The sequence below is a fragment of the Allobaculum stercoricanis DSM 13633 genome (genome assembly GCF_000384195.1).
Lineage (GTDB): Bacteria > Bacillota_I > Bacilli_A > Erysipelotrichales > Erysipelotrichaceae > Allobaculum > Allobaculum stercoricanis.
Window position 1 is genome coordinate 605789 of record NZ_KB913034.1, and the last position, 57671, is coordinate 663459.

Annotated in this window: 47 protein-coding genes and 3 rRNA genes (2 of these 50 running past the window's edge); 37 read left to right on the plus strand and 13 right to left on the minus strand. The window is 37.9% G+C overall.

The window, feature by feature from the left end:
- Positions 1-687: the 3' portion of an iron-containing alcohol dehydrogenase gene (locus ALLST_RS0102880; protein WP_019892545.1), read on the plus strand. 426 nt of this gene lie to the left of the window's left edge; only the last 687 of its 1113 coding nucleotides appear in the window; its start codon lies beyond the left edge, outside the window; its stop codon occupies positions 685-687.
- A 102-nt stretch (positions 688-789) separates the two neighbouring features.
- Here the strand turns inward: ALLST_RS0102880 and ALLST_RS11765 are convergent, their stop codons facing one another.
- From ALLST_RS11765 to purB, 5 genes are all read right to left on the minus strand, one after another.
- Entirely contained in the window at positions 790-915 is a 126-nt protein-coding gene (locus tag ALLST_RS11765; RefSeq protein WP_019892546.1) for a hypothetical protein, read from the minus strand.
- A gap of 108 nt (positions 916-1023) precedes the next feature.
- Complete coding sequence (locus tag ALLST_RS0102890; RefSeq protein WP_019892547.1) at positions 1024-1380, minus strand: DUF2200 domain-containing protein; 357 nt, start codon at positions 1378-1380, stop codon at positions 1024-1026.
- A gap of 109 nt (positions 1381-1489) precedes the next feature.
- Entirely contained in the window at positions 1490-1984 is a 495-nt protein-coding gene (lnu(C), locus tag ALLST_RS0102895) for a lincosamide nucleotidyltransferase Lnu(C) (RefSeq protein WP_019543803.1), read from the minus strand.
- 23 nt (positions 1985-2007) lie between these two features.
- Positions 2008-3045, minus strand: a complete 1038-nt coding sequence (locus ALLST_RS0102900) for an IS1595-like element ISSag10 family transposase (RefSeq protein ID WP_002837184.1) — start codon at positions 3043-3045, stop codon at positions 2008-2010.
- A 165-nt stretch (positions 3046-3210) separates the two neighbouring features.
- Entirely contained in the window at positions 3211-4647 is a 1437-nt protein-coding gene (purB, locus tag ALLST_RS0102905) for an adenylosuccinate lyase (RefSeq protein ID WP_019892548.1), read from the minus strand.
- 559 nt (positions 4648-5206) lie between these two features.
- On the opposite strand from purB, the gene purE reads away from it, so the two are divergent.
- The 15 genes from purE (at position 5207) to ALLST_RS0102995 (ending at position 24145) form a co-directional block, all read left to right on the plus strand.
- Positions 5207-5704: a 5-(carboxyamino)imidazole ribonucleotide mutase gene (gene purE, locus ALLST_RS0102910; RefSeq protein WP_019892550.1), complete on the plus strand. Its 498-nt coding sequence runs from the start codon at positions 5207-5209 to the stop codon at positions 5702-5704.
- A 212-nt stretch (positions 5705-5916) separates the two neighbouring features.
- Positions 5917-9621: a phosphoribosylformylglycinamidine synthase gene (locus ALLST_RS0102915; protein ID WP_019892551.1), complete on the plus strand. Its 3705-nt coding sequence runs from the start codon at positions 5917-5919 to the stop codon at positions 9619-9621.
- A gap of 163 nt (positions 9622-9784) precedes the next feature.
- Complete coding sequence (gene purM, locus ALLST_RS0102920) at positions 9785-10816, plus strand: phosphoribosylformylglycinamidine cyclo-ligase (RefSeq protein WP_019892553.1); 1032 nt, start codon at positions 9785-9787, stop codon at positions 10814-10816.
- A complete protein-coding gene (gene purN / locus ALLST_RS0102925) occupies positions 10813-11400 on the plus strand; it encodes a phosphoribosylglycinamide formyltransferase (protein WP_019892554.1) in 588 nt (195 codons plus the stop codon). Before purM ends, purN begins: the two co-directional genes overlap by 4 nt.
- A gap of 84 nt (positions 11401-11484) precedes the next feature.
- Positions 11485-13017 (plus strand): bifunctional phosphoribosylaminoimidazolecarboxamide formyltransferase/IMP cyclohydrolase, encoded by a 1533-nt coding sequence (gene purH / locus ALLST_RS0102930; protein ID WP_019892555.1) that lies wholly within the window; start codon positions 11485-11487, stop codon positions 13015-13017.
- 18 nt (positions 13018-13035) lie between these two features.
- A complete protein-coding gene (gene purD, locus ALLST_RS0102935) occupies positions 13036-14277 on the plus strand; it encodes a phosphoribosylamine--glycine ligase (RefSeq protein WP_019892556.1) in 1242 nt (413 codons plus the stop codon).
- Positions 14270-15937, plus strand: a complete 1668-nt coding sequence (locus ALLST_RS0102940; protein WP_019892557.1) for a formate--tetrahydrofolate ligase — start codon at positions 14270-14272, stop codon at positions 15935-15937. Before purD ends, ALLST_RS0102940 begins: the two co-directional genes overlap by 8 nt.
- A 230-nt stretch (positions 15938-16167) precedes the next feature.
- The gene (locus ALLST_RS11650) at positions 16168-16386 is read left to right on the plus strand and encodes a cytidine deaminase (protein ID WP_019892558.1); all 219 of its coding nucleotides are present in this window, start codon (positions 16168-16170) and stop codon (positions 16384-16386) included.
- Positions 16387-16540: 154 nt separating this feature from the next.
- On the plus strand, positions 16541-17263 hold the full coding sequence (locus tag ALLST_RS0102950) for an MBL fold metallo-hydrolase (protein WP_019892559.1): 723 nt from the start codon (positions 16541-16543) through the stop codon (positions 17261-17263).
- Positions 17264-17294: 31 nt separating this feature from the next.
- Positions 17295-17513, plus strand: coding sequence for a hypothetical protein (locus tag ALLST_RS0102955; protein WP_019892560.1), 219 nt, complete (start codon positions 17295-17297; stop codon positions 17511-17513).
- Between the two features lie 118 nt (positions 17514-17631).
- Positions 17632-19065 (plus strand): IS21 family transposase, encoded by a 1434-nt coding sequence (gene istA / locus ALLST_RS09880; protein WP_019892561.1) that lies wholly within the window; start codon positions 17632-17634, stop codon positions 19063-19065.
- Between the two features lie 9 nt (positions 19066-19074).
- Complete coding sequence (gene istB, locus ALLST_RS0102965) at positions 19075-19830, plus strand: IS21-like element helper ATPase IstB (protein ID WP_019892562.1); 756 nt, start codon at positions 19075-19077, stop codon at positions 19828-19830.
- A gap of 939 nt (positions 19831-20769) precedes the next feature.
- Positions 20770-20967 carry a FeoB-associated Cys-rich membrane protein gene (locus ALLST_RS09890; protein WP_019892568.1) on the plus strand — a complete coding sequence of 66 codons (198 nt, stop codon included), beginning with the start codon at positions 20770-20772 and terminating at the stop codon, positions 20965-20967.
- A 220-nt stretch (positions 20968-21187) separates the two neighbouring features.
- On the plus strand, positions 21188-22438 hold the full coding sequence (locus ALLST_RS0102990) for an aminopeptidase (RefSeq protein WP_019892569.1): 1251 nt from the start codon (positions 21188-21190) through the stop codon (positions 22436-22438).
- Between the two features lie 63 nt (positions 22439-22501).
- Positions 22502-24145 carry a DUF2812 domain-containing protein gene (locus ALLST_RS0102995; RefSeq protein ID WP_019892570.1) on the plus strand — a complete coding sequence of 548 codons (1644 nt, stop codon included), beginning with the start codon at positions 22502-22504 and terminating at the stop codon, positions 24143-24145.
- 80 nt (positions 24146-24225) lie between these two features.
- Here ALLST_RS0102995 and ALLST_RS09895 read toward each other — a convergent pair whose 3' ends face one another.
- On the minus strand, positions 24226-24702 hold the full coding sequence (locus ALLST_RS09895) for a C-GCAxxG-C-C family (seleno)protein (RefSeq protein WP_019892571.1): 477 nt from the start codon (positions 24700-24702) through the stop codon (positions 24226-24228).
- Positions 24703-24914: 212 nt separating this feature from the next.
- On the opposite strand from ALLST_RS09895, the gene ALLST_RS10970 reads away from it, so the two are divergent.
- The gene (locus ALLST_RS10970) at positions 24915-25391 is read left to right on the plus strand and encodes a hypothetical protein (protein WP_019892572.1); all 477 of its coding nucleotides are present in this window, start codon (positions 24915-24917) and stop codon (positions 25389-25391) included.
- Positions 25392-25475: 84 nt separating this feature from the next.
- Here ALLST_RS10970 and ALLST_RS0103010 read toward each other — a convergent pair whose 3' ends face one another.
- On the minus strand, positions 25476-26525 hold the full coding sequence (locus ALLST_RS0103010; protein ID WP_019892573.1) for a 3-deoxy-7-phosphoheptulonate synthase: 1050 nt from the start codon (positions 26523-26525) through the stop codon (positions 25476-25478).
- A 401-nt stretch (positions 26526-26926) separates the two neighbouring features.
- Here ALLST_RS0103010 and ALLST_RS0103020 point away from each other — a divergent pair, with 401 nt between their 5' ends.
- Together ALLST_RS0103020 and htpG are read left to right on the plus strand one after the other, a co-directional pair.
- Positions 26927-27619, plus strand: coding sequence for a hypothetical protein (locus ALLST_RS0103020; RefSeq protein WP_019892575.1), 693 nt, complete (start codon positions 26927-26929; stop codon positions 27617-27619).
- A 199-nt stretch (positions 27620-27818) separates the two neighbouring features.
- Complete coding sequence (htpG, locus tag ALLST_RS0103025; protein WP_019892577.1) at positions 27819-29762, plus strand: molecular chaperone HtpG; 1944 nt, start codon at positions 27819-27821, stop codon at positions 29760-29762.
- A 686-nt stretch (positions 29763-30448) separates the two neighbouring features.
- On the opposite strand, the gene ALLST_RS0103030 is transcribed toward htpG, so the two are convergent.
- Entirely contained in the window at positions 30449-31123 is a 675-nt protein-coding gene (locus ALLST_RS0103030) for an HAD family hydrolase (protein WP_019892578.1), read from the minus strand.
- Between the two features lie 428 nt (positions 31124-31551).
- Between ALLST_RS0103030 and ALLST_RS0103035 the strand changes: the two genes are divergently transcribed.
- The 3 genes from ALLST_RS0103035 (at position 31552) to ALLST_RS0103045 (ending at position 34600) form a co-directional block, all read left to right on the plus strand.
- Positions 31552-32211: a queuosine precursor transporter gene (locus ALLST_RS0103035; protein WP_019892579.1), complete on the plus strand. Its 660-nt coding sequence runs from the start codon at positions 31552-31554 to the stop codon at positions 32209-32211.
- A 172-nt stretch (positions 32212-32383) separates the two neighbouring features.
- On the plus strand, positions 32384-33628 hold the full coding sequence (gene tgt, locus ALLST_RS0103040) for a tRNA guanosine(34) transglycosylase Tgt (RefSeq protein ID WP_019892581.1): 1245 nt from the start codon (positions 32384-32386) through the stop codon (positions 33626-33628).
- Between the two features lie 51 nt (positions 33629-33679).
- Complete coding sequence (locus ALLST_RS0103045; RefSeq protein ID WP_019892582.1) at positions 33680-34600, plus strand: hypothetical protein; 921 nt, start codon at positions 33680-33682, stop codon at positions 34598-34600.
- 227 nt (positions 34601-34827) lie between these two features.
- Here the strand turns inward: ALLST_RS0103045 and aspS are convergent, their stop codons facing one another.
- Together aspS and hisS are read right to left on the minus strand one after the other, a co-directional pair.
- Complete coding sequence (gene aspS / locus ALLST_RS0103050) at positions 34828-36687, minus strand: aspartate--tRNA ligase (protein WP_019892583.1); 1860 nt, start codon at positions 36685-36687, stop codon at positions 34828-34830.
- 190 nt (positions 36688-36877) lie between these two features.
- Entirely contained in the window at positions 36878-38218 is a 1341-nt protein-coding gene (gene hisS / locus ALLST_RS0103055) for a histidine--tRNA ligase (protein ID WP_019892584.1), read from the minus strand.
- 280 nt (positions 38219-38498) lie between these two features.
- On the opposite strand from hisS, the gene ALLST_RS0103060 reads away from it, so the two are divergent.
- From ALLST_RS0103060 to ALLST_RS0103070, 3 genes are all read left to right on the plus strand, one after another.
- Positions 38499-40223 carry an ABC transporter ATP-binding protein gene (locus tag ALLST_RS0103060; RefSeq protein ID WP_019892585.1) on the plus strand — a complete coding sequence of 575 codons (1725 nt, stop codon included), beginning with the start codon at positions 38499-38501 and terminating at the stop codon, positions 40221-40223.
- Positions 40216-42087 carry an ABC transporter ATP-binding protein gene (locus tag ALLST_RS0103065; RefSeq protein WP_019892586.1) on the plus strand — a complete coding sequence of 624 codons (1872 nt, stop codon included), beginning with the start codon at positions 40216-40218 and terminating at the stop codon, positions 42085-42087. Before ALLST_RS0103060 ends, ALLST_RS0103065 begins: the two co-directional genes overlap by 8 nt.
- 354 nt (positions 42088-42441) lie before the next feature.
- Positions 42442-43083 carry a putative ABC transporter permease gene (locus tag ALLST_RS0103070; protein ID WP_019892587.1) on the plus strand — a complete coding sequence of 214 codons (642 nt, stop codon included), beginning with the start codon at positions 42442-42444 and terminating at the stop codon, positions 43081-43083.
- Positions 43084-43239: 156 nt separating this feature from the next.
- Here ALLST_RS0103070 and plsY read toward each other — a convergent pair whose 3' ends face one another.
- Positions 43240-43863, minus strand: coding sequence for a glycerol-3-phosphate 1-O-acyltransferase PlsY (gene plsY / locus ALLST_RS0103075; protein WP_019892589.1), 624 nt, complete (start codon positions 43861-43863; stop codon positions 43240-43242).
- Positions 43864-44007: 144 nt separating this feature from the next.
- Here plsY and ALLST_RS0103080 point away from each other — a divergent pair, with 144 nt between their 5' ends.
- The gene (locus ALLST_RS0103080) at positions 44008-44565 is read left to right on the plus strand and encodes a histidine phosphatase family protein (protein WP_019892590.1); all 558 of its coding nucleotides are present in this window, start codon (positions 44008-44010) and stop codon (positions 44563-44565) included.
- Positions 44566-44732: 167 nt separating this feature from the next.
- On the opposite strand, the gene ALLST_RS0103085 is transcribed toward ALLST_RS0103080, so the two are convergent.
- Together ALLST_RS0103085 and ALLST_RS0103090 are read right to left on the minus strand one after the other, a co-directional pair.
- Positions 44733-45209 (minus strand): pyridoxamine 5'-phosphate oxidase family protein, encoded by a 477-nt coding sequence (locus tag ALLST_RS0103085; RefSeq protein WP_019892591.1) that lies wholly within the window; start codon positions 45207-45209, stop codon positions 44733-44735.
- Between the two features lies 1 nt (position 45210).
- The gene (locus ALLST_RS0103090; RefSeq protein WP_019892592.1) at positions 45211-45873 is read right to left on the minus strand and encodes a DUF5680 domain-containing protein; all 663 of its coding nucleotides are present in this window, start codon (positions 45871-45873) and stop codon (positions 45211-45213) included.
- Positions 45874-46246: 373 nt separating this feature from the next.
- Here ALLST_RS0103090 and ALLST_RS0103095 point away from each other — a divergent pair, with 373 nt between their 5' ends.
- From ALLST_RS0103095 to ALLST_RS0103155, 11 genes are all read left to right on the plus strand, one after another.
- Positions 46247-46657, plus strand: a complete 411-nt coding sequence (locus tag ALLST_RS0103095) for a type II toxin-antitoxin system RelB family anti-toxin (RefSeq protein ID WP_019892593.1) — start codon at positions 46247-46249, stop codon at positions 46655-46657.
- 27 nt (positions 46658-46684) lie between these two features.
- On the plus strand, positions 46685-47062 hold the full coding sequence (locus tag ALLST_RS0103100; RefSeq protein ID WP_019892594.1) for a hypothetical protein: 378 nt from the start codon (positions 46685-46687) through the stop codon (positions 47060-47062).
- Between the two features lie 77 nt (positions 47063-47139).
- Positions 47140-47886 (plus strand): GNAT family N-acetyltransferase, encoded by a 747-nt coding sequence (locus ALLST_RS0103105; RefSeq protein WP_019892595.1) that lies wholly within the window; start codon positions 47140-47142, stop codon positions 47884-47886.
- A 134-nt stretch (positions 47887-48020) separates the two neighbouring features.
- Positions 48021-48446: a type II toxin-antitoxin system RelB family anti-toxin gene (locus ALLST_RS0103110; RefSeq protein WP_019892596.1), complete on the plus strand. Its 426-nt coding sequence runs from the start codon at positions 48021-48023 to the stop codon at positions 48444-48446.
- A gap of 843 nt (positions 48447-49289) precedes the next feature.
- A complete protein-coding gene (locus ALLST_RS0103125) occupies positions 49290-49610 on the plus strand; it encodes a TfoX/Sxy family protein (protein WP_019892599.1) in 321 nt (106 codons plus the stop codon).
- A gap of 57 nt (positions 49611-49667) precedes the next feature.
- On the plus strand, positions 49668-49991 hold the full coding sequence (locus ALLST_RS0103130) for a hypothetical protein (protein ID WP_019892601.1): 324 nt from the start codon (positions 49668-49670) through the stop codon (positions 49989-49991).
- A gap of 385 nt (positions 49992-50376) precedes the next feature.
- Positions 50377-51903: ribosomal RNA gene (locus ALLST_RS09905) — 16S ribosomal RNA — on the plus strand.
- Between the two features lie 265 nt (positions 51904-52168).
- Positions 52169-55039 (plus strand): 23S ribosomal RNA (locus ALLST_RS0103140).
- An 89-nt stretch (positions 55040-55128) separates the two neighbouring features.
- Positions 55129-55233: ribosomal RNA gene (gene rrf, locus ALLST_RS0103145) — 5S ribosomal RNA — on the plus strand.
- The 16S, 23S and 5S rRNA genes sit together here, the layout of an rRNA operon.
- 247 nt (positions 55234-55480) lie before the next feature.
- Complete coding sequence (locus tag ALLST_RS0103150) at positions 55481-55894, plus strand: ComEA family DNA-binding protein (RefSeq protein WP_019892602.1); 414 nt, start codon at positions 55481-55483, stop codon at positions 55892-55894.
- A protein-coding gene (locus ALLST_RS0103155) for a ComEC/Rec2 family competence protein (RefSeq protein WP_019892603.1) crosses the window boundary here: on the plus strand, positions 55848-57671 show its 5' portion. The gene runs 180 nt beyond the window's last position; the window shows 1824 of its 2004 coding nt (coding positions 1-1824); the start codon lies at positions 55848-55850; its stop codon lies off the right edge, out of view. The genes ALLST_RS0103150 and ALLST_RS0103155 overlap by 47 nt, the downstream gene beginning before the upstream one ends.

The following is a 57671-nucleotide window of genomic DNA, read 5'->3' on the forward strand; positions in this document are numbered from 1 at the left end:
ATGTTAAATATGAAAACAAAACTGGGATTAGCAAAAGATCCACTTTATGCCGATAAAGCAATTCTCATCCCAAGTTTGTTAAATTCGGTTCCTGATTTTTACCTGTATACAAGTGCCGTGGATGGTTTAGTCCATGCGATCGAATCATATTTATCCGCTCGCAGCAATGTTTATACTCGCTTATTCCAAGAAAAGGCCATTCGCTTATACATCAACAACTTCCTACAATTGCAGCAAGGAGTTGATCGTGCACAATTAATGGAATCTTTTATGGTTGCAAGTAATATGGCCGGTCTTTCTTTTGCGAATACAGGAACAGGATGTGTGCATGGAATCAGCTATCCATTAAGTGGTACTTACCACGTGACGCATGGTCTTGCGAATTCTATTTTCTTAGCAGAAGTGCTCAAAATGTATGAACGCTTACGACCTGAAGAAGTTCTAAATGATCTAAAACAACTCGTTGCCGATTGTTTAGGATGCGAAGTTAAAGATGCATTTGAAAAGTTAGACCAACTGATTCGTTTTATTGTCGAAGTACCAACATTATCTTCTTTAGGTATGAAAGAAGAAGAAATTGTATCCTTTAGCGAAAGTGTTGTATTGAACCAGCAACGCTTAATGTCTAACGGTTATGTAAATTTAAATAAAGAACAAATTCAAGAAATCTATAAAACATTATTCTAAAACCCACAACAAGTCCCCCAACTTATTTCTTGAACTTTGAATACCAAAAAAAATGAGGATTGATTTCTGTATCTGCAGAAGTTAATCCTTTTTTTTAGTTTCTCAAATTGTTTTTACTTTTTTGTGATCTGACTTTTTGTTGAATTGGGGCGATAAGATCATGATGATTTTCTGCGCATTTTTTGGATTGTGTTTTTGTTCGGCAGTATATTTTGGTTTTCTAGACATAAAAAAGTTCCCTTTTAGTGACATCTCAATTGAGTTATTTCGAGTGTCTACTAAAAGGGAACTTATCAAACATTACGACGTTTTAAATCTAGGAAAGAGTAAACAATATTATTGTTGAGAGCGCAAGATTTTCTCTATTGCTTTTCCTTTTGCGAGTTCATCAATGAGCTTATCGAGATAGCGGATTTCTTGCATCAAAGGCTCTTCAATAGATTCAACACGAACGCCACAAATTACCCCTTTAATCAGTTTGCGATTTTCATTGAGGCAAGGTGCATTCAAAAAGAATTCTCCGTAAGTGATGTCTTGCTCTAGGGAAAATTGAATAGATTCTGGAGTATAACCCGTTAACCATTCGACTACTTGGTTGACTTCTTCAACAGTTCGTCCTTTCTTTGTTGCCTTGTTCACGAGTAATGGATAAACTTTGTTCAATTTCATGTTATATACTTTTTCGTTATTCATTTTTAAACCTCTCATCATTTTATAAAAAGGCTATGTCACAACAAACAGTTGATAAATAGCCATTTTTATAGGGGAGTATCAGAACTCCCCTACAAACTGTTATTTGCAGTTATCTATACTCATTTGGAATTTCGATATGAAGTGTCTCACACAATAACTTCACATCATGTGCATCATTTTCATCAAACTCGTATCCCAGATGGAACATTACTTGACTATATGGTTCAATACAGGAAACCTCTATTTCCTCAATTCTTCCTTTACCCGAAAAAGTTTCTACCGGAAAACAATCCCCATCATAAAGAATTTCACCTTCGTCCGTATATTCAAAACAATGCAAATCAATAATTCTGTTTTTCAAATCTTCCCATACAGTATGGTTCAATGTTGTATATTCCATCTTAATCTCATAAAAGCCATTAGCTTTCATTATTTCTATAAAGTTCTGATAATCGTTCTTTTCTACAAAAATGTCAATATCATTATGGGCTCTTGACTGATATCCAAGAAGAGCATCTACACCCCAGCCACCATCAAGAAAGACTTTAATCTCCGCATCTATTGCAAATTGAAGAATCTGTTTTACATCTGTTATATTGACCATCTTATCATCTCCACAAATTCTAATTAGGCGACCAGAGGAACTGCTGGTCTGTTTGATAAATCTCTGCATTTAGCAGTTTTCAATGTTGCCAAAACGAAAGTTAAGAAGATGTTCCTTTTCTCCATGTCGCTTTCTTTGGCGTAATTTACAAGGTTATTCCACACAAGATAGTTGTTCAGATACTTGGTAGAAACACCGTTAAAGCCACGCATAAACCTCTTTAGCTGGCTATGGTAGCTATTGATATGTTGGATATTATAAATGCCTTTCTTGGCTTTGCCAGTCTTTAACTGCACAAGGTCAATGCCATTGGCATTTGTAAATCTCACATAGGAGTTCATCTTGTCCGTAACAAGAGTGGAATTGGTCTTAATCCTACCATCATAAATATGATGTAAATCTCTTGTAGAAACTCTACCAGTATTCGTAATCTTGGAGATAGACAAGCCATTCCTATTAACCGCACAAGGAACACATACCTTTTCTTGGGACAAGCCTCTGATATGTGTAGAATGACCACGCTTATGAGCCTTGCGTGGCATAGCAAATGTCTTACTCTTGCTATGATTGCCCTTGTACGAGATGGCGAAAAAAGTTTCGTCAGCCTCAATAATGCCGTCAAGGGTAACATCGTCTGCCATATTCTGAAGTGCATCCAAAATCTTGTGTCTCCAAAGGAATGCGGTGTTTCTGTGAATCCCACAAGCAACAGCAGTCTTACGAATGGATAAGCCATTCATCATACAATCAATGTACTGCTCCCACACGGACAAGTCTTTTCTTGTACCAGACACAATGGAGTTCGTAGCAATCACGAAGGACTTGCCACAATCCTTACATACATATCGCTGTGTGCCATCTTTACGATGACCATTGCGAACCACATGGATACAGCCACAAAGAGGGCATACACGACCATTTGCAAAGCGTTCCTTTGCTACGAAATCTTCAATATTCAAAGACTTTACAAAGGCAGGACTTAAAAGCATTGTTTTAAGGCTTTCCTGCTCTGCGACAGTCAACTTACCGATAATATCTAATGCGTCTTTGATAGTAGGCATATCCAATTACCTCCTTCGGTGGTACTGTTTCTTACTATTATTATACGCTATTTCTCGTCAAAAATCAACCATTTGTTGTGACAGAGCCTATAAAAAAAGAGCATTACAGAACTCATTTTAATTCAGTATCCTGTAACGCTCTTAATCTTTAATTGAATATTGAACTTAGACGTTGATTTCAGCAACGAGATTTTTTGCTTCTGGGTGTTTGTCTAAAATTGGATCGACAACTTGGCTGAAGAATTCAAGAGTTTGTTCTGGAGCACGTCCAACATAGAGAGAAGGATCCATTCTTGCTTCAAGTTCTTCTTTTGTTAATGGGAATGCAGGGTCATTAGCAATACGATCGAGTAAGTCGTTTTCTAAGCCGAATTCTTTGACTTGACGTCCTGCTTCCATGGAATGAACACGAATTAATTCATGTAATTCTTGGCGGTTACCACCAGCTTTAACTGCATCCATCATAATGTTTTCTGTTGCCATGAATGGTAATTCTTTACGTAAATCAGCTTCTACAACTTTTGGATAAACTACTAATCCATCTGTGATATTGAGATAAAGATCTAAAATACCATCAGTTGCTAAGAACGCTTCAGCAACGGCAATACGTTTGTTTGCAGAGTCATCTAATGTTCTTTCAAACCATTGGGTAGCAGCTGTGATCGCCGGGTTCATCGTATCGGAAATTACATAGTTAGCTAGGGCAGCCATACGTTCACAACGCATAGGGTTGCGTTTATAAGCCATAGCACTTGATCCGATTTGGTTTTTCGCAAATGGTTCTTCCATTTCTTTTTTGTGTTGTAATAAACGTAAGTCGTTGGAGAATTTATGTGCGGATTGCGCAATGGAAGAAAGGGCTTGAAGGACACGAGTGTCATATTTACGAGGATAAGTTTGACCGGATACGGCAAACCAATCGTCATAACCCATTTTCTCGCAAATTAATTTGTCGATTTGAGCAGCTTTTTGAGAATCACCATCAAATAATTCTAAAAAGGAAGCTTGAGTTCCTGTTGTTCCTTTTTGGCCAAGTAATTTCTTGTGTTCTAAAAGCCAAGAAATTTCTTCATAGTCCATCACTAAATCTTGTGCCCATAAAGAAGCACGTTTACCAATCGTTGTTGGTTGAGCAGCTTGGAAATGAGTGAAAGCAAGGCATGGCATATCTTTGTATTCAAGAGCAAAGTTTTTCAAACGAGCTAATACAGCAGCAAGTTTTTCTAAAATAAGCTCTAAAGCTTCATGCATAACGATTAAGTCTGTGTTATCTCCAACATAGCAACTTGTTGCGCCTAAGTGGATGATGCCAGCGGCTTTATCGGCTTGTTGGCCATAGGCATAAACGTGAGACATTACGTCATGTCGAACGACTGCTTCACGTGCTTTTGCGACATCGTAGTTGATATCTTCAGCATATTCTTGTAACTGAGCGATTTGTTCATCTGTGATGCTTAAACCGAGTTCTTGTTCAGCTTGCGCAAGAGCAATCCACAGTTTTCGCCAAGTTTTAAATTTCTTTTCTTCAGAAAAGAGATATTTCATCTCTTTGGATGCATAACGAGCAGAAAGAGGGGATTGATAGATAGAATGATCGTTCATATTTGATAACCTCCATAGACAAAGACATTTTACTCGTTCTCTGTCTCATGTTGTTACATTATCTAAATTATTGATTTTAGTAGAATAGAAAGGATTAAAAACCAAGACAGATTTGATTGAGAGAATGAATAATTTTCATTTGTCTTTTTTTTGATAAATCGCCTTCATTATATCGATCAGAATTTTGGTTTCAATGAAATAAATTTGAACACAATAAAAACATTAAGAAAGTGTTTCATATCCATAACTTAGTGACACATCAATCAAAATATTAGCGATTTCATCACGAGGCATTGAAAAGGCTTAATGCTTTGAATTAGTATAATTGTGCAGACGAACTGCGAGCTTTTGGGGGTAAGGTTATGGTCATGACTTTAGACTTCATCAGTATTATTCATTTATCAAACAATCTTTTTGCGTACCTTTTTTTCTAACCGGTACGCTTTTTGTATTTAATTTTTAATACAAAGCCAAAAAGACCAACAAAAACCATATTGAGATCCTCAAAATACCGATGTTCAAGTGGACATTGAACAAGTGAAAGGAATAGGAACAATTAATGGAAAACGCAAAAGTTTTAGTTGTCATGGGAAGTCGTTCTGATCTCCCAGTTATGGAAGGATGTCTCGATCAGCTTAAAGCACTCGAAATTCCTTATGAAGTACGTGTACTTTCTGCACACCGTACACCAGATGCCGTTCTCGAATTATCTAAAAATGCACAGGATAACGGAATCCAGGTGATTATTGCTGCAGCTGGTGGTGCTGCGCACTTAGCCGGAGTACTCGCTAGCTCAACAATTTTGCCAATTATCGGCATTCCAATGCAAACTTCAGCTCTTGGTGGAATGGATAGCCTTCTTTCTACTGTACAAATGCCAGCTGGAGTACCAGTTGCAACTGTTGCAATTGGAAAAGCAGGTGCGAAAAACGCTGCAATTCTTGCTGGACAAATCTTGGCTCTTTCTGATCCAAAAATGAGAGCAATTTTAGAAAAATTCAAAGCGGACCAAAAAGAATCTGTATTAAAACAATCTTATTTAGAAGACAATAACTAATGGAAATCACTCACACCGATGTGTCAAAAATGATTGATTTTCAATTCTTCTTCAAAACAAAAATGATCAAGTGATCAATTAGACAATACGCAATGATATCGACTGTACAGTTTAGCTTATTTTGCAATTTGAGAAGAATGAGAAGAGCAATTCGATAATAAGGATCGTGAGTTTTAAAACCCAAAAGGGTAATAAAGAGGAAATATATTCAAATGGATACTCGTAGACTGATTCGAAAGAAACCTGCCTACATGGTAGAAAGTACATCTTTACAGGAAACATTGAAAAAAGACCTTTCTTTAGCTGATGATTTCTCTGTAGAACTGTACGTGATTTATGACATTTTTAATGCCGACGACAACGATTTAGCTTTATTGGAAAAAAACGTTATTGCTGAACCAGCAATTGACGAAGTTTTAACAGAAAGCGATCTGAATCTTGAAGGCAAAACTGTATTGGCATTCGAATTTTTACCTGGACAATATGACCAGCGTGCCGATTCAGCAATGCAATGCTTAATGCTTTTAAACAATAAAGAAGATGTTCGCATTCACTCCGGAACTTTAATGGTGATGGAAAATGTAACTGCAAAACAACTCGAAGCAATTGAGCACTACATGATCAACCCAGTTGAATCTCGTAAAAAAGATATGAACGTTTTAGACGATAGCCAAAAAGTGGATATCCAAGACGTTCCTGTTGTTGAAGGATTCATCAACTTAGATGCTGATCAAATCGCAGCAATGCGTACTGAATTAGGACTTGCGATGTCAAATGAAGACTTAGCCTTCATTCAAGACTACTTCAAAAATACAAAACATCGTGATCCATTCATGACAGAAATCCGTGTATTGGATACTTATTGGTCTGACCACTGCCGTCATACAACTTTTGAAACAATTTTAAAGAACGTTCATTTTGATGATGCAACATTCAATGAAAAATTAGAAAAAGCATGGCAGATGTATCTTGATTTACGTAAAGAAACTGGACGCGAAGAAAAACCAATCACATTGATGGATCTTGCAACAATTGCCGGTCGTACATTACGTAAACGCGGAAAATTAGATGACCAAGAAGTCAGTGATGAAATCAATGCTTGCTCCATTGAAATCGAAGTGGATGTCAATGGTCAGCCTGAACCTTGGTTATTAATGTTCAAAAACGAAACACACAACCACCCAACAGAAATCGAACCATTCGGTGGTGCAGCAACATGCATCGGTGGTGCAATTCGTGACCCACTTTCCGGACGTAGCTATGTTTACCAAGCAATGCGTATTACTGGTGCTGCTGATATTACTGCTCCACTATCTGAAACACTTGAACATAAACTTCCACAATCTAAAATTTCCAAAACTGCAGCTCGTGGTTACTCCTCTTATGGAAACCAGATCGGTTTAGCTACGACTTATGTCGAAGAAATTTTTGATGAAGGATACGTTGCTAAGCGTATGGAAGTTGGTGGTGTAGTTGGTGCTGCACCTAAACATCACGTAAAACGTGAAAAACCAGCTGCTGGTGATGTCATCGTTTATATCGGTGGTGCTACTGGTCGCGATGGTATCGGTGGTGCTACTGGTTCTTCCAAAGAACATACTGACACTTCCTTAGATACATGCTCTTCTGAAGTACAAAAAGGGAATGCGGTTATGGAACGTAAATTACAACGTTTATTCCGTAACCCAGATGCAACACGTTTAATCAAAAAAGCAAACGACTTCGGTGCTGGTGGGGTATCCGTAGCAGTTGGTGAATTAGCAGATGGCTTAGACATTAACTTAGATGCTGTACCAGTTAAATATACTGGCTTAGATGGAACTGAACTTGCGATCTCTGAAAGCCAAGAACGTATGGCAGTTTGTATCGAAGCGAAAGACCTCGATGCGTTCTTAAAAGAATGTGAAAAAGAAAACTTAAATGCGATCAAAGTTGCAGAAGTTCGTGCTGACAAACGTCTGATCATGAAATGGCGTGGCGATGTTATCGTTGATTTAGATCGTGAATTCTTAGATACAAACGGTGTTCGTCAAAACGTAGACGTCGTAATGAAATCTGGTGAACAAGACGTTAACCCATGGAAAGTTAACGATCAGCAAACAGACTTATTAACTGCTTTACAACAAGATCACACAGCAAATCAAAGCGGTTTAGCAGAAATGTTTGACTCCTCCATCGGTAAGAGTACTGTCCTCATGCCATTTGGTGGTAAAACACAACGCACTCCAGAAATTGGTTCTGTTCAAAAATTACCAGTAGATGGATTCACAAACACTTGCTCTTTAATGACTTATGGTTTTGATCCAAAATTATCTCGTTTCTCACCATGGTTAGGAGCGCAATATTCTGTAGTTGAATCCTTAGCACGTTTAAGTGCATTAGGTGCTGATCCATTTACTGCGCGTTTAACAAACCAAGAATACTTTGAACGTTTAGGTAAAGATCCTGAAAAATGGGGTTACCCATTAGAAGCATTACTCGGTTTAGTTAATGCGCAAATGGAATTCGAAACACCAGCAATTGGTGGTAAAGACTCCATGAGTGGTACATTCAACGAACTCCACGTTCCACCAACATTAATCACATTTGCAGTAACCACTGCTAAAACAGATGCAATCGTTTGTGGTGAATTTAAACAAGCTGGATCCAACATCTACTTAGTTGAACATAACCCACTTGCTAACTACGAGCCAAACTACACTCAAATTAAAGAAAACTTTAAAAACGTTTTAGCTCAAAACAAAGCAGGTAACATTTTATCCGCTCGTTTAGTTAAAGACAGTGGTGTAGGGGCTGCAACGGCAATCATGGCATTTGGTAACGAAATTGGTGCACAAATCACAATTGAAAAACCATATGCATATCGTTTAGGTAGCTTAATTGTCGAAACACAAAACGAAGTAGATCTTCCGAACTGGACTAAGATCGGTACAACTTTAGAAACACCTGAATTACACATCAACGATGAACACGTAAGCTTAGATGAAGCTTATGCAGCTTGGACAAGCCGTTACGATGATCTTTATCCAAGACTTGTTGAAGGATCTAAAGAAACTTTAGATACACCTTTATTTGAAGGTGAAAAACGCTTCTCTAAAGTTAAAGTTGAAAAACCAGTTGTCGTAATTCCAGTATTCCCAGGACAAAACTGTGAATTAGATACAGCAACTAAATTCAGACGTGCTGGAGCTGAAGTACATGTCGTTGTCTTCAACAACCTTGATGTTGATCACATCCGTCAGTCCATCGAAACATTAGCTCAAGAAATCGAAAAAGCACAAATCATGATGGTTGTTGGTGGATTCTCCTTAGCAGATGAACCAGATGGATCCGGTAAATTTATCGTTTCCGTATTACGTAACCCACGTATTGCCAAAGCAATCGAAACAATGCGTGCTAACGAAGGTTTAATCTTAGGTATCTGTAACGGATTCCAGGCTCTCGTTAAATCTGGATTATTACCATTTGGCGATAGCTCTCATGATGTAAATGAATTAGCAACATTATTCAGAAACGACATTAACCGTCACATTTCTCATATTGCTTCTACAAGAATTACATCTAACCGTTCTCCATGGTTACAAAACTTCAAAGCAGGTCAAATTCACTCTGTTGCAATGTCTCATGGTGAAGGTAAATTCATGGCTAGCCCTGAATTACTTGCAAAACTCCAAGCTAATGGTCAAATCGCTACTCAATACGTTGACCCAGAAGGTAATCCAACAATGGATGGTCAATACAATCCAAACGGAACATGCTTGGCAATCGAAGGTATCCTTTCTGAAGACGGCATGATCTTCGGTAAGATGGGACATAGCGAACGTTATGAAGATGGATTATTCAAAAATATCGCTGGCGATTGCGACCAAGATATTTTCGAATCTGGTGTATCTTTCTTCACACACAAAGGAAAATAAAAACATTTCAATCAATTTCGGTTGAACAACAAATAAAAAATTAAAAATAACACGCTTGCAGATCTTTGAATCGACAAAAGGATTTGATCCACTTGTCGACTCATCGATCTTGTAGGCATGTTTCAATATCCATATCAATGAAACATTAATGGAAAGGGATAATATGGCAGATCAATATAAAGCAGCTGGTGTCGATTTAGAGGCTGGTTACGATAGTGTTAGACGAATCAAATCACATGTCGCACGTACAACTGTTCCAGGCGCAATGGCGTCTATTGGAGCTTTTGGCGGGATGTTCGATTTAAAAGCAGCAGGATTAAACGATCCTGTATTAGTTTCCGGAACAGATGGTGTCGGAACAAAATTAATGATGGCTTTTGAAATGGATCGCCACGATACAATCGGTATCGATGCGGTCGCAATGTGCGTTAATGACGTATTAGTTCAACAAGCTGCTCCTTTATTCTTCCTCGATTACATCGCAGTTGGAAAAAACCATCCAGAAGTGATCGAAGCAATTGTTAAAGGTGTTGCGGATGGATGTGTATTAAGTGATTGTGCATTAATCGGTGGTGAAACTGCAGAAATGCCAGATATGTATGATGTTCATCATTATGACTTAGCTGGATTCTGCGTTGGTGCAGTAGATCGCGCAAACTTATTAACAAACGAAAATGTTAAAAGTGGTGACGTATTAATCGGTTTACCTTCTTCAGGTGTTCACTCCAATGGTTTCTCTTTAGTTCGTAAAGTGTTATTCAAAGATAACCATTGCGATCCACATGCAACATTTGAAGAACTTGGTGGAAAACGTTTAGGTGACGTATTACTCGAACCAACAGTTATCTACGTAAAACCTGTAAAACACTTATTTGGCAAAGTGAACTTACACGGTATGGCTCACATCACAGGTGGTGGGTTCTTCGAAAACATTCCTAGAATGCTTCCAGAAGGATTAGGTGTTTCTATCGATCTCGATAGTTTCCCAAGACCTGCAATTTTTGATTTCATTCAGAAACGTTCTAATGTTACTGAACATGAAATGTATAACGTATTCAACATGGGTATCGGATTTGTCATTGCAGTAGATCCAGCAGATGCAGACCATGTTCAAGCTTTATTAAAAGAAATGAACCAAGAAAGCTACAAAATCGGTGTCGTAACTGATTCAGGTGAAGTGGAGCTTCATCGATGAACGTCATTGTGTTCGCATCCGGAAGCGGGACAAATTTTGAAGCGCTCATGGAAAAAGCAAACCAAGGCTTATTAGATGTCAATATCGTTGGTCTTGTTTGTGATAAAGAACAAGCAGCAGTTCGTGCAAAAGCGGATCGCTTGAATGTACCACAACGTTGGTACAACCCTAAAGCGTATCCAGATAAAGCAGCTTATGAAGCAGATATCCTCGTTTGGCTCAAAGAGTTGAATGTTGAAATGATCGTTCTTTCAGGCTATATGCGAATTGTCGGCAAAACATTATTGGATGCTTATCCAAATGCGATCGTCAATTTACATCCAGCATTACTTCCTGCTTTTCCAGGCGCTCACTCCATTCAAGATGCATTTGATGCAAAAGTGGATCATACCGGAGTCACTGTTCATTTTATCGATGACCAAATTGACCAAGGTCAATTGATCATTCAAGAACGTGTCGATATCGATCCATCTTGGACATTAGATCAATTAGAAACTGCCGTTCATGCCAAAGAATATGACTTATTCTATCGCGGTGTGAATTTAGCAGCTAAACAGATTCAACAACGCGAATCGAATCAATAATAAAAATCATTTTAAAAGACGGACAAAAGGAAAATCATTTCTTGATTTTCCTTGGTCTGTTTGATCAAAAGAGAGGAGCTCAAAATGAAAAGAGCATTAATCAGCGTTTCAGATAAAACTGGGTTAGTCGATTTTGCCAAAGGGCTTGTTGATGCCGGTTATGAAATTATTTCGACAGGGGGAACTCGTAAAGCATTAGCTGATGCTGGAGTTTCGACAATTTCGATCTCTGATGTAACTGGTTTTCCAGAAATCATGGATGGTCGTGTAAAAACTTTACATCCAAATGTTCATGGTGCTTTACTTTGCGTTCGTGAAAATCCAGAACACGTTGCCCAAATTAAAGAACTCGGAATTGAATATATCGATTTAGTTTGCGTAAACTTATATCCATTCAAAGAAACTGTTCAAAAAGAAGGCGTAAGCCATGAAGAAATCATCGAAAATATCGATATCGGTGGACCAAGCATGTTACGTTCTGCTTCTAAAAACTACCGTTACATCCCTGTACTTTGCGATCCAAAAGACTACGCAAAAGTATTAGAAGAAATTCAAACTAACGGAGAAACAACTTTAGAAACACGCGAACATTTAGCTGCTAAAGTATTCCGCCACACTGCTCGTTATGATGCAATGATCGCAGATTACTTAACCAAAAAATGTGGAGAACAGTTCCCAGAAAGCATGACAATCACTTTCGATAAAGTGCAAGATTTACGTTATGGCGAAAACCCACACCAAAAAGCAGCATTCTACAAAGGTATGCGTCCACAATACTCTTTAGCAAACGCAAAACAATTACATGGTAAAGAGTTATCCTACAACAATATCCAAGATGGTAATGCAGCAATCGAAGTCTTAAAAGATTTTGAAGGTTCTAAAGCAGCTGTTGGATTAAAACACATGAACCCATGTGGTGTTGGTTTAGGAAAAACAATCAATGAAGCTTGGGATAAAGCATACGATGCCGATCCAATCTCTATCTTTGGTGGAATCGTTGCTCTTAATGATGTTGTTGATGAAGAACTCGCTACAAAACTTTCTAAAATCTTCTTGGAAATCATCATTGCACCAGGTTTCGAAGACAAAGCGCTTGAAATTTTAACACAAAAGAAAAACATCCGTTTATTACAACTCGATACAACACTTGAACCAAATAACACATTGAAATACACAAACGTAAACGATGGCCTTTTAGTTCAAGAAATCGATGATCATCAATTAAAAGTTGAAGATTTAACTTATCCAACAGATCGTAAACCAACAGAAGAAGAACTTGAACAACTTCTGTTTGGATGGAATATCGTTAAACACGTTAAATCTAATGCGATCGTTTTAGTCAAAGACAACCAAACAATCGGTGTTGGTGCAGGCCAAATGAACCGTGTAGGGGCGGCTAAAATTGCGATCGAACAAGCAGGCGAAAAAGCAAAAGGATCCGTTATGGCATCCGATGCATTCTTCCCAATGCCAGATACAGTTGAAGCAGCAGTTGCTGCTGGTGTAACAGCAATTATTCAACCAGGTGGATCTATTAAAGATAACCTCTCAATTGAAGAATGCAACAAACACAATATCGCGATGGTCTTCACAGGCGTTCGCCATTTCAAACACTAATCAGGAGTTTCGAGACAGATGAAAATTCTAGTTATTGGTAAAGGAGGACGCGAACACGCACTTGCTTTAGCAGCAAGTCAGTCCAAACTTTGCGATCAATTATATTGCGCACCAGGAAATCCTGGTATGGCTAAAATTGGCAAACTTGTAAATATCGATGATTCTAAAATCGATGAATTAGCTGAATTTGCCCAAAATGAAGGAATCGATTTAACAATCGTTGGACCAGAAAATGCGCTGGCAGACGGAATTGTTGATGCATTTGAAAGCCGCGGCTTAAAAATCTTTGGCCCTACAAAAGCAGCAGCTCAAGTAGAAGCATCTAAAGATTTTGCTAAAGGTTTAATGAAAAAATACAATATCCCAACAGCTGATTATCAAACATTTGATAACTTTGAAGACGCAAAAGCGTTTGTCCTTGAAAAAGGTGCGCCAATCGTTATCAAAGAAAATGGATTGAAAGCAGGTAAAGGGGTAACTGTTGCAACTGATTTAGATATGGCTCTGGAAGCATTAAATATCGCTTTTGAAATCGAAGGCAACAGTGTTGTGATTGAAGAATATTTAGAAGGATTTGAATTCTCTTTAATCGCCTTAGTGCATGGTGAAAATGTTTATCCATTAGAATGTGCCCAAGACCACAAACGTGTTGGGGATGGGGACACCGGACCAAACACAGGCGGAATGGGATCTTATTCTCCAGTTCGTGCGATCACTCAAGATTTAGTGGATACAGCTATGGAATCCATTATGAAACCAATGGCTAAAGCACTTTGTGAAGAAGGCTGCCCATTCACTGGTTTCCTTTATGGTGGACTGATGGTCACAAAACGTGGAATTGAAGTTATCGAATTCAACTGCCGTTTTGGAGATCCAGAAGCAGAAGTTATTTTATGTCGTTTAACAAGTGACTTCGTGCAAAATATTCTCGATGTTATGGAAGACAAAACACCAGAACTGACTTGGACATCTAAAACAAGTCATGGTGTAGTTCTCGCTTCTACTGGTTACCCAGCAAGCTCAACTAAAAATGCGCCAATCACAGGTGTTGAAGATGTTGATGGTCTTGTTTATCACATGGGTACAAAAATGGAAGACGATACACTACTCACAAATGGGGGTCGTGTTTTAATGGTCGTTTCTTTGGCAGACCAGTTAGAAGAAGCGATGGCTCATACTTATGCAGAAGTTGAAAAAGTAAAATGCGATAAATTGTTCTATCGTCATGATATTGGTAGAAAGGATTTAAAAAATGCCTAAAACTGATTTAGAAATTGCGCAGGAATGCGTCCTTGAACCGATTGAAAACATCGCTGCCAAAGCAAATATTCCTTTAGAAGCTGTTGAACCTTATGGGAAAACAAAAGCAAAAGTCGATATCCACTCTTTAAATTTAGAAGGGAAAGAAGATGGAAAGCTGATTTTAGTCACAGCCATCAACCCAACTAAAGCCGGAGAAGGAAAATCCACAACAACAGTTGGATTGGCTGATGCTTTAAATAAAATCAATAAAAACACTTTAATCGCTTTACGTGAACCTTCTTTAGGGCCAGTATTCGGTCTTAAAGGGGGAGCAACTGGTGGTGGTTATGCGCAAGTTGTTCCAATGGAAGATATTAACTTACACTTCACAGGGGACATGCATGCGATCACAACCGCAAACAACTTACTTTGTGCCATTATCGATAACCACATGTATCAAGGCAATGAATTGAATTTAGATCCAAACCGTATCACATTCAAACGTTGCTTAGATATGAATGACCGTACTTTACGTCAAATCGAAATTGGACAAGGATCCAAAGTCAACGGAATTGAACGTACAGATGGATTCAACATCACTGTTGCTTCTGAAATCATGGCTTCTCTTTGCTTAGCAGATGATTTAATGGATCTGAAAAAACGCTTTGGAAATATGCTCGTAGGCTGGACTTATGACAATAATCCAGTATATGTTCATGATTTAGGTTGTGAAGGGGCAATGGCAATGGTGATGAAAGATGCCATTAAACCAAACTTAGTTCAAACTCTTGAACATAACCCTGTATTTATCCACGGTGGACCATTCGCGAACATCGCACATGGATGCAACTCCGTTATTGCTACAAAAACTGCTTTAAAAATGGCTGACTATGTCATTACAGAAGCTGGATTCGGTGCCGATTTAGGGGCTGAAAAATTCTTAGACATTAAATGCCGCATGGCAAAATTACATCCAAATGCAGTTGTTATCGTGGCAACAATCCGTGCATTAAAACAACATGGTGGCGTTGCTTATGAAGATCTTGGTCAAGAAAACGTACAAGCATTATTAGATGGTTGTGCAAACTTGGCTAAACATATCGATACAGTTAAACAATTCGGTTTACCTTACATCGTGGCAATCAACCAATTTATCAACGATACAGATGCTGAAATTGCTGCATTAGAAAACTGGTGCCAAGAAAATGGACACCTACTCTCCTTATCCCAAGTTTGGGCAAAAGGTGGAGAAGGAGCAATTGACCTTGCTCAAAAAGTTGTTGAACTTTGCGATCAAGAAAACAACTATGCGCCTTTATATGATACAAACGATACAATCGAACATAAAATTGAAACAATTGCTCGTAGAGTTTATGGTGCTGATGGCGTTGAGTTCACAGAAGAAGCAAAAGAACAAATTGCTTTATTCAATAAATTTGGTTGGGATAAAACTCCAATCTGTATGGCAAAAACACAGATGTCTTTGTCCGATGATCCAAAAGTTATGGGTGCACCAAAAGGATTTACAATCACTGTTCGTGAATTACGCCCATCTTTAGGAGCTGGATTTATCGTTGCATTAACAGGTAAAGTCTTAACAATGCCAGGTTTACCAAAAGTACCAAGTGCATTGAATATGGACATCGATGTGAACGGCAAAATCACTGGTTTATTCTAGTTTGTAGATCAATCAGAACTTCAATTCATCAAAAATAGTCAAAAGCTTTCATCGTCTCTCTTTTAAAGGGAGATCTTGAAAGCTTTTTTCTTATTTAAGACAAATAAGTCAGATTATGAACGAAAAGCGATAAAATTAATTAGTTATGAGTTAATTAAAAATACAGATAACATAAAATAATATAGTGATCTAGAAAAGATCTCTACGATTTAGAATCGGAGAGTTTTAGTATGGATAATTTATATAATATTGCAAAAAATACAATCAATCATATTAATCTAAAGAAAAATGGAGAAGCCGGTCATGTTGCTTGTGCTTTAGGAACAGCCAATGGTGCTGTGTATACAGGCATTTGTATTGATGTGCCTTGTTCAATAGGTATTTGTGCAGAGCAAGCAGCTATAGCTGATATGTTGAAACATGGAGAAACTCAAATAAAAAAATTGTAGCTGTATATGAAGATGGTAGTGTTCTACCTCCTTGTGGGAGATGTAGAGAATTGATTTCACAGTTGAATTTTGAAAACAAAAATACTATGGTTGCAATCGATTACAAAATGGCGGTTACATTAAAAGAATTGTTACCTGAAAGGTGGGATAAAAAATGGAATTAAATAAATTAACAAACCATATTTATTACTTAGAATATAATCCTGAAGTCGATAGACCAATGTTAGGATATGTTAAAGGTGATAAATATTCTTTAGCCATTGATGCTGGATATTCTGCAAATCATGTTCATGATTTTTACAAAGCAATCGAAGCAGAAAAGTTTGATAAGCCGAATTTTACAGTTATAACGCATTGGCATTATGATCATACTTTTGGCATGCATGCAATCAATGGAGTAAGCATTGCTCACGAAAAAACAAATGATTTTCTTAAAGAACAACAAGTCAGAGCAAGGGATATCAATTATATTGAATTGATGAAAAAAGATGATGTGCATTTTGAAAAAGAATACAGCGGGCAGGATAAATTGAGTATTGTATTATCTGATATTACTTTTGCCGATAAAATGACTTTGGATTTAGGGGGAATTACTGCACAAATTTTTCATGCAGTTTCACCACATTCTGACGATACCACTTGCATTTATGTTCCAGAAGAAAAAGTATTGTTCTTGGGAGATTCTACAAGTGAAGATTTCTTCAATAACGGATATATGGATAAAGATAAATTATGTTCGCTGATTCAAACTATTCAATCAATAGATTGTAGATATTGTATCTTAAGTCATTGCGAACCCCTTACTAAAGAAGACTTGCTTTCTTATCTGTTTACGATTGAACTACAAAATCCCAGTTTGCTAGACAAAGAGAATTAATAAATTTAGTTTTTGTAAAAGAGGTGTCAATATGAAAAATACTAATTGTTGCCCGAAATGTAACAGCAATGACATTATCCGAGTGAACGGTTCAAATAGAGCATATGGAGGGGGAAATAATATAATAACTGGAGCATTTTCGTCTGTTAAAGTTAATCGATATATATGTTGTAATTGTGGTTTTACTGAAGAATGGATTGATAAAGAAGACATAGAAAAAATAAGAAGAAGTTCAAATCCTAAAGGATAAACCAAGTGTTTTTCGTATTTTAAAAATGGGCCAAAAAAGTGCTGATCGGATTTGAAATCTGTACCACCTTGCTTGTAATGTTTCTCCGTAAAGGAGGACAAGAAAGGTGCTTTCAATTATGAAGATTTTTGAATATATAGATTTACGAGAAAGCGGAATTTCATCTAGAAAAGCTGCTGAGCTGTGTGCTATATCGAGAACAACTGGAGAAAAGTATTATCGTAAATTCAAAGAGAACAGAGCTTCTCTTGTGGATAATCCAACCTGGGAAAACAGTCAGGTATTGATCGAGGAGTGTCTTGTTCCTCCTTCTTACAACACTTCAACACGGCGCCCAAGAAAGTACACTCCAGAAGTAGATGCTTTACTGGATCAAATTCTTGAAAACGAAGAGGAAAAAACACGTTTATTGGGGACTTCTCATAAACAACATCTAACATGCATGCAGATCTGGGAATTAATCAAAGACGCTGGATTCGATGTTGGATTATCGACGATCACAAAAAAGATCAAAGAAAAGAAAAACCGACACAAAGAATGCTTCATCAGCCAACGATATGAACCAGGAGATAGATTTGAATACGACTTTGGCGAAGTGAAGTTGATGATTAACGGTCAGAAAAAAACATTTTACTTGGCGGTTATGACTTCTCCTTGGTCAGGATATAGAGCTGCTTACTTATACGAAAATCAAAAAAGTCAGGTATTTTTCGAATCAATGATCCGCTTCTTTCATGAAGTTGGAGGATGCTTTAAAGAAGGCGTTTTCGACAATATGAGAAACGTCATCTCAAAATTCATCGGTAAAACTGAAAAAGAAATCAATCCAGAATTGATCCGTTTTGCCCATTACTATGGCTTTCTGGTCAATGTGACCAACGCATTTTCTGGAAACGAGAAAGGATCGGTTGAACGGTCAGTAGAAGTTGTTAGAAATAAAAGCTTTGCCTTGAAATATCAGTTTGACAGTTTAGAAGAAGCAAGAATGTGGCTTAAAAAATGCCTTGTCGATCTGAATAAGGACACAAAATGGAAGGAAGAACAGTTATTTCTTATCCCTATTCTTCCAGATTACGAATCCGCAAAAATTGTTGACCGAACAGTCAACAATTTTTCTTTGATCAGCGTAGATGGAAATCAGTATTCGGTTCCTGATCATCTCGTCGGCAAAGAAGTCAGAGTGAAAATTTATACAGAAACAGTTAAGGTCTATTACGAACATAGTCAAGTTGCTGAACATAGAAGAATCAATGATGGAAAACAAAAAACGTGCTTCGATATACGACACTATCTAAGCACGCTGAGAAAAAAGCCTGGAGCATTGAGAAACAGCGCCGCCCTCAAAGCTGAACCAGAACTTAAAACTATTTACGACAACTATTTTAGCGAAAAACCGAGAGAATTCATAGCTATACTCACTCGGAATAAGAATCTTCCTTTAGATCAACTGAAAGAATTGCTCAAAATGGAAGCTTGCCAAGCGCCTTACCCTCAACCAGTTTACGAGCCCCTAGCTGATCAATTGCAGGGATACCAGGCACTGTTTGCCTAGAAAGTGAGTATGAAAATGATGATAGAAGTATATGCCAAAAGACTTCGCCTGCCCTTTATTCGGAATAACTACAGAGATCTCATTGCGGATGCAAGAGAAAATAAACCAGATTATGCAGAATTCCTAGAAGAGATTCTTAAGGGGGAGACGATGAGTCGGAATGAGAACTGTATCCAAAAACGGCTGCAGTTAGCGCATTTTCCCAATCGAATGACACTCGAAGATTTTCAGACGGAACATCTAAGAATTGAGATTCAGCAGAAAGTAAAAGAGTTATCGACTTTAGAGTTTATCCAAAAAGGAGAAAACGTGATACTTATTGGGAATCCAGGGACAGGAAAAAGTGCGTTATCAATCTGTCTAGGTGTAGAAGCCTGCTTGAACAACATGAGCGTTCTATTTATTGGTGTATCTGATCTTTTGATTGAGATCCGAGAAGCAATGAGCCAGAACCAAATTCTTCGCTATAAGAAACGTTTTGAAAGTTTTGATCTTGTTATACTAGACGAACTAGGTTATTGCTCATTCGATCAGAAATCAGGAGAAATACTATTTAATTTGATTTCAAGCCGAAATGGCAAGAAATCCATCGTTGTCACCAGTAACCTGGAGCTCAATCGATGGAAAGAGATCTTCAGGGACGAAGTATTGACAGCAGCGATGATAGATAGACTTGCTTATAAGGCTCACATGATCAATATGACTGGTCAGAGCTATAGGCTGAAAGAAACGAAGAAATGGGTTGAAGAAAAATCAGAGAAATAAATTTAAAAAAACGCGACACCCCTAGGGGTGTTAAGGAGAAGGGACTGCTCTTGAAAGAGCAGTATTCTTCTCCCTTAAGTGGATCAGATTTCAATTACGCAAATGGACCAATTTTCAATTGACAAAAACACCAAGTCTGAATTTATGGAGGTGTAGTAATACACTAAACTATTTTGATTGAAGAAATTACTATTGAGAATCTAACAGAAAAAATGAATGAAAAAGTACAAGAAATGGAACTAGATAGCTATCAGATTAAAACCATGTCTTTTTGGGGAACAGATAAAGCTGTTTTGATTTTCAAAAAAGGACTAAAAAGAAGTTTGTTATAACTCCCAGATGGAATAAGTGCCTGATGAACGCTGTTAAGGCACAGGCAGTGGAAGTCATAAAAAAGGTATTGAGTTACGATAGAGCGAGAAAGTTCGGGCAGAAAGCTGTTAGAGCTTTTCTCATATTTCACATAAATAAAGCAAATGGAAAATTAGAAATGAAAAAGAGCTAATGGGAATTGATATTGAAAAGCCTTTTAAAACCTCCCCGTTAGTACCAGAGAATGGAATGTTGGAGTATTGCCTGTGTCGATATATTGTGTTAGGGGAACCACACAACAAACTAATAAAGAAAATCGGAAATGTAGAGTTAGAGATTTCGACATCGTATCCAAGTATAAGCATACAGAGAGAATTTTTTGTAATAAACATTTATCCAATTAAGTTAAATGGGATTATGTAAAAAACGGAAAGTTCCAATTTTTTTGCAGAAAGAATAAAGATCAAAATGAGAAGTTGATCATAAATAGAGACGAACAAAATTTCTCTTTTTGGCTTTTGAGTAAAATGTTTGCTTCAACTAACTTGATGACTTAAAATAGTGAGCAATTAATTGCGATATGAATGAGAATGTTTTGTCTCGATCAAAACTAGTTGGAGAAGCTATATGAATCTAGTAGATATCATCATCCTTTTGATCGTTTTGGTTTTATCGATCATTGCGATTCGTGCATCGCGCAAAGAAAAATGTAATGGCAATTGTGGTTCATGTGCGAGTGGATGTGCAAGGCCCAAACAACCGGATTTTGTGCGTCGCTATCGAGAAGATCATCCGCAACAAAACGGGCGTTCAAAAGCAGAATGATCGATGAATAATTCATTTTTTGCCTAAAATAAAGCAAATGAGCGAAATACATAGCCGACAGACGATGTATGGAATATAATTAAGTTTAGTCATCTTGAAAGTTGAATTTTTAAAGAATAAAAGGATCATTCATAATAAAGGATGGTCCTTTTGATCTTTCATCTCAGTGCTAGAAACATCAGATTGGATCTTTTGTAGATCGAATCGAGAAAGGAAATTCATGATGAATGTACAATACTTAGAAAAACTTGCCCATCTTGCGATTGTTAAGGGGGTAAATCTCCAACCGAATCAACCATTAAATATTCGAGCGTGTGCGGATCCTCAACATCAAATGTTGATCGACCTTTGTATTCTAGAAGCTAAAAAATTAGGTTGTCCCAAAGTAACATTGGATATTCGAGATGCCAATGAAGAACGCATGTTATTCCAACCAGAAAATAAAGCTTTATTAGATCAGCGTATTGAAACGCTTGCTAAACAATATGAAGAAGCAGCGGCCAAAGGGGCTGCATTTTTATCCATTGTTGGCGAAGATCCTAATGCATTTGAAGATGTCGATCCTAAAGTGATCGTGGATCGAAATTTACGATTAAACAAATTATCTCCAAACTTTAGAAAAGGGCTCGATACGGGTTTACTTTCTTGGTCAATCATTGCCGCACCAAGCGCAGGCTGGGCAAAGAAAGTGTATCCAGATCTTACTAAAGAACAAGCCATTGATGCATTATGGGCTGATATTTTTACGATTAGTCGTATTGATGATAGAGATCCTAAAGACAATTGGAATCAACATGGTCAAATGTTAAAGGCTAGAATGAATAAATTAAATGCGTTAGGACTCGTACGGTTCCACTATTTATCGAAAAATGGAACCGATTTATGGATCGATTTACCGGAACATGCCATTTTTGTAGGGGGTTCAACAACGCTTCAAAACGGCTTGGAAATTTTCTGTAATATTCCAACCGAAGAATTGTTCTCTGTGCCTTTAAAAACAGGGGTTAATGGTCAGCTTGAAGCAATGATGCCATTAAACTATAACGGCCAAATCATTGATGAGTTTGGCTTTACATTTAAAGAGGGTAAAGTCGTCGATTTCCATGCTAAAAAAGGTAAAGACGTTTTAGAAGCAATGTTGAAAAGTTGTAAAAATGCCGATTACTTAGGCGAAATTGCCTTGGTAGATAAAAGTTCCCCAATCCGCATGGCAAATCGTATTTTCTACAATACTTTATTTGATGAAAATGCAGCATGTCATTTTGCGTTAGGCCAATCTTATGCTGAATGTGTGCCAGGATCTGAAAATTGGGATGAAGAACAACAAGAAGAGCATGGGTTAAACCAAGCGCAAATTCATGTCGACTTTATGGTTGGTGCTGATGATTTATTGATTGAAGGATATCAACCAGATGGCACGAAAATCATCGTGTTTGAAAACGGATCTTTCACAAGTGAATTTGACGCATAATCAATAAGTATTTACAATAAATAGAGCTCAATTAAGGTTATTGAACCGATTAGGAGGATTATCATGGCTGAAGATTCAAAGACTAATCCAATTAGCGATTCAGATGAAGCGATTTTTAAAGATCTGCTTAATGATTCGAGAGTCCAGGCATTACATATTAACGAACCACAGTTCGATTCTTTCGACGTTCAGTCTGCAATCCAGGAAGCAAAAACAGTCTCAGAAGAACAAAAAACTTCACGCAGTTTGTTTGGTAAACTGAGTCGTCGAAATAAAAATGCAGCAGTTAGAGAACAGAAAGAAAATCCAATTGTTGAACAACCTCAAAGTGAAGCGACAAAACCGATTGTTTCCGTGGACCAGACTGCTTTAGATCAGATCGAGCCACAAGAAGATTTAGATGATGGTGTGATCGAAAGAGAAATTACTTTAGATGAACTTTTAGCCGGACAAGTTACTGTTCAAAAACAATCGACGCAAAGTCAGCCGGTTGAAGAACAAGCGTCTGAAGTTGAAGAAGATCTAGAACCTAGCTTTGTACAAGAATCTTTAACTGTACAAGAACCGATCTTTGTTCATCAAGCAGAAAAAACGACGATTGAACATGCAGATGAAGATCAAAAATCGTTTATTGAACCACCAGTACTTGAAGAAACGAAAGAAGTTGAACCACAACGTAAACCACGTACGTTTGCAGAAATTTTAAATTCTTCTCGTTACCAACAAAATCAACAAGCAATTGAAAATATTGATTTGATGGAACCAAATACAACACAAACATTTGATTCACGTATGGTCAACGAAGCGTTTGAAAGTGAAAAAGCAGCTCAATCTAGTTCTGTATTCATCACAAAACAAGAAAACAATTTTGATGCCCCTGCACAACAAGAAATCGAAGAACAACAAGAAGAACAACTCGAAACTTTAAAAGATGATTCTATGCAAGACATCGATCGCTTAGAAACTAGAAGAGGGCGTAGAAATAAAAAGAATCGCAGTGAAGTCATCGATCCAGATGCAAGTTTAGTGGACGATTACGCATACGATGAATACACAGATAAAAAGCACTTCTTTACAAGTGACTATAAAAAGATCGAAGAGTATTTAGCAAATGAATCGGCCCAAGGGTTCCACTTTACTCGTAAAGAAGGAAACCGTTATTTCTTTGTGAAGAAAAAACCACGTAACTACTTATATAAAGTGCTCTACTTTGCGAATGAACCAGATGAATCATATTGGCAAATGTTAGAAGCGCAAGGATGGGATCGTGTCGATCAAACGCCAAGTCGTCATAAACGTGATGCTGGTTGGTATATTTTGCGTCATCTTCAAAAAGAGGGCGATTTACCTTTTGATATTCCGAATGAAGAAGAGAAATACCGTTACTTCAGCAAACTGGCTTCTTCATGTCGTTCAACCCTATTGTTGTTAGTGTTCGTCATGATCTGTTCTGCTGTTTCAATCGCTTTACAGTATTTCTTCAAAGGCTATCTAGTCGTGATGATCGCAAGTGCAGTACTATTTGCGATTGCTCTGTATATCTTCATGGTCTATGCTCGAATGTTGTCAAAAGCAAGAAAACAAACATCTTTACTTGCTGCTCGTGTTCGTTTGTCTGAAAACAACGAACAATATCAAGCTTTACAACAGTCTCCACAAGATGCGCAGTATTATGAAGATCAATACGAAGATGAATATGAAGATTAAAGAGATTCATTAAGCCAAATGGATAAAGAACAAAAACGTGCATAACGCCGATGTTATGCACGTTTTTTAATAGATAGAGGCTAAAATAAGCTTGGTTGCTGATCTTGAAGAAGTGAAAGATCAAATTGTGGTTCATATAAGCCGTCATTGATTAAATCGAGTACTGTTTGATTCATTGCTTTAGCGGCAAGTAGACAAGTATTTAAACAGCGAGTTTCAGGGCTATGGTGAACCATTTTAATCTGTGGGCATTGCGTATGGCCAAGCTGTTTGCGAAAGTTTGAAACAAGTAGGCGTTCAGCTTGGGGAAGAATTTTTGTTTCGTGCGCACATGTCTGAACTAACATAGCAGAAAGAGCAGCAGTACATCCGGATAAAGCGCCACATAAGTTTCCAGTATACATACCACCACTAAAACCGGAAAGTAATTTCATTGAGCCATCAGGGAGATGGAGTTGAAATGTTTTGTTACATGCCAGTAAAAGCGTTTCGGAACAACTATAATGTTTGTTCATATAAAAGTCATGAACGTTTTGTTCAAGTAAAGAAAGAGCCATAATTAAATCCTTTCGTGAATTTCATAATCATGAATTGAAATGTCTGTATTATAAAATGCAACAGTCGAATTTGTCATTAAACTTAAACAAATTCACTAAATGATTTTATAGCAAAAGAATTTGACGATCTTTGGTGAATTGACAGAAGATGCACAAGATCATTAAACTTTAAAGTTGAGAAAACAGATTTTACAAAGCGAGAGGGACAGATTATGAACGATCAAAATATAAATAATGAAGTGTTGATGGTTTTGCCACGAAAAACGGTATATACAGCTTCTAAACTTGCTGAAAATTGGGTTTTGAATCAAGATTCTGCTCACTTTTCCATTTCTCTCGAGGGCAGTTTAATTGCTACAGCGTATTGGCAAGAAGCAGATGATTTTGGCATGAATCGCCCAGCTATCGTATTTGAGGGCCAAAGCGATGCGTTAAGAGCGGATCTCTTTACGGCTTTAATGACGCGCATGGCACTTGCTTATGATGAAATTCCTTCCAAATATCCGCTTTATATTCGGTTATTTGAATCTGATTTAGAACTGATTGCTCAAGCAAGTAGAATGGGTTTTGTTCCTTATTTTGGCGAATGGAAAAAGAAAACTGCTCCAGAAAGTGAAGAGGATTGGAAAAGAATCACTGAAGCATTACGCCAAGCTTATCCAGCACAGGATGATGTAATGATTCATTAATCATCAAACAGACCGATCAAAACGAAAGTGAAGAGGAAAACACCCGCAAGATTCTGAAGTGGAATTTGCGGGTGTTTTGTAGGTTTATAGTTCTTGAATTTCTGTGCATTTTGCGTAGATATCTAAAATAAGTTTTTTAGTATCTTCCCATCCTAGACAAGGATCAGTAATAGAAATTCCTTTTTCATAGTTTTCGCAAATATCTTGGCGGCCTTCTTTTAAATAGGATTCAATCATTAAGCCTTTAACAAGATTGCGAATTTCCGGATGATATTTGCGGTTATGCATAACATCCATACAAATACGAATTTGTTCTTTGTATTGTTTGTTGGAGTTGGAGTGATTTGCATCAACGATGACTGCTGGATTTTTCAATCCTGCTTTTTGATAGAGGTCATAGACAATTCTAAGATCCTCATAGTGATAATTAGGGATTGTTTTACCGTATTTGTCTACTCCACCGCGTAAAATAACGTGGGCAAGGGGATTGCCATCGGTATTGACATCATTTTGGCGGTAGATAAAACGATGAGGATGTTGCGCAGCAGTAACAGAATTCATCATGACGGAAAAATCGCCCGAAGTTGGGTTTTTCATTCCGACAGGAATATCAAGTCCAGATGCGACTAAGCGGTGTTGTTGGTTTTCAACGGAACGAGCGCCGACGGCTTCATAGGAAAGTAAATCATCTAAAAAAGAGCGATTTTCTGGATATAACATTTCATCAGCAGTGGAAAGACCAGTTTCTTTTAAAACGCGTAAATGCATTTTTCGAATTGATCTTAATCCTTCTAATAAATCAGGTTCGCTATTGGGATCTGGTTGGTGCAACATGCCTTTATAACCATCACCTGTTGTCCTTGGTTTATTGGTATAAACGCGAGGGATAATCATTAAACGGTCTTTAACGACTTCATTAAGTTGGGCAAGTTTATGGCAATATTCCACAACGCTTTCTTCACAATCCGCAGAACAAGGACCGACAATTAAAATAAAACGATCATCTTTCCCTTCGAAAATATCACGAATTTCTTGATCACGTTTCTTTTTGATCATTTGTGCGTGTTCGGACATTGGAATTTCTTTTTTTAGAAGTTCTGGATCTGGAAGTTGGTGATTAATATGAATAGACATAGTGGACTCACTTTCTAGATATTGTAAAACAGGTATTTGTTTTCAATTTCAACTGCGTATTAGTATAACACTTATAACACTGATTCTAAGTTAGAATGAAACTGTGTTTTCATGAGTTTACACGTTTTACAATTAATTTGCATGGTTTTGTCAAAGGGAATAAAAAAACATAGAAAAAAACAAAAGAATTGTTAAAACCGTAAACGCTGTGCAAACGTTTTCAAAAAAATAGCAAAGAGAAATTTTTTAGGTTCCTAACATATGACAATCTTGCCTTGAGTATTGGGGTTTAGAGATGATTTCATTGCAAAAAATTTTTGTCCATGATTTAATTTTAGATGGCAAATCAAAATGTATTGATTTAAAAACAAAATCAAAAATGAATGTGAGGTTTTATCATTATGAAATTTTATGAAATCCGCCTCGGTGCAATTGAAAATGGGCAAGATTTAGCACCAGTTGAAGGTTCTCAATATATTACTTTAGGTGATGCTGTTCATCATTTAAAAAATCTTTTAGAAGAAATGGAAGCTAATCCTTCTTCTGTAAAAGAAGATGTTGCATTGAATATTGTTCGTGTCGCAAAAACAAATGGGAAAAAGAAATCTAAAGCAAAAGATGTTGTTTTAGTTCAATCCTATGCTGGAATCGATGAAGAATCGAATACGTTCTGCTACGAAGGTGTTGCGTTCTTAACATTCTGCAATGAATTTGAAGCAATGATTTTAGCAGGTCAAAGCGAAGTTGGTTCTTTAGGTCGTTATAGCGTTCAGATGATTGAAGGCGGAAATAAAGAATTATGCTATTTCTCCGACATGGGTATGATTGTTGGTTCTTTAGCACAAATCTCTACTAGTCGTCATATCGTCAATAAACAAGTGATCATCTTCAACCGTACGCAAGCTGACCAACCAGAAGAAATTGCTTCTATCTCCTATTCTTTAAATGATGCAGGGGAAATCCAAATGGCTTGTGAACTCAAAATTGATGAAACTCACCCAGACTATGCGCTTTTACACAAATTTTTAACAGATCCAAAAGCGTTTATGGCGCCAACTGAAGAAGCAGCAAAAGAAGAAACAGAAGCTGAGTAATTACAATTCCAGCATACTTTTAAATCAATTCAATCGAATGGAATAGGCGATCCTTCAATAGGATCGCTTTTCTATTTCTATAGTGCGATCAAACTAAAAGACAGAAAAATTTGTGTGTTCAACTTGCAAGTCATAAGGCTTAGAACTATGATGTTAGCAATCGAATGAGTAGAGTGCTAATTTAGCACAAGGAGGAATTATGGCTGAACAAAAACAGTTTCAGGCGGAATCTGAACGCCTTTTAGATTTAATGGTCAATTCCATTTATACACATAAAGAAATTTTCTTACGTGAGTTAATCTCCAACGCTTCTGATGCGCTAGATAAATATCATCTCTATGCTTTAGAACATCAAATCGCTCCAAGTGATCTTGCCATTACGATTGAACCTGATTTGGACAAACGCACATTAACCATCCGTGATAATGGGATTGGTATGAGCGAACAAGAATTAGAAGAAAACTTAGGAACGATCGCAAAATCTGGATCTCTTGCCTTTAAAGAACAATTGAAAAAACAAAAAGAAGACAATAAAGATCAAGAAAATCAAAATGAAGTCGATATTATCGGTCAATTCGGTGTTGGATTCTATTCCGCATTTATGGTTGCAAAAGAAGTCACAGTTTTGACTAGACGTGTCGATGAAGAACAAGCTTATCAATGGCATTCCGATGGAAAAGCGGGTTATACCATTGAACCAACTGATTATGAAGGCCATGGAACAACGATCATCTTGACGCTCAAAGATGATGATGAAAACGAAAAGTATTCCGAATACCTGAATACTTGGCAAATCCAAGATTTAATTAAAAAATACTCAGACTACATTCGATATCCAATCCAAATGGAAGTGGAAAGACAACAACCGATTGAACAAGTTGGTGAACAAAAAGATGAACCTGTTCAATATGAAACAATTAAAGAACTGAAAACATTAAATTCAATGGTTCCATTATGGAAACGCCCAAAATCAGAAATTACTCAAGAAGAATTTGATCAATACTATCAAAGCCACTTCAATGATTTCACGAAACCATTAAGCACGATTTTCTTCAATGTAGAAGGAAACGTATCATTTAATGCCTTATTGTATATTCCATCAAAGCGTCCTGAAAACTTTTATTCACGCTACTATAAACCAGGATTACAGTTATTCTCTCGTTCTGTAATGATCGAAAACAATTGCGAAAGTTTGCTTCCAGATTACTTACGCTTTGTTAAAGGTCTAGTTGATTCGCAAGATCTTTCCTTGAACATTTCTCGTGAAATGTTACAACATGACCATCAATTAAAATTGATTCGTTCCCGTATTGAAAAGAAAGTCCTTGCTGAATTGAAGTCCATGAAGGAAAAAGATCCTGAATCTTATGCAAAATTCTGGAATGCATTTGGCTTGGATCTCAAATTTGAAGTTTATAACTCCTATGGCGCAAGCAAAGACAAACTGCAGGATTTATTAATGTTCCATTATTCTGAAAGCGATGATTTGATTTCTTTAAAAGACTTCGTTGCCTTATTACCAGAAGATCGTAAAGAAATTTTCTATGCAAGTGGTAATGATGAAACAGATATTTCTAAATTGCCAATTGTCACAAAATTAAAATCCAAAAACATCCCTGTCTTATTGTTGACCGATGAAATTGATGAATTCGTGCTCAGAACGATTGATCAATATGATGAACATCATTTCGTCAATGCAGCACAAGGGGATTTAAACCTGGATAGTGAAGAAGAAAAACAACTGCTTAAAGAACAAAATGACGAAAATAAAGATTTATTAGAATTTATGAAAGAATCTTTACCTCAAGTTAGCGAAGTTCGTTTATCTTCTCGTCTTGTCGATGATCCAGTCATGTTAGTGGCAGGTGAAGAAGGAATGTCCTTTGAAATGGAAAAACTCTTCAATAGAATGGCTCAACAAGATAATCAAGAACAGCCAATTCCAGGAATGCAGGCTAAACGTATTTTAGAAATCAATCCAAATGCGAAAGTCTGGGCTGTTTTACGGACAAACTTTACAAGTGACAAAGACAAAGTTAAAGCAATTAGCCAAGTCCTTTATGATCAAGCTTGCTTGATTGCTGGATTTAACTTGGAAGATCCAATCGGATTTAGCCGTCGCGTTGCTGACTTACTTGGATAAATAAAACATCTCCATTCACAATTATATATTCGGGATTCATGCTCTAAGGATCTCACGAATCAGATTTTGCCTGATTTGTGAAGTGTTCTTAGAGCATTTTTGTTCACTGGTTTGACACTTAGAAACATTGAGAAGAGAAAACTGTACAGCTGATTTTCTAGAAGGAGTTAGAAGCAATATGCTTCTCGCATAAATCGATATAGCCAAAAATATGTATGCTCGAATAGAACCTACTTGTACTCCTTGAAGAAGAAACAAAAAAGGAGATAGATTTCAGTTTTTTTACATTTGAATAATAAAACAAAGGAGGATCAGTTTTCACTGTTCCTCCTAAAATACGCCCTTGAGCCACGTAGGTCATCAAGGTACTCTCACAATGCTATATATATTACATCATATATGTGTTGTTATAGAAGCGTATTTCTATAGATGCGGTAGTTATGTTATAGGGATTTTAATCTGGGCATGTCAAGAACAAACAGGATTACGATAAAACTTTCATTCGAGTCTGATGATTAGGAATTCCATCATATTCGGATTACTTTGGACGCAATAACTTTCGGGTTACTTAATTTAAAAAATAGATCTGGTGATTTGAATTTACAGACTTATTTTTGTGGACTGTCATTCCAAAGAGATAATAAAAGGCATCCAAAAGATGCCTAGTAAAAGCAGATTAAATGTTATTATGCAAAAAATTCGCGTTTGATTTCATCCATCGTCATGACGACTTGATGGATCTCAGGAATGTCTTTGACTTGGTCAGCCAAATGCGCTGAATCAAGTAAGCGAATATCTTTGATCCCAGCTTGAATCGCACTAGAAATTCCCGATTTGGAATCTTCGATCACCGTGATCTTTTCTTCAGGTAGGCCAAGAATGTGAGCGGCTTTATGAATCATCGCAATTTTGTTTTCGTAAGTTCCATCATCATAAACGATATGTTCAGGTTTGATCCATTGATCTAAATGAAAGCTTTCAACAAAGAAATCGATGTTGTCTTTGATGGATGCTGAGGCGATTGTAAATGGAATTTGTTTTGCTTGAAGTTCGTTAAATAAAGCTTCAGCACCTATGATCAGGTGGAAATTATCAACATCTTGGCGACAGAAATCGCGATAGTATTGTTCTTTTAAAACGGAATAATGATCTTCTAATTTGGCATTTTCTTGTCCACCGTTAAGATAGCGAACGATCATTTTATTAGGCATCCCATTCATGTGGGTGTGTAGTTCTTCTTCGGTGATCGCTTTGCCTCGAATTTCTTGCGCAATTTTACTCCACGCTTTAACGTGTTTATCATTATCGAGAAACAGAGTGCCATTAAAATCAAAAATGATGCCATTGAGAGGTTGAGTCATATTTAAATATCCTTTATCTAATTGTTTTGTTGGATTCAACAAAAGGACCACAAATTTTCAAAAAATTGTTTAACAGATCTCGATAGGGTCCAAGAGTTTGTATGAGTAATTCTTGTAATTTCAATCGAGAATTGCAGCCCATACTGTCGAATTTGTTATAGACGAAATTGTTTGACTCGTCAACTTCCAATAAGATCCTACAAGTGTCTGTATTTTGATCTGGAGACCTATTTTATGTTTTTCGCATGTTGTTTGTTTATGGATAGTTTTAAGGAGAATATTACATAAGAACTTTGATTATTGAATTTAAAGAGCGAAAAAAAGCAAAAATATTAAGTTAATCAACAAGAAGAAAAAATGAAACCGGTATAAAGGGAATATAAATGGATTTGTTTCTTTGAAGAATTTACTTCGTTATAATAAAACGCATGAAATATGATATTAAAAAAATTCAGTTATTAATCTTGATTACTGCTTTAAGTAGTGGAACATTATTGATTTCCAATTTAAGCGCAGTAAAACTTTGGGACTTATTAGGCATTGCCGTGGATGGTGGTTTAGTCCTGTTCCCACTTTCTTATCTTCTTGGGGATATCACCATCGAACTATTTGATAAACGAGTTGCGAAAAACGTCATTTTATCTGGCTTTTTAATTAACGCGATCGCGGTTCTCGTTTTCTATATTGTCATTGCTTTGCCAGCTTATCCGGGATGGGATATGCAAGAAGCATATGCGGCAATCTTCGGCTTTTCACCAAGAATTATTTTTGGTAGCTTAACGGGATTTGTATTATCAGGCTTTTTGAACAACTACTTGTTTGTCAAAATGAAACAATCCAACTCTTACTTTGCGAAAAGCTTTATTGCCAGAGCATTAGCATCCAGTGTTTTTGCTCATATTCTTGATTCCGCAACGTTCGAATTTATCGCCTTCTTTGGTGTATTGCCATTCAATGAATTCTTGGCACAAGCAGTCTTTGCGTATGTATTAGGACTTGGCATTGAATTTATTTTATCTCCGATTGAAGTTGCAATCGAAAAAGTTTTAAAGAAATGGTTAAACACACCAGCTCAACAAAATGCCTAAATGAAAATCAGAGTCACTCCAACCTAGTTGGACACTCTGATTTTTTTCTTTTGAAATCCATAAGACTTTTTGCACAGTTTTGATAAGATAGAGAGAGTCGAATTTAAAGCAATTTATGACAAAGCAAAAATAAGATTGAAGCTTTGCATTGTATATATAGAGAGGTTTTTACATGGAAGAAAAACAATTAGAAGGATTAAGTTTTGATATTGAAGCACGAATCCCGGGAAAATTAGGTCGTGCGGGAACGATTCATACGCCACATGGCGATATAAAAACTCCAGCATTTATGTGCGTAGGAACATATGGAGAAGTGCGCTTTGTGTCGATGGAAGATTTGAATTCAATTTGCGCCCAAACAATGCTCTCCAATGGGTATCACTTACGTAATAAATCTTATGACATTGCCAAGGATGGTGGATTGGCTAAATGGTCAGGTTGGAATGGACCAACACTAACAGACTCTGGTGGATTTCAAGTCATGTCTTTAGGAAGCGGGATTGGTAAAGTCGTGTCCATGGAACGTGAAAATGAAGTGGTCAATGCTCCGAAAAAAGATCGCCTTGCCATCGTTACAGAAGAGGGAATTCAATTCCATGATCCATATACAGATCAAGATGACATGATTGGTCCAAAAGAATCAATGGATATTCAAAACCGGATTGGAGCAGATATTCATATGGCTTTTGATGAACTGACTTCTTTAGCCGATACATATGAATATAACAAAGAAGCTTTAGCGCGCACGGAAAGATGGGCCCAAGTGTCTTTAGATGAACATAAAAAACATCGTGATGATTTAGGTTATCGCCAATCTTTATATGGTGTTTTACAAGGTGGGCGTTGGGAAGATTTACGTCGTTCCACTGCTAAAAAACTAGGTCAAATGGACTTTGATGGTTATGGACTTGGTGGAGCATTCCTCAAAAGTGATTTGGGCAATATTTTACGCTGGTGTAATGAAGAACTTCCAGAAAACAAACCTCGTCATTTATTGGGATTATCTCGTCCAGATGATATTTTGATCGGTGCGGAAATGGGGGCCGATACATTTGATTGTGTTGCACCAACCCGTGAAGCACGCCATGGTCGCATTTATACAAAATATGGTCATATCAACATCAAAAAATTTGAAGGAAGCCAAGAAGTTTTAGATCCGCATTGCGATTGTCCAGTTTGTAAAGCGGGCTGGACAAGAGATCAATTGCGCTCTTTACTGAAAAGTAAAAATCCTGATGATCGCGCAAAATACTTCAACCTTGCTAGCATCCATAACTTGCGCTTTACGATTCGTTTGACAGAAGAAATTCGCCAAGCGATTATCGATGGTCGTTTTGAAGAATATAAAGATGAATTTATGAAGAACTATTATAGTTACGCAAAAAATGGTGCAGCAGATCCAAATCGACACAATTAAGTGTTTAAATGCTTCAAGTCAAAATCAAATTGAACAGGAAAGAAATAAATTATGGCAGTAAATACGATCAATCAAAACAATAAGAAGAGTTTTCGATCCAGCAGTTCATTAGATCGAGACGCATTTGAATTTGTTTTGTCACAACTCGATCAAGGAATGATTGAGTTTCTAGAAGACTTAAAAACGATGGAAGTTGATCTGATTAATTCAAGATATAATGGGAAGTATACTGTGAACCAGGAACAATTCATCAAGTCAATTGCGAATATTTTCCAGATTGATGAAGATCAAATTTTCCAAGTCTTAAATGAAAATCCGAATCTGAGCAATAATGAATTGTATGCAATACTGATTCAACTAAGTGGTTTAAGTGAATTTGAATTCTTTAAGCGACTTATGATTGAAAATGAAGATATAGAAGGGCTAGAAAATCTACTTTTATGCGAGCAAATTGCAAAAGATTGCAATATAGAGATTGAGGACATGATGGGAATTTTATTCAATCCAAACCTTGAACGAGGAGAAATCATGTCTGAACTGGCAAAAAGTGCAAATATGAGCGAATTAGAACTCGTTCAACGCCTTGCTTCTAATCGTCTAGGCAGTCAAATGTTTCAATCGGTCGAATTATTCGCAAAGATGTGTAACATGAGTGAAGATGAATTGATGCATGCATTTAATGATTATTCTAATCTTGATGAAAATGAGTTTATGGAATATTTGATGCAAAAGAGTGGGATGACTGAAGAAGAAATCTTAGCCTACCTTTCTAATCCAACAACAATGCTAGATCTAGATCAAGGCGATCAACAAATTCATTCCTACTCGATCAATGTTCTTGAAGAACTTGCAAAAAGATATGGATTGAGTATGGAACAACTCATTGAAGAGCTAGATCAAATGGAAGATCTTGATGAAAAGGATCCAGAAGATATTGCAAATGCTCTTTCACGCTCATCGAAATTAAATTAATAACAAAAGAGAAGTTCCCTTTAAAAAGGCACAATAGATGTCTTGAAAAGGGAACTTTTTTGTGACTAAATTTTGATTTATCAAAACAAAAAAGAGTAGCGAATGAAATCGCGATGAATCATTGAATCTTGTCTCTAGTGGATTGGATCTTTTTAAGAAAAAAACCAACCTATGCGATTGGTATTCAATCACATTTGGTTGGTTTTATTTTGATCGATAGATTTGAATTAGTTTTGGCTTTCTTTCCATTGACGGATTTCGTCTAAGGAGACTTGGATAGTTTCGCCATTGGAAAGTTGAACAGGAACGTTTCCAGCTTGGATTGCTGTTAACATATCTCTTTGTTTGTCATCAATGCAAATAGCAAGTTCTAATTCGTCTAATTGCACATCATCGACTGTATTTGGTGCTTCAGACATTGGGTCACGAGCAGAAGCATTTTTAGGGAATGCGATGACGTCACGAATGGAATCAGTACCTGCAAGGATCATTGCGATACGGTCTAAACCGAAGGCAAGTCCACCATGAGGAGGTGTTCCATATTGGAAGGCATCGATGAAGAAGCCGAATTTTTCTTGAGTTTGTTCTGGAGTGAAGCCTAATACTTCAAAGATTTTATCTTGTAAATCTTGTTCGTAAATACGTAAAGATCCACCACCAAGTTCATAACCGTTTAAAACGCAGTCATAAGCATTTGTTTTGACTTCGCCAGGGTTTGTATCCAGTAATGGGATGTCTTCGCGTTTAGGCATTGTGAATGGGTGGTGTTGAGAAACCCAACGGTTTTCTGTTTCCGACCATTCGAACATTGGAAAGTCAACAACCCATAAGAAGGAGAATTCGTCTTTGTTTTTGAGTCCTTTTAAAGATGCGATATCGTTACGTAAAGAACCAAGAGCGTTACATGCTTTTAACCAAGCATCGCTGATCATTAAGATTGCTCCACCATCTTGAACATTTGAAGCAGCAACTAATGCATCTAATTCTTCTTGGCTTAACGATTTAACAGCAGAGCCACTTAAAGCGCCATCTTTGTATTTGAAGACAACTAAGCCGTTAGCGCCATATTTACGCGCATCAGAAGTTAAGTTTTTAATTTCTTTATTGGAAGGCGCAAAGTCTTCAACTACGATGCCTTTAATTACACCTTTGTTTTCAATTGTGTTCTTGAAAGGAACGAATTCAGAATGTTCAAACAAGTTTGTGAAGTCTTGTAATTCCATGCCAAAGCGGTTATCTGGTTTGTCAGATCCGTATTTGTCCATTGCTTCGTTCCAAGTCATTCTCAAGAATGGAGTTGGAATATCAATACCTTTGACATCTTTCATCAGTTTTTTGAGCATGTCTTCCATCATGGACAAAATCTGATTTTCATCTAAGAACGATGTTTCGATATCTAATTGCGTAAAGTCAGTTTGACGATCGGCACGTAAGTCTTCGTCACGGAAGCAACGAGCGAATTGGTAGTAACGTTCAAAACCGGAAATCATTAACAGCTGTTTGTAAAGCTGTGGAGATTGAGGCAGGGCATAGAAAGTTCCAGGGTGAACACGGCTAGGAACTAAGAAGTCACGTGCCCCTTCTGGTGTGGAACGACCTAATACAGGTGTTTCAATTTCTGTAAAATCGTGATGGTCTAAGAATTCACGCAAAGATTGCACAATTTTGGAGCGCATGATTAAGTTTTTCTGCATGACTGGACGACGTAAGTCCAAGTAGCGGTATTTCATACGTGTATCTTCTAAAGCATCTGTTTCATCCGCAATGATGATTGGTGTTACTTTTGAAGAATTGACGATTTCAAATTCTTTGACGACGATTTCGATTTCGCCAGTAGGAAGTTGTGGGTTTTTGTCCTTACGTTCTTCAACGAGACCTTTAACGTGTAAAAGGTATTCTTGACGAACGTCTTTTAATTGGGCATTAAAGCTTTCATCAAAAACGAGTTGCACAATTCCTGTGCGGTCTCTTAAGTCGATGAAGTTCATTGCCCCGAAGTTACGTTTTTTGGAAACCCAACCGATGAGCTCAACAGCTTCTCCTTGGTTGGATAAACGTAAAGTGCCATTGTAATGGCTACGATTCATGTTTTTCATCCTTTCCTTTATTCGACAAGATATCTTGAATCAGGATTAAACATTTTTGTTTGATCCTGATTCTTAAGATATTTGTGTTTAACATATTCAATGTATATTGAGTTATTTGACTTAAGTTAGCCAAAGAACTCAATAGGGCTGAGTAAACGAGCGATGTTTTCTTGCAGAGATGGATACAAGATTAGTGATCATGACCACACGTGCAGTTTTCTTGTCCGCATGTGCAATGTTCATGATCGTGTTCATCTTCATCTGCTAAATGTTGATCTAAAAAATCAACTAATTCTTCAACTGGAATTGTGACTTGTTCGCGTGTTTCTGTGATTTTGATTGTCACAGTTTCATTAGCAAGTTCATCTTCACCAATTAATAAGTTAAAGGCAGATTTAGCGCGATCGGCTGCTTTGAATTGACCTTTAAACGATTTTTGCATGAAGTCCATATCACTTCTAAAGCCATTAGCACGAAGTAAAGTCAAAATGTTGAATGCATAATCACGTGCTTCTGGATTGAGAACCATGATGTAAGCATCTAAACCAGGTTTTCCACCTAAATCGATTCCTTCAGCTTCTAATGCTAATAATAAACGTTCTTCACCAAGCGCCCATCCAATTCCGGATTGTTCTGGTCCACCGAAGTAAGGAATTAAGTTGTCATAACGACCACCAGCAAGCAGTGTAGATTGAGAACCCATGCCTTCATCTTCAGAAACGATTTCAAATACAGTGTGTGTGTAGTAATCCAGACCACGAACGAGTTTAGAATCGATACGGTAAGGAATTTCCATCATGTCTAAAAGACGAGTTACAGTTTCAAAGTATTCACGGCTTTCATCGGTTAAATAGTCGTGAAGGTCTGGTGTGTGCTTCATGCATTCTTTATCATGATCCACTTTGCAGTCGAGTAAGCGTAATGGGTTTTGTTCGTAACGACGCTTACAATCTCCACAAAGATCTTCTACATAAGGTGCAAAGTATTCTTTTAAGGCGTTGCGATAAGCAGCACGTGATTGGTCATCACCAAGTGTATTCAATAAAATTGTGATGTGTTCAAGACCTAAAGATTTTAAAATTGAGTAAGCCATGACCATAGCTTCAACATCGGCATAAGGGCTCTTTAAACCTAAAGATTCAATACCGAATTGGTTGAAAATGCGTAAACGACCTTTTTGTGGACGTTCGTGGCGGTGCATAGGTCCCATATAAAATAACTTGACTGGTAAGTCAGGGTTAGAAAACATTTTATTTTCGACGTATGAACGAACTACACCGGCAGTTCCTTCAGGACGTAAAGTCACGCTGGTATGAGAATTAGCGGGAGTGAATGTGTACATTTCTTTGTTGACCATGTCAGACGAATCATTGTCGCGTTTGAAGACATTAGTATGTTCAAAGATTGGAGTACGGATTTCATCAAAGTTATAGATGTAACAAAACTGACGAAGAAGTTTTTCGAGTTGTTGCCAACGATATCCTTCGTCTCCATAAATGTCCTGTGTTCCTCTAGGGATCTGATAGCTCATAAAAACCTCCATTATGACTGATCCAAAGTGTAGGCAGTCATCATCTTATTTTAGCGCAACTCGAAACAAAACGAGTGAAAATCAAATTCGATCTGCATAAATCACTATAAATTCATCATATTTCGTGAGTGAAAAACGATATAACGGAGTGATGAGAATTGTGAGAAATATATATTGAAAGAAAATGAGCTAAAAAAGAGGAAAGTACATCGAATTTATGCAAACTAACTTTTATTTGATTATCATGTATGATGGTAATTTGAAAGGGGGAGATGGATGAGTGAATTCATCAGTATTAGCCCAAGCAAAAGGGATGCGACGCTGGTTTATTTTAGCCCTTTTGTTTATTGCGATCGAAACAAGTTTTGAAGTTATTATTCCATTTTTAATGTCCGATATTATCGATGTGGGGATTGTACAAAGAGATACATCTATCTTTATCAATCGCGGATTATGGATGGTTGTCTGTGCCATTGGCTCATTTTTGTTTGGCTTGTTATATGCCAAATGTGCAGCGAAAGCCTCAGCACGCTTTGCGAGCCAATTACGCCAAAAACAATTTGAAAAGATCACATCGTTTTCGTTTGAGAATATTGATCAGTTCGAATCTTCTGGACTGATTACGAGAATGACAAGTGACGTTCTTGTTTTACAAAATACGATCACCAATGGGATTCGTCCTTTTGCTAGAGGTCCATTGATGCTCGTTTTAGGGATTGGTATGTGTTTGATGATCAATCCCACTTTAACGCTGATCTTTTTTGGAGCTTTTCCTATCATGGGGTTGATCATGACTTGGATTGTTTCTAAAGTTGTTCACCAATATCAATGGATCCAAAAATATGTTGATGTGCTCAATAGTGTTGTCGAAGAAAATTTGATTGCAATTCGTCTTGTTAAAGCATTCGTGCGTAAAGATTTTGAATTAGAGCGATTTGATCGTGTGAATTCCGATTTGGCCGCATTAAATGAAAAGACCAATCGTTATGCCTTTTTGAATGTACCGGCATTCCAAGGTTCAATGTATGCCGTCATTATTCTGCTACTTTGTCTTGGATCGGGCATGATTATTCAAGGAACGATCCAAGTTGGAGAACTGACGGGTATGTTGTCGTATGTTCTGCAGATCATGAACTCGTTTATTATGATGTCCAATGTTTTCTTGTTGTTTTCAAGATCACTCGCTTCTCATAATCGAATTCAAGAAGTATTAGATCAACAACCAACCATGGTTAAGCCAAAACAGGGTCAAGTGCTGCAAGATGGTTCGATTGTCTTTGATCATGTTTCTATGAAATATGCGGTAGACAGTGAAGAGAGTGTTTTAGAAGATATCAATTTAAATATTGAATCTGGTAGTCGAGTGGGCATTATCGGGGCGACTGGTTCAGGAAAATCGACGCTTGCGATGCTCATTGCCCGTTTGTATGACCTGAGTGAAGGACAATTACGCGTTGGAGGCGTTGATATAAAAGATTTAGATCTTTTTGAACTGCGCAATTCAATTGGTATGGTTTTACAAAAAAATGTCCTGTTTTCAGGAACGGTTCGTGACAACCTAAAATGGGGCGATCCTAGTGCCGATGATGATCGTTTATTATGGGCGATTGAAATGGCAGGAGCAAAAGAGTTAATTGAACGCCTTCCGGGTGGTTTGGATATGGAACTTGGCCAACAAGGGGTCAATGTCTCGGGCGGCCAAAAACAACGTTTGTGTATCGCACGAGCATTGTTGAAAAATCCAAAAATTTTAATTTTTGATGATTCAACTTCGGCTGTTGATACAAAAACAGATGCAAAAATTCGGAAAAACTTAGCCTCAATTCCAAATTTAACGCAAATCATCATCGCCCAACGGATTAGCTCGATTCGTCATTGTGACCAAATCGTTGTTATGGATCAAGGGCAAATTGTGCAAACGGGAACGCATGATGAATTATTGAAAACAAGTCCGATTTATCAAGAAATTTTTGAATCGCAACAAGGAGGAATGCAGGATGAATAAAACAAATCGTACTGATTCTTCTGTCAATCAACATCAACAGCGCAAAAGTGCTTTAGGGCAATTGTTGCATTATATGGGCAACCATAAATTTGAATTTTTATTTGTTGCGATTTTAGTCACGATCTCCGGACTAGCAAACTTGATTGGTACGTATATGCTTCGACCAATCATCAATGCAGCAGGGGATCAAAAGATGGATCGTTTAGCGACACTTTTGATCACGACGATTGTCATTTATGTTTGCGGAGTGATTGCTGCATGGGGTTATACGCAAATTATGGCGCGCAGTGCCCAACAAGTTACACGAGAAATTCGCCATGATTTGTTTAAGAAGATGCAAGACTTACCACTTAAAGTATTTGATACGACGCAATATGGCGATTTAATGGCACGCTTTACAAGTGATGTGGATACGGTCAATGATGCGTTAAACAATGCGTTTGCTTCAGTGATTCAAAACTTTATCCAATCAGCCGGAACAATGATTATGTTGTTTGTGCTCAACTGGAAACTGTCACTGATTGTTGTTGGATTTTATGCATTGATGCTGATCTATATTTTGATTGCTTCCAAGATCAGTAAACGTTATTTTGGAAACCAACAAAAATTTATTGGTGCTTTAAATGGTTATGTGGAAGAAATGATTGCCGGCTTAAAAGTCGTGAAAGTCTTCAACCATGAACAAGCAAGTATCCAACGATTCAATGAATATGACGATTCACTTGAACAAGCAAGCGAACGAGCATTGTCTTATTCTCAAACGATGGTGCCGGTCATTGTTTCTTTCTCGTATATCAACTATGCCATTGTTGCAGTTGTTGGTGGTTACATGGTGTTAAGTGGTCAAAGCGATGTGGGCTCACTGGCTAGCTATTTAGTATTCGTGCGCCAAGCAGCAGCGCCAATTAACTCTGTCGTTCAACAATCAACATTATTATTAACGGCACTTTCAGGAGCTCAACGTATCTTTGATTTCATGAAAATTGAACCAGAGATTGACCAGGGAAATGTAACGTTGGCCTATGGAAAGAAAGATCCCCAAACAGGAACATGGACAGAAAGTCAAACGCTTGAAGATGGATGGGTTTGGAAACATCCCCGTGCGAATGGAAGTTATGAATATGTTCCTCTACAAGGTGATGTTCGCTTTGAACATGTGAACTTTTCCTATGTTTTGGGAAAACAAATTTTACATGACTTAAATCTTTATGCCATGCCTGCACAGACGATTGCGATTGTCGGTTCGACAGGAGCTGGGAAAACAACAATTACTAACTTATTGAATCGGTTCTATGAAATTGATTCGGGATCGATTCTCTATGATGGCATTGATATTCGTCTAATTGCAAAAGCAGATCTAAGACGATCTTTGAGTATGGTTTTACAAGACACGCACCTTTTTGCCGGAACGATCATGGACAATATCCGCTATGGAAACTTATCGGCAAGTGACCAAGAGTGTATTGAAGCAGCAAAACTCGCCAATGCGCATTCATTTATTCGTCGTTTACCACAAGGATATCAAACTCAAATTGGTACAGAAGGATCGTCTTTATCGACAGGTCAACGCCAATTGTTGGCGATCGCAAGGGCAGCAGTGGCCAATCCACCTGTTCTTGTTTTAGATGAAGCAACTTCAAGCATTGATACCCGTACGGAAAAATTAATCGAAAAAGGAATGAAATCGTTAATGGATGGACGAACAACATTTGTGATTGCCCATCGTTTATCTACTGTACGGAATGCCGATTGTATTGTTGTCATGGATCAAGGACGTATTGTGGAAAGAGGAAACCACGAACATTTAATGGAGAAAAAAGGTTATTATTACCAACTCTATAATGGAATGTTTGAACTCAGTTAATTTCGTCATTCAAACACAAATTAAAAAGTGATCTTTATCATTTCAATTAAAATGATGATATAGATTAAACCGTTGCTGCAAAAATGATGTAGCAACGGTTTTTCTTTGCTCTTTCTATGCTTAGAAATAACTGAACTGGATGAATAGAATAGAGTTTTTAAATGCCAAAGGATTAAGGAAATGATTGCCAAGGATCTCTTGCATAAGTGCAATGTTGATGAACAGAAAAATCATGAATCTTTTAATGATGTAAAACTGTTTTAAGTAGGGCTTATTAATTTTCAATTAGCGGCAAGGACGATATTATAGCTAACATAAACGCTGCATGAAGCATAAAAACAAAGAAGGTAAAAAATGCAGAATATTAGTTATTTTGATTTTTTCTGGCTCTTTATGTTTGGAAATCTTGCCGGTGTACTTGTAGAGGGTGTTTGGTGCAAGATTCGTTACGGAAAATGGGAGACCCATTCGGTAACCATATTAGGAGCTTTTAATTTAGTTTATGGAATTGGGCTTCCAGTCTTTTATTTGGGCAGTTTATTGATTTCGCAATATCACTGGTTTTTCGTTTTCGTGATCATGGCTTTGCTCGGTTCGCTAGTTGAATATTTATGTGGTTTACTTTTACGCATTGGTCTTAAAATGCGAGCTTGGGATTACCGAAAACATTTTTGGAATATTCAAGGAATTATTAGTCTGAAAATGTTCTTCATTTGGGGGATCTTAGGTGTAATCTTTAGTCAATCTTTACTCGATCCAATACAAAATATGCTGTCTTATATGACAGGATGGTGGTGGAATTTAGCCGGAATTATACTGACAGTTTATATGATCGGAAATTTGCTACTCACGCTTGTTTGCGTGATTCGTTGGTCCAACCGCCAACAAGGAAAAGCAGCTGCTAATCGATTGACCCAATGGATTGATCAACATTATCCAGATGCAAAAATGGAAAAGAAATTCTTCTACTGGCATTTTTTGGATGAAGACGAATAAGTTTTCTTAAATGAGTCTGATCAAAAAAATAACGCAATGTTTGAATTTAGCTCACGCTAAAGTGTGAAAAGATATAAAAGTGGCATGAATTACGAAAGATATAAATCAAAAGAGATAAGAAAAGCATGGATCAAAACGACCCATGCTTTTTAAATTCTAAAGCCAAGTGATTCGACTTTCTTTGTTTTGACGAACTTTAACAATGTTCGTACGATGACGATAAATGACTAATAATGTCAAAAGCCAAGAGAAGACGATGACTAAAATGTGTTCGAGATCTGTTGACCAGCCCATTGACATAATCTGTAAAGAACTCGATACAGCGGCGCAAATTGAAGCAACAGAAACCCATTTGTATAAATACAATACGATAAAGAACATCAACAAAGGAACAATGATGTAGAACGGATTTTTGAAGACAAAAATGGTAATCCCCAATAAAAATCCGAACATGCTGGCTACTGCTTTACCACCTTTGAAATGCGCAAAGATTGGATAACAATGGCCGACACAAGTCATGAATCCCGCAAGCATTGCGCAAGGATTGCTGACAAGGCTACCGATATAAATCGCTAAAACGACTTTTAAAGCATCTAAAGCAATGACACTTACGCCTGCTTTTTTGCCTAAAACACGTCCAGCGTTAGTACCGCCGGGGTTTCCTGATCCATATTGGCGAATATCTTTATGATAAAAAACTTTTCCGATGACTAATGCAAAAGGGATGGAGCCGAGTAAATAGCCGCATAAGCAGGCTAAGAAAAACCATAAATAATCCATAATTTACCTCTTAATTTCTTTTTCATTATACCAGTCTGCAAAAAAGATTGAACAAAAACGGATCTAAGCAGTTGTGATTTGCTAAAGTAAAGAAAGAAAACGGTTTTAATCGAACAACATCCAATAACAATACAGGAGAATTATATGAAATATGTAATGATCATTCGCCATGGCCAAACTGCTAGTCCAGCTGGAATTAAAGGACGACAAGAATATGACTTGTGCAATGAAGGAAAACAAACAATGAACTTAGTTGCAACGCTCATCGATTATATGAATGTTGAAAAAAGTTTAATCGTGACAGGACCTTTAAGACGCGCGCTTGAATCTGGAAAAATTCTCAATACAACAAATCTACCAATGGAAATCATGGATGAATTTGATGAAATCGATGTAGGAAATTTAGTTGGATATACTGGAGAAGTGGATTTAGACGAATATGATGCCAAAGTTCAAGAAAACCATGCTGAATCAAGTGCACATGCTGTTTCTAGAGCGATGAAGGGCTTGTTGAAAATTAAACAAAAGCACGGACAAACAACAGTGGTGGTCAGCCATTCCTTTTTGATGACACTACTTTATTTAGAACTGAATAAGGCAGAACATATGCCAATGATGGTGCCACTCAATCATGGATTTGGGTATGTGATCGATCTCGACACGATGACCATTGTTCAAGCCTTTCCGGATCTCGATGAATAATTGGAAATCAATAGAGATAAAAAATGAGGGTTTTCAGTACAATTGCAAAATTCTTTTTTATGATCAAAAAGTTAAAGTTCTTTTTTTAAAAAAGAAAAAAGAGCACTTTTAAATTTCGATCGCCATTAAGAATTATCGAAGAAAGCATGTCGAGTGAAAAGTATTGATCAATAAATGTGTGACTCGTCGACAGGATAATGTTGTTCTCTATATATTTGTTGTTCGATCTCGAATTGTTCAATAACAGGTTGATCACCGATATAAGACCATCTTTGGATAAATGTTGGTTTTACAACAAATAATCGTTCTGATGGTAATGAAGAATAAGCCTCATATGATGATTTAAAATGTTTTTTGAAGATGTCGATAAATTCAACCTGATCTAAAGGATGTCCTAATTCTTCACATAGTCCTTCTATTTGAATGTTGTTAATACATAATGCTACTTGGCTATTTTCCTTTAAATCTTGATATTTGCGAAATGTCTGATCCGTTTGGAAATAGAATTGATTTTTCATCATAACAAAGCACATTTTTCTTGCTGAAACTTTATTATGACGATTACTGGTTGCTAAAACGATTTTAGCGTGATCACCAAGTTGCTCGAATACCGATTGTAATTTTAGTTGAAATTGATTTTCCATTTTATTTTATAATCCCTCCACGGAATAAACATGCATAGATTGGTTTTGACTGATAGTAGATTTTCTCTTCGCCTTTAAAATGAAACAAATCTCCTGTTACGTGACAGATATAAATATAATCGCCCTTTGTATATAGTTCAGGACCACGAAAAGGCTGATCTACATGAATGTGTGATAAAGCTTGTTTTAGAAAATCACCACTAAAATGATCATCAGTAACTTTTCCATAATAGTTCATTGACCAACAAACTTGATCAGACTGGTATACAATTTCTTGACCACTAAATTGGGATGAGCCAAAGAAAGAATCACAATACGTATACTGATTATTTTTGTATAAGTAATCATGAGATCCGCTTCTAAGGGGCAATATTTTATTGTTTTTATTCGCATATGTGTTTTGTTTAGCTTCGACAATGAAACGTGATAATTCATCCGTATCTAAAATTTCATCTTTGTCGCTAATACAATCATTATCTTTCACTAAAGAATCAATTGTTGTACCAAATATATCCGATAGATCGATAAGATATTCTAAACTTGGAGAGATCAGCCCGCTTTCCCACTTAGTAATTGTTTGTCTCGAAACGTTCAGTTTTTCGGCTAATGCTTCTTGGGTTAGTAAATTCTTTTTTCGATAATAGGCAATTTTGTCACTATACATTTAGAGTTTCACCTCCATATTTCTATTATTGTGTAATCGAGCATGATCCTCTAGCAATTAAAGGTTACAATTTTGCTATTTTAAAAATGATGAGAGATCTATTCTGATGTAGCCCGATCAATATATGTAAACATGAAATGGATTGGATCAATCGCCATCGACTAGCTTGACTCATAAATCATCCTACGCGATTTTTCCTAGATCCAACATGAGAATTGTTTGATAAAAATTATGCAAAATAAGTCTTGAATGAATAGATCGTAGAGAAAACTGTAAGTAAACTAGCGGTCGATAAAACTAAACTGCCAGTTGGTTGAGTGAATTTAAAGGCAATGTTATCTTGCGATCGACAAAAACGAGGAGGAATGAGCAGATGAAGAAAAGAACTCTAGGCATGATGATTTCATCATTGAGAAAAGAAAAAGGGATGACACAATTGCAACTTGCAGAAAAAATGGGTGTAACCGATAAAGCAGTTTCGAAATGGGAACGAGATTTATCTATGCCAGATCTAAATTCTATTCCAAAATTAGCAGAAATTTTTGAGATTTCTGTAGATGATTTAATGCAAATGAAGACAGACACGACAGAAAATAGGAGTCAAAATAAAGTAGACGAAATCATAGATACAGTCCTTAAAGGGATCGGTATTGCAATGGGGATAGCTGTCACTGTTTTATCTATATTAGGTGAATTAAAAGTTAATACAGCGTTTGTTATGTTGGGAATAGGCCTAGCAAGTGTTTCAATATCTTTATTAAAAGATAAAAAAGAAAATAATTAGGATTGTAATTTAGAAAGGAAAAGTACTATGGGTTTATTTAGCAAAAGTAAAAAAGAACGAGAAAAAGAATACATGAACAAATTAGATGTTCCATCGTGTTTAAAAGAAGATTTTAAATTAATTATTGATGATGTGTTCACAATTATTGGAGTTGGCACAGTCGTCACTGGAAACATAATCACAGGAATGTGCAGAAAAGAAGAAAAGGCATATATTTATAAAGCAAATGGAGATGTCCTAGAAACTGTAATTACGACTATTGATCCACAGACAAAAGAACGAAAACCAAATGGTTGTGGATATAAAACAGAGCATGTCGGACTAGGCTTACGAGGAATTGCTAAGGAAGAATTAGACAAAGGAGACAAAGTAATTGTTAAGAATGCAAATTTATATTGCATGTAATTTTAGATATGAATAGGTCAATCAACTGAGTAAGCGTAAAATCTTCTGATAAATCGGAAATTTGTGGAGGTTATTCAATGGAATATATTCAAGTTACAAGCGACAATATTGAAAAAGAGCATATCTGTTGTGCGATTGCTAAAAATAATGATGTTCAGATCTCTTCGAAAAAAACATGGTTGTCAAAACGATTTGAGGATGGATTGGTTTTTCTAAAAAGTACAGAACGAGGAAAATGTTTTATTGAATATATCCCAGCTGAAAATGCATGGAATCCAATATCGGCAGAAGAATATATGCATATTGATTGTCTATGGGTTGCTGGTTCATTTAAAGGACATGGTTATTCATCAGATTTATTAAATGCTTGTATTGAGGATAGTAAAAACAAAGGAAAAAAGGGATTGTGTATTTTGGCATCAGCAAAGAAAAAATCATATTTAGCTGATCCTAAATTTCTGAAGTATAAAGGATTTCAAGTTTGTGATGAAGCTGATAATGGTATTCAGTTATGGTATTTACCATTTGTAGAAAACGCAACATTACCACAGTTCAAAGAATGTGCGAAACATCCTTATACAGACGAGAAGGGATATGTTTTATATTATTCAAGTCAGTGCCCTTTTAATGCGAAATATGTTCCGGTAATTGAAAAGATCGCAAAAGAAAAAGCAATACAATTCAAAACAATTCATTTACAGAGCAAAGAGGAAGCACAAAATGCTCCTACACCAATTACAACATATGCACTGTTTTTAAATGGTAACTATATTACGAATGAAGTGATGAATGAAAAGCGATTTTTAAAATTATTGGAGAAGTAAAATCATTTTAGTCATTAAAGTTTTCTGACAAAATAGACAGCTGCAACGGCTAGTTGACAAGTTGCCATGCCTAAGTGGTGGTTATGCAACCGATAATAATAATAGAATTACGCCAGTGAAGGGATGGTTAACAAATGGATATATCAGAAAGAATACATCATTTAAGAAAATCAAAAGGAATATCACAAGAGGAATTAGCAGATCAAGTTGGAGTTTCAAGACAAGCCGTTTCAAAATGGGAAAGTGGTCAAAGTACACCCGATATAGAAAAAATCATGATGATGAGTGATCTTTTCGCAGTGACGACAGACTATATTCTTAAAGGGAAAGAACCTATTCATACGAGCAATCAAAAGACAATATATTCTCTATATCTTGGATTTGCGGTTATATTTGCAACGATTGCAGGAATATGGTCTTTCACAGCCAACAGATTTCGGACAATTGAATGTGTTTTTATTATGGTAGCTGGAGCAGTGCTAGGATGTGCTGTATCACTGGTTATTCAAGTTATGGCTAATTTGTTTAGAAAGAATAATGAATTAAACTCTAAGCTATAGTTTGATCGGATGAAAAGCATCAAGAAATTTGAGTCTATCTTTTATAGAGGTAGTGGAACTATGATAAAAAAGTTTTGGGAAAAGAAAATTACAATATCAGGAAAATCAGCAAGAATTTTAGGAACTATTCTGATGGGGTTAATCGGCATTTTTTTGCTATATTGTGCCATTAACCCGCCAACGTATTTTCACTTTCTCAAAGAAAATATAAATAGGATTATTTACGGAGTGATAGGAGTCCTTTTAATCTTTAAGGCACTAAAAAATTAGATTTGCGAAGGGATATAATATGAAAATAAAGAATAAGAAACGATTGATCGTTTTGTCCACTTTGTATATTGTTGGTTACTTATATTTTTGTATATTTGGTGGAATCAATTATGGAATGAAGATTTCAGATCACACAGCCCTTGAAATGATTATCGTATCTTTAGGAATTCCTGTCGTTGTACGAAATTTGTCGATCACAATATTTATATGGATTATACTCTCCGTTTTTTCTGGCGCTTTTTATTATATGGCAGTCAGATTTGACTGGTCCAAAGTTAACCAGAACAACTTTGATTTGCCAGGGAATCAATCTTCTTTTCATTTTTTTATCGAGAGGTATTGTAGAGTGGATTGTTGGTGGTGTTGCGGATGGACTTTTTACAATATTGATCATCTTTGACGTACTCTTTTTTATAGTTGGTGCCAGCATAGGAATCACATATTTCGTAAACAAAAAACAGGAAGATTGAATTCGTATGAGGCGTTTTCTGATATTTTGACAGAAGATGAGTTTGGACAATGGAAGAAATAAAAAATAAAAAGAAATGAATAACTTTGAACTTAGGTGAAAATATGGCATCAAGCAAGGAATACTTAGAGTTTATTTTAGGACAACTATCTGAGGTAGAAGAAATTACTTATCGAGCTATGATGGGAGAATTTATACTTTATTATCGTGGCAAGCTTGTAGGTGGCATCTATGATGATAGACTACTGGTTAAACCCGTAAAATCAGCAATTCGTTATATGCCAACAGCAGCATATGAACTACCTTATGAAGGGGCTAAAGAGATGTTGTTGGTAGATGAAGTGGATAATAAGGAATTTTTGGCAGGATTGTTTCAGACAATGTATGAAGAACTTCCAGCTCCAAAACAGAAAAAAGAGAAATAGATAACTTTGAATTTATCAGAAAATGAGGAATAGTTGAAATGGAGGGGCAATAATAACATGAAGATTGAAGGGAACCAGAAAGAACTGGATGCAATGGTAGAATTTCATAAGGGAAACCGTATCGAGGGGCTGAAACTGCAAGAAGAATTTGCAGCGGAATTTCGTAAGGAGTATAAAGACAAAGATCACTGTCCTTGCTTGAAAGCCTGTCGTTATCACGGAAACTGTAAGGAATGTGTAGCAATCCACAGAGCACATCAGGAACATGTTCCTAATTGTATGCGACCATTGATTAATAAAAAATTGAAATTGATGTCAGAATTAACAGAGCATACCTTGGCAAATGAAATAGAAGCTCCACATGAGATTTTAAGAAAATAGTCAAGTCAAATTCCAGTTTGTCGATAAACTGAGTCTACGCAAAGTATTTTTGGAAATAAATCCTTATGACGAGAAAATATCAAAAGGTTTCTTCTATATTAAGCATCCATTTAAAGGACAGTGTTTTGCGATCAAAAAAGAAAATGCGAATTTTGTGAGAAAAAAGTAAAATTATGGTTGACTTTCAGATTTGCAAAACGTATTATTAACGAGCGTTGTGAACGAGGCAAACGAGTTCACAAACAGATGGCTCTTTGAAAACTCAATGACAGACAATTCAAATTCGATAAAAATTATACAACGTCGATTCTGAACAAAAACACTTAATATACTTCAATATATCATTTCACGAAATAAATAAACGCAAATGCGTTTGAGTCAATATCAAATGGAGAGTTTGATCCTGGCTCAGGATGAACGCTGGCGGCATGCCTAATACATGCAAGTCGAACGAGCTACTTCGGTAGCTAGTGGCGAACGGGTGAGTAACACGTAGATAACCTGCCCATACCCGGGGGATACGCTTTGGAAACGAAGTCTAAAACCCCATAGGAAGATTTAAGGCATCTTAAATTTTTGAAATAAGCTTTGGCTTAGGGGATGGATGGATCTGCGGTGCATTAGCTAGTTGGTGAGGTAACAGCTCACCAAGGCGATGATGCATAGCCGGCCTGAGAGGGCGATCGGCCACACTGGGACTGAGACACGGCCCAGACTCCTACGGGAGGCAGCAGTAGGGAATTTTCGTCAATGGGCGCAAGCCTGAACGAGCAATGCCGCGTGGGTGAAGAAGGTCTTCGGATCGTAAAGCTCTGTTGCGAGGGAAAAAGGAAGAGAAGAGGGAATGATTCTCTTTTGATGGTACCTCGCCAGAAAGTCACGGCTAACTACGTGCCAGCAGCCGCGGTAATACGTAGGTGGCGAGCGTTATCCGGAATGATTGGGCGTAAAGGGTGCGCAGGCGGCATATCAAGTCTGAAGTGAAAGGTACGGGCTCAACCTGTACAGGCTTTGGAAACTGGTATGCTCGAGGACAGGAGAGGGCGGTGGAACTCCACGTGTAGCGGTAAAATGCGTAGAGATGTGGAAGAACACCAGTGGCGAAGGCGGCCGCCTGGCCTGTAACTGACGCTCAGGCACGAAAGCGTGGGGAGCAAATAGGATTAGATACCCTAGTAGTCCACGCCCTAAACGATGAGGAGCAGGTGTCGGGGGTAGTACCTCGGTGCCGAAGCTAACGCAATGACTCCTCCGCCTGGGGAGTATGCACGCAAGTGTGAAACTCAAAGGAATTGACGGGGGCCCGCACAAGCGGTGGAGTATGTGGTTTAATTCGAAGCAACGCGAAGAACCTTACCAGGCCTTGACATCCCGAGCAAAGACATAGAGATATGTTAGAGGTTATCTCGGTGACAGGTGGTGCATGGTTGTCGTCAGCTCGTGTCGTGAGATGTTCAGTTAAGTCTGGCAACGAGCGCAACCCTCGTGATGTGTTACTACCATTCAGTTGAGGACTCACATCAGACTGCCGGTGACAAACCGGAGGAAGGCGGGGATGACGTCAAATCATCATGCCCCTTATGGCCTGGGCTACACACGTACTACAATGGCATCTACAGACGGAAGCGAACCTGTGAAGGCAAGCCAATCCGAGAAAAGATGTCCCAGTTCGGATTGAAGTCTGCAACTCGACTTCATGAAGTTGGAATCGCTAGTAATCGCGGATCAGCATGCCGCGGTGAATACGTTCCCGGGCCTTGTACACACCGCCCGTCAAACCATGGAAGCCGGTAACGCCCGAAGCCGATGGCATAACCCGTAAGGGAGTGAGTCGTCGAAGGCGGGACCGATGACTGGGGTTAAGTCGTAACAAGGTATCCCTACGGGAACGTGGGGATGGATCACCTCCTTTCTAAGGAGAAAGTACAAGGGAAGAGTTAAGTGAGTTTGTCATTGAGTTTTGGAAGAGTGATCTTCCAAGGTGAGAGAGGGAGACCTTGATCATCAACCATCGATCTTTGAAAAACGAATGATCAGTATAAGACATAACAGAAGGTCTGACGTAAGTTGTAGAAAACATTACGAAGGTAATCAGAAAAGATAAACCAAGTCAGAAAAACAGTAAACAGTTCTTATAGTGTAAAAAACAATCTCGAAACAAGCATATTTTGAAATTAGATCAAGCAAGGAAGGGCGTACGGAGGATGCCTTGCCACTCTTGAATGAAGAAGGACGTATTAGACTGCGAAAAGTCATGGGGAGCTGTCAAAAAAGCGCCGATCCATGAATATCCGAATGGGGGAACCCGGCTGGAGTCAAGTCCAGTCATCCATACTTGTATGGAGAACAACCCGGTGAACTGAAACATCTAAGTAGCTGGAGGAAAAGAAAACAAAAGTGATTTTCCGAGTAGCGGCGAGCGAAAGGGAAAGAGCCCAAACCGTAGAAATACGGGGTTGTAGGAACGCGAGATACAAAAGGTAAGTGAACTAGAATGTGATGGAAAGCACAGACAAAGAGGGTGAAATTCCCGTATAGGTAAGCGAACTGAGTCGTTAGCGTCTCCTGAGTACGACGAGACACGAGAAATCTTGTCGGAAGCAGGCGGGACCATCCGCCAAGGCTAAATAAGTAAGAGTGAGCGATAGTGAAGAAGTACCGTGAGGGAAAGGTGAAAAGAACCGCGCAAGCGGAGTGAAAGAGAACCTGAAACCGTATGCCTACAAGAAGTCAGAGCCCGTCAAAGGGTGATGGCGTGCCTTTTGTAGAATGAACCGGCGAGTTACTTTTGGATGCGAGGTTAAGCAGGAAAATGCGAAGCCGAAGCGAAAGCGAGTCTGAATAGGGCGAATAGAGTAGACAGAAGTAGACCCGAAACCGGGTGATCTAGCCATGGGCAGGTTGAAGCAAAGGTGAAACTTTGTGGAGGACCGAACCGACTACCGTTGAAAAGTTAGCGGATGACCTGTGGCTAGCGGAGAAATTCCAATCGAACTCGGAGATAGCTGGTTCTCCCCGAAATAGCTTTAGGGCTAGCGTTAATGGAAAGCTGGCGGAGGTAGAGCACTGAATTCATGATGGCCCCATCCCGGGGTACTGAATGGAATCAAACTGCGAATGCCGTCAGTCAATAGTTGGCAGTCAGAGCGTGGGTGATAAGGTCCATGCTCAAGAGGGAAACAGCCCAGACCGCCGGCTAAGGCCCCAAAATGATGACTCAGTGGAAAAGGATGTGGAGATGCACGGACAACTAGGAGGTTGGCTTAGAAGCAGCCATCCTTGAAAGAGTGCGTAATAGCTCACTAGTCGAGTGGCTCTGCGCCGAAAATGTACCGGGGCTAAGTCATCTGCCGAAGCCGCGGATTTAATTAGATATTAAGTGGTAGGGGAGCGTTGCATATTCATTGAAGCAGGATCGTGAGAGTCTGTGGAGGATATGGAAGTGAGAATGCCGGTGTGAGTAGCGAGATGCAGGTGGGAATCCTGCACACCGAAAGCCCAAGGATTCCAGGGGAAGGTTCGTCCGCCCTGGGTTAGTCGGGACCTAATGCATAGCCGAGAGGCGAAGCAGATGGAAAACAGGCGAAGATTCCTGTACCCGTGATAAAGGCGATGGAGTGACAAAGACGGGAAGTGTGACCCCCTTAATGGATTGGGGGCGAAGCGAAGCAGTACAGATCTAGGCAAATCCGGATCAANATGTACAGAGCGTGAACGGTAAACGAAATCTTCGGAAAGTAGTGAAGCACATGGAGCGGCTTTCAAGAAAAGCTTCTAGCGTTAACTTTATTGCGGCCCGTACCAAAACCGACACAGGTGGGCACGTAGAGAATACGAAGGTGAGCGAGAGAACTGTTGCCAAGGAACTCGGCAAAATGGCCCCGTACGTTCGCAAGAAGGGGCGCTCGAGAGAGCCGCAGTGAAAAGGCCCAAGCGACTGTTTAACTAAAACACAGCTCTATGCAAAGCCGTAAGGCGAAGTATATGGGGTGACACCTGCCCGGTGCTGGAAGGTTAAGGGGATCTGTTCGTCGCAAGACAAAGCAGTGGTCCGAAGCCCCAGTGAACGGCGGCCGTAACTATAACGGTCCTAAGGTAGCGAAATTCCTTGTCAGGTAAGTTCTGACCCGCACGAAAGGTGAAACGATTTGGGCGCTGTCTCGGCAGCAGACTCGGTGAAATCTTAGTACCTGTGAAAATGCAGGTTACCCGCAACTAGACGGAAAGACCCCATGGAGCTTTACTGCAGCCTGGTATTGGGTTTTGGATGATCATGTACAGGATAGGCGGGAGGCAAAGAGATAGGAACGCTAGTTTCTAAGGAGCCGCCGTTGGGATACCGCCCTTGATGATTTGAACCCCTAACGTAGACGAAAGTCACAGACAGTGCCAGGTGGGCAGTTTGACTGGGGCGGTCGCCTCCTAAAGAGTAACGGAGGCGCCCAAAGGTGCGTTCAGTCTGGATGGAAACCAGACAAAGAGTGTAAATGCAGAAGCGCGCTTGACTGCGACACCGACAAGTGGAGCAGGGACGAAAGTCGGGATTAGTGATCCGGCGGTGCCGAATGGAAGGGCCGTCGCTCAACGGATAAAAGCTACCCTGGGGATAACAGGCTGATCCCGCCCAAGAGTTCACATCGACGGCGGGGTTTGGCACCTCGATGTCGGCTCATCGCATCCTGGAGCTGGATTCGGTTCCAAGGGTTGGGCTGTCCGCCCATTAAAGCGGTACGCGAGCTGGGTTCAGAACGTCGTGAGACAGTTCGGTCCCTATCTGTTGTGGGCGAAGGAGATCTGAGGGGAGCTGTCCTTAGTACGAGAGGACCGGGATGGACCTACCACTGGTGCATCGGTTGTCATGCCAATGGCATAGCCGGGTAGCTAAGTAGGGAATGGATAAGCGCTGAAAGCATCTAAGTGCGAAACCAACCCCAAGATAAGATCTGCGGTAAATAAGACCCCTTAAAGACGATAAGGTGATAGGCTGGGAATGGAAGTGAAGTGATTCATGGAGTTGACCAGTACTAATCGGTCGAAAGCTTCATCTAAGATTCGAGAGTATAAGAAAAAAGGTAACTGTAACAGTTATGTAAATACTGGTCTTCGTTTTTGAAAGATCGATGGAACAATTCAATAGTACAGTGGCGATAGCGGATGGGTCACACCTGATCCCATTTCGAACTCAGAAGTTAAGCCATCTAGCGCCGACGATAGTGAATGCGAAAATAGGAAGCCGCTGGACAAAGAAAAACTGCCTTGATCAAGGCAGTTTTTTTTAGTTAGATAAACATGAAGTAAACTTTTTATTGGCATCCGTCTATTACGGGTGCATTTTTATTTTCTTTTAAAATTTTTATTCATTTTCATTATCTTTCAAACAAAAATTTGTTTTACGTCCATAACAAGATATGAACAATATAAAACGATATGCAGGAGTACTTGTCTTTAGCATTTTATTTGGAGCAAGCATGCTAGGGCGAGTACGCCCTATGTCACTAGATAGGCAAGCACCTGACACGATACAAGCCGAAATTAAAGGGGAAGTTATAAATCCTGGCGTTTATACACTTAAATATGGCGCAACGATTCAAGATTTAATTCAAGCTGCAGGAGGCGAAACACAAATTGCTGATTTATCTCCATTTGCACAAATGGAATCTCTTGAAAATGGACAAGTGATCGTTGTGGGTAAAACTGAACTGGATGGATCGAGTCCTTTGATTTCGATTAATACGGCAACAGAAGAACAATTGATGAGTCTACCTGGTGTTGGTCCGGCTATGGCGAAACGAATTATTGAATATCGCAAAACCCAACCATTTCAAACGCTTGAACAATTGATGGAGGTGAAAGGAATTGGCGAAAAGAAATTCGCGGCTTTACAAGAGTTTATCTGCTTGTAAACCATTTTGGATTTTAGCGGCTTTAGCGTTGTGGTGCATTGCTCAAATCAGTGATCGATTTCTACAAATAGGATTTATTGTTTTGATTGCTTTCTTTTTGTGGATTAGATTTGACCATCAAGAAGTGCTTTTCAAAATTGGTTTATGGTTTGCAATCAGTTTAACTTTTGTATTCTCGATAATTTTACAACAGCCCCAACCCCCTACTCCTGGTTTGTTTGAAGTTCAAACAATACGTAATGGCTATGCGGTTTTACAAAAAGAAAATGAGAAAGTTGTCACGTATGAAAAAGAAGAACTTATGCTTGGGGATGTACTTGATATTGAAAAATTTGAACCTGTTCATACCCAGAATAATCAACCTTTATTTTGTTTTGCTGACTATTTAAAAAGTTTAGGAATTACGCAAAGTGCAAAAAGTTTTCACAAAGTGAATGCTACAAATACATGGAAAGGGAGAGTTAGTTCTTGGATATTAGCGCATGATCATTCAGGACTTTATCGTCTGTTATTTTATGGTTTAAATGATCAAGAACAACTTGAATGGTTAAACGAATTAGGCCTACCACTGATTGCGCTTTGTACGACTCTCAAAAAGATTTTTTCCCGCTTTTTGTATCGAGAACAACTCGGTTGGAGTATGAGTATTTTTTTATTGATTATTATGCTGAATTTTCCAATTACCCCATCACTGATTCGCTTATTTATCTTCACAACGATAAGCAATATCTTTGTAAAATGGGAAGAGCGCTGGTCAATAAGTGTCATTTGTTTTTTGTACTTTTGCCCATTTGCGGCCACCAATCTTTGTCTTGTTTTACCAGCTGGACTTTCGTTTTTATCCCACTTTCAACAACAATCAGCACAGAAAAAGGTAATGAATGTTGTATGGTGTGCCATTTGCCAAATTTTGTGGATGAATCATCTTAACGTTTTATTTTGTGGAACGTTTTTATTCATTCGTAAAATTTATGGTTGGTTTTTTCTGATTTGTTTACCTGGACTATTGATTCCTGAATATGCGAGTTGGCTATGGCAAGTGATCAGTCAATTGGAGATTGCATTGGATAGTTTTACTATTCAAGGAAATAGCCCGTTTTGGTATCGGATATTATTTATAGCTTTTCTGATCTCGATTACATGGAATTGGAAGATGTATAAAGCTGTATGTTTAGTTGGAAGTATAGCGTTATATAGCTGGATTTGGCAATTCGATCCCTTTTTTCATGTTTGGCAGCTTGATATTGGACAAGGAGATTGTGCAATTATCGTCGAACCTTTTCAAAAAAGTGTGACGATGATTGATGCAGCAGGAACACTCAATAAAGATAATGCGACAAAACTCATTATTCCGATGCTAAAAGCTCTCCAAATTGATCACGTGGATCAATTGATTGTGACGCATGATGATTTTGATCATAGTGGATCTGTAGACTCGCTATGTGAGCATTATTCAGTAGAACATGTCATTGTGGATGAAAATCAAAAAGATGAAATCGAAGTAGGCTATGATTTTGAACTTTTACTCGAAAATCGTGATTTCTTGAGCAATATTGAAGAGCCCAATGACCAGAGTATTATATGTGCATTCCAATATGATGGGTTTCGTTATTTGTGGACAGGAGATGCATCGAGTTTGATCGAGTCGAAATTGATTGAACAATACAATGTGGATAGCGATATTTTAAAGCTTGGCCATCATGGTTCAAATACTAGCTCATCCAAATCATTTCTAGAACAAACTAGTCCTACGCTCGCTCTGATTAGTAGTGGCTAT

Coding starts and splice junctions, on each gene's coding strand:
- ALLST_RS11765 (WP_019892546.1), bottom strand. CDS start 915: ATGTCTAGAAAACCAAAATATACTGCCGAACAAAAACACAATCCAAAA.
- ALLST_RS0102890 (WP_019892547.1), bottom strand. CDS start 1,380: ATGAATAACGAAAAAGTATATAACATGAAATTGAACAAAGTTTATCCA.
- ALLST_RS0102900 (WP_002837184.1), bottom strand. CDS start 3,045: ATGCCTACTATCAAAGACGCATTAGATATTATCGGTAAGTTGACTGTC.
- purB (WP_019892548.1), bottom strand. CDS start 4,647: ATGAACGATCATTCTATCTATCAATCCCCTCTTTCTGCTCGTTATGCA.
- purE (WP_019892550.1), top strand. CDS start 5,207: ATGGAAAACGCAAAAGTTTTAGTTGTCATGGGAAGTCGTTCTGATCTC.
- ALLST_RS0102915 (WP_019892551.1), top strand. CDS start 5,917: ATGGATACTCGTAGACTGATTCGAAAGAAACCTGCCTACATGGTAGAA.
- purM (WP_019892553.1), top strand. CDS start 9,785: ATGGCAGATCAATATAAAGCAGCTGGTGTCGATTTAGAGGCTGGTTAC.
- purN (WP_019892554.1), top strand. CDS start 10,813: ATGAACGTCATTGTGTTCGCATCCGGAAGCGGGACAAATTTTGAAGCG.
- purH (WP_019892555.1), top strand. CDS start 11,485: ATGAAAAGAGCATTAATCAGCGTTTCAGATAAAACTGGGTTAGTCGAT.
- purD (WP_019892556.1), top strand. CDS start 13,036: ATGAAAATTCTAGTTATTGGTAAAGGAGGACGCGAACACGCACTTGCT.
- ALLST_RS0102940 (WP_019892557.1), top strand. CDS start 14,270: ATGCCTAAAACTGATTTAGAAATTGCGCAGGAATGCGTCCTTGAACCG.
- ALLST_RS11650 (WP_019892558.1), top strand. CDS start 16,168: ATGGATAATTTATATAATATTGCAAAAAATACAATCAATCATATTAAT.
- ALLST_RS0102950 (WP_019892559.1), top strand. CDS start 16,541: ATGGAATTAAATAAATTAACAAACCATATTTATTACTTAGAATATAAT.
- ALLST_RS0102955 (WP_019892560.1), top strand. CDS start 17,295: ATGAAAAATACTAATTGTTGCCCGAAATGTAACAGCAATGACATTATC.
- istA (WP_019892561.1), top strand. CDS start 17,632: ATGAAGATTTTTGAATATATAGATTTACGAGAAAGCGGAATTTCATCT.
- istB (WP_019892562.1), top strand. CDS start 19,075: ATGAAAATGATGATAGAAGTATATGCCAAAAGACTTCGCCTGCCCTTT.
- ALLST_RS09890 (WP_019892568.1), top strand. CDS start 20,770: ATGAATCTAGTAGATATCATCATCCTTTTGATCGTTTTGGTTTTATCG.
- ALLST_RS0102990 (WP_019892569.1), top strand. CDS start 21,188: ATGATGAATGTACAATACTTAGAAAAACTTGCCCATCTTGCGATTGTT.
- ALLST_RS0102995 (WP_019892570.1), top strand. CDS start 22,502: ATGGCTGAAGATTCAAAGACTAATCCAATTAGCGATTCAGATGAAGCG.
- ALLST_RS09895 (WP_019892571.1), bottom strand. CDS start 24,702: ATGGCTCTTTCTTTACTTGAACAAAACGTTCATGACTTTTATATGAAC.
- ALLST_RS10970 (WP_019892572.1), top strand. CDS start 24,915: ATGAACGATCAAAATATAAATAATGAAGTGTTGATGGTTTTGCCACGA.
- ALLST_RS0103010 (WP_019892573.1), bottom strand. CDS start 26,525: ATGTCTATTCATATTAATCACCAACTTCCAGATCCAGAACTTCTAAAA.
- ALLST_RS0103020 (WP_019892575.1), top strand. CDS start 26,927: ATGAAATTTTATGAAATCCGCCTCGGTGCAATTGAAAATGGGCAAGAT.
- htpG (WP_019892577.1), top strand. CDS start 27,819: ATGGCTGAACAAAAACAGTTTCAGGCGGAATCTGAACGCCTTTTAGAT.
- ALLST_RS0103030 (WP_019892578.1), bottom strand. CDS start 31,123: ATGACTCAACCTCTCAATGGCATCATTTTTGATTTTAATGGCACTCTG.
- ALLST_RS0103035 (WP_019892579.1), top strand. CDS start 31,552: ATGAAATATGATATTAAAAAAATTCAGTTATTAATCTTGATTACTGCT.
- tgt (WP_019892581.1), top strand. CDS start 32,384: ATGGAAGAAAAACAATTAGAAGGATTAAGTTTTGATATTGAAGCACGA.
- ALLST_RS0103045 (WP_019892582.1), top strand. CDS start 33,680: ATGGCAGTAAATACGATCAATCAAAACAATAAGAAGAGTTTTCGATCC.
- aspS (WP_019892583.1), bottom strand. CDS start 36,687: ATGAATCGTAGCCATTACAATGGCACTTTACGTTTATCCAACCAAGGA.
- hisS (WP_019892584.1), bottom strand. CDS start 38,218: ATGAGCTATCAGATCCCTAGAGGAACACAGGACATTTATGGAGACGAA.
- ALLST_RS0103065 (WP_019892586.1), top strand. CDS start 40,216: ATGAATAAAACAAATCGTACTGATTCTTCTGTCAATCAACATCAACAG.
- ALLST_RS0103070 (WP_019892587.1), top strand. CDS start 42,442: ATGCAGAATATTAGTTATTTTGATTTTTTCTGGCTCTTTATGTTTGGA.
- plsY (WP_019892589.1), bottom strand. CDS start 43,863: ATGGATTATTTATGGTTTTTCTTAGCCTGCTTATGCGGCTATTTACTC.
- ALLST_RS0103080 (WP_019892590.1), top strand. CDS start 44,008: ATGAAATATGTAATGATCATTCGCCATGGCCAAACTGCTAGTCCAGCT.
- ALLST_RS0103085 (WP_019892591.1), bottom strand. CDS start 45,209: ATGGAAAATCAATTTCAACTAAAATTACAATCGGTATTCGAGCAACTT.
- ALLST_RS0103090 (WP_019892592.1), bottom strand. CDS start 45,873: ATGTATAGTGACAAAATTGCCTATTATCGAAAAAAGAATTTACTAACC.
- ALLST_RS0103095 (WP_019892593.1), top strand. CDS start 46,247: ATGAAGAAAAGAACTCTAGGCATGATGATTTCATCATTGAGAAAAGAA.
- ALLST_RS0103100 (WP_019892594.1), top strand. CDS start 46,685: ATGGGTTTATTTAGCAAAAGTAAAAAAGAACGAGAAAAAGAATACATG.
- ALLST_RS0103105 (WP_019892595.1), top strand. CDS start 47,140: ATGGAATATATTCAAGTTACAAGCGACAATATTGAAAAAGAGCATATC.
- ALLST_RS0103110 (WP_019892596.1), top strand. CDS start 48,021: ATGGATATATCAGAAAGAATACATCATTTAAGAAAATCAAAAGGAATA.
- ALLST_RS0103125 (WP_019892599.1), top strand. CDS start 49,290: ATGGCATCAAGCAAGGAATACTTAGAGTTTATTTTAGGACAACTATCT.
- ALLST_RS0103130 (WP_019892601.1), top strand. CDS start 49,668: ATGAAGATTGAAGGGAACCAGAAAGAACTGGATGCAATGGTAGAATTT.
- ALLST_RS0103150 (WP_019892602.1), top strand. CDS start 55,481: ATGTCACTAGATAGGCAAGCACCTGACACGATACAAGCCGAAATTAAA.